This window comes from Hydrogenophaga sp. (assembly GCF_022844385.1).
Lineage (GTDB): Bacteria > Pseudomonadota > Gammaproteobacteria > Burkholderiales > Burkholderiaceae_C > Hydrogenophaga.
This window is the reverse complement of record NZ_JALHLX010000013.1, coordinates 1-42524: the sequence shown is the minus strand read 5'-3', so window position 1 is coordinate 42524 and position 42524 is coordinate 1. Positions and strand designations below refer to the sequence as shown.

46 protein-coding genes are annotated in these 42524 nt (G+C 66.2%); 31 read left to right on the top strand and 15 right to left on the bottom strand.

Features of this window, described 5'->3' with window-relative positions; genetic code table 11:
- The coding region (locus tag Q0C59_RS04605) for a hypothetical protein (RefSeq protein WP_291212327.1) at positions 1 to 180 on the top strand (180 nt) is incomplete at its 5' end.
- A 15-nt stretch (positions 181 to 195) separates the two neighbouring features.
- Here the strand turns inward: Q0C59_RS04605 and Q0C59_RS04600 are convergent.
- Positions 196 to 873: an SOS response-associated peptidase gene (locus Q0C59_RS04600; protein ID WP_291212325.1), complete on the bottom strand. Its 678-nt coding sequence runs from the start codon at positions 871 to 873 to the stop codon at positions 196 to 198.
- A 4-nt stretch (positions 874 to 877) separates the two neighbouring features.
- Positions 878 to 1927 carry a Stealth CR1 domain-containing protein gene (locus Q0C59_RS04595; protein ID WP_291212322.1) on the bottom strand — a complete coding sequence of 350 codons (1050 nt, stop codon included), beginning with the start codon at positions 1925 to 1927 and terminating at the stop codon, positions 878 to 880.
- Positions 1928 to 2074: 147 nt separating this feature from the next.
- Here Q0C59_RS04595 and Q0C59_RS04590 point away from each other — a divergent pair, with 147 nt between their 5' ends.
- From Q0C59_RS04590 to Q0C59_RS04555, 8 genes are all read left to right on the top strand, one after another.
- Positions 2075 to 2719 carry a DUF938 domain-containing protein gene (locus tag Q0C59_RS04590; protein ID WP_291212320.1) on the top strand — a complete coding sequence of 215 codons (645 nt, stop codon included), beginning with the start codon at positions 2075 to 2077 and terminating at the stop codon, positions 2717 to 2719.
- Between the two features lie 39 nt (positions 2720 to 2758).
- Positions 2759 to 3235 (top strand): TerB family tellurite resistance protein, encoded by a 477-nt coding sequence (locus tag Q0C59_RS04585; RefSeq protein ID WP_291212317.1) that lies wholly within the window; start codon positions 2759 to 2761, stop codon positions 3233 to 3235.
- Between the two features lie 119 nt (positions 3236 to 3354).
- Complete coding sequence (locus tag Q0C59_RS04580; protein WP_291212314.1) at positions 3355 to 3831, top strand: RcnB family protein; 477 nt, start codon at positions 3355 to 3357, stop codon at positions 3829 to 3831.
- A 118-nt stretch (positions 3832 to 3949) separates the two neighbouring features.
- Positions 3950 to 4540 carry a thioredoxin fold domain-containing protein gene (locus Q0C59_RS04575; RefSeq protein WP_291212312.1) on the top strand — a complete coding sequence of 197 codons (591 nt, stop codon included), beginning with the start codon at positions 3950 to 3952 and terminating at the stop codon, positions 4538 to 4540.
- A 75-nt stretch (positions 4541 to 4615) separates the two neighbouring features.
- Positions 4616 to 4756: a hypothetical protein gene (locus Q0C59_RS04570; RefSeq protein WP_291212309.1), complete on the top strand. Its 141-nt coding sequence runs from the start codon at positions 4616 to 4618 to the stop codon at positions 4754 to 4756.
- Between the two features lie 7 nt (positions 4757 to 4763).
- Entirely contained in the window at positions 4764 to 5045 is a 282-nt protein-coding gene (locus tag Q0C59_RS04565; protein ID WP_291212307.1) for a DUF427 domain-containing protein, read from the top strand.
- 112 nt (positions 5046 to 5157) lie between these two features.
- Positions 5158 to 5715: a DUF4399 domain-containing protein gene (locus tag Q0C59_RS04560; protein WP_291212305.1), complete on the top strand. Its 558-nt coding sequence runs from the start codon at positions 5158 to 5160 to the stop codon at positions 5713 to 5715.
- A gap of 157 nt (positions 5716 to 5872) precedes the next feature.
- Positions 5873 to 6760: a VCBS repeat-containing protein gene (locus Q0C59_RS04555; RefSeq protein WP_291212380.1), complete on the top strand. Its 888-nt coding sequence runs from the start codon at positions 5873 to 5875 to the stop codon at positions 6758 to 6760.
- Positions 6761 to 6780: 20 nt separating this feature from the next.
- Here the strand turns inward: Q0C59_RS04555 and Q0C59_RS04550 are convergent, their stop codons facing one another.
- Both Q0C59_RS04550 and ylqF read right to left on the bottom strand, forming a co-directional pair.
- Positions 6781 to 7374 carry an NAD(P)H-dependent oxidoreductase gene (locus Q0C59_RS04550; protein WP_291212302.1) on the bottom strand — a complete coding sequence of 198 codons (594 nt, stop codon included), beginning with the start codon at positions 7372 to 7374 and terminating at the stop codon, positions 6781 to 6783.
- A gap of 92 nt (positions 7375 to 7466) precedes the next feature.
- A complete protein-coding gene (gene ylqF / locus Q0C59_RS04545; protein WP_291212299.1) occupies positions 7467 to 8414 on the bottom strand; it encodes a ribosome biogenesis GTPase YlqF in 948 nt (315 codons plus the stop codon).
- Between the two features lie 121 nt (positions 8415 to 8535).
- Here ylqF and Q0C59_RS04540 point away from each other — a divergent pair, with 121 nt between their 5' ends.
- The gene (locus Q0C59_RS04540) at positions 8536 to 9006 is read left to right on the top strand and encodes an SRPBCC family protein (protein ID WP_291212296.1); all 471 of its coding nucleotides are present in this window, start codon (positions 8536 to 8538) and stop codon (positions 9004 to 9006) included.
- A 21-nt stretch (positions 9007 to 9027) separates the two neighbouring features.
- On the opposite strand, the gene Q0C59_RS04535 is transcribed toward Q0C59_RS04540, so the two are convergent.
- The 3 genes from Q0C59_RS04535 to Q0C59_RS04525 all read right to left on the bottom strand — a co-directional run bounded on the left by Q0C59_RS04535 (position 9028) and on the right by Q0C59_RS04525 (position 12633).
- Positions 9028 to 9918 carry a dienelactone hydrolase family protein gene (locus Q0C59_RS04535; protein ID WP_291212294.1) on the bottom strand — a complete coding sequence of 297 codons (891 nt, stop codon included), beginning with the start codon at positions 9916 to 9918 and terminating at the stop codon, positions 9028 to 9030.
- A gap of 114 nt (positions 9919 to 10032) precedes the next feature.
- Positions 10033 to 11589, bottom strand: a complete 1557-nt coding sequence (gene gshA / locus Q0C59_RS04530; protein WP_291212291.1) for a glutamate--cysteine ligase — start codon at positions 11587 to 11589, stop codon at positions 10033 to 10035.
- 33 nt (positions 11590 to 11622) lie between these two features.
- Entirely contained in the window at positions 11623 to 12633 is a 1011-nt protein-coding gene (locus Q0C59_RS04525) for a tRNA-dihydrouridine synthase (protein WP_291212289.1), read from the bottom strand.
- Positions 12634 to 12865: 232 nt separating this feature from the next.
- On the opposite strand from Q0C59_RS04525, the gene Q0C59_RS04520 reads away from it, so the two are divergent.
- The 6 genes from Q0C59_RS04520 (at position 12866) to Q0C59_RS04495 (ending at position 19027) form a co-directional block, all read left to right on the top strand.
- The gene (locus Q0C59_RS04520; protein WP_291212377.1) at positions 12866 to 13513 is read left to right on the top strand and encodes an RluA family pseudouridine synthase; all 648 of its coding nucleotides are present in this window, start codon (positions 12866 to 12868) and stop codon (positions 13511 to 13513) included.
- 7 nt (positions 13514 to 13520) lie between these two features.
- Positions 13521 to 14294 carry an SDR family NAD(P)-dependent oxidoreductase gene (locus tag Q0C59_RS04515; RefSeq protein WP_291212286.1) on the top strand — a complete coding sequence of 258 codons (774 nt, stop codon included), beginning with the start codon at positions 13521 to 13523 and terminating at the stop codon, positions 14292 to 14294.
- Positions 14295 to 14318: 24 nt separating this feature from the next.
- The gene (locus Q0C59_RS04510; protein ID WP_291212283.1) at positions 14319 to 14894 is read left to right on the top strand and encodes a histidine phosphatase family protein; all 576 of its coding nucleotides are present in this window, start codon (positions 14319 to 14321) and stop codon (positions 14892 to 14894) included.
- Between the two features lie 67 nt (positions 14895 to 14961).
- A complete protein-coding gene (gene bktB, locus Q0C59_RS04505) occupies positions 14962 to 16146 on the top strand; it encodes a beta-ketothiolase BktB (RefSeq protein ID WP_291212280.1) in 1185 nt (394 codons plus the stop codon).
- Positions 16147 to 16170: 24 nt separating this feature from the next.
- Positions 16171 to 17559: an AAA family ATPase gene (locus Q0C59_RS04500; RefSeq protein WP_291212277.1), complete on the top strand. Its 1389-nt coding sequence runs from the start codon at positions 16171 to 16173 to the stop codon at positions 17557 to 17559.
- A 16-nt stretch (positions 17560 to 17575) separates the two neighbouring features.
- Positions 17576 to 19027 (top strand): VWA domain-containing protein, encoded by a 1452-nt coding sequence (locus Q0C59_RS04495; protein ID WP_291212274.1) that lies wholly within the window; start codon positions 17576 to 17578, stop codon positions 19025 to 19027.
- Positions 19028 to 19095: 68 nt separating this feature from the next.
- Here the strand turns inward: Q0C59_RS04495 and Q0C59_RS04490 are convergent, their stop codons facing one another.
- A complete protein-coding gene (locus tag Q0C59_RS04490) occupies positions 19096 to 19836 on the bottom strand; it encodes a 2OG-Fe dioxygenase family protein (RefSeq protein ID WP_291212271.1) in 741 nt (246 codons plus the stop codon).
- Positions 19837 to 19972: 136 nt separating this feature from the next.
- Between Q0C59_RS04490 and Q0C59_RS04485 the strand changes: the two genes are divergently transcribed.
- Both Q0C59_RS04485 and Q0C59_RS04480 read left to right on the top strand, forming a co-directional pair.
- On the top strand, positions 19973 to 20380 hold the full coding sequence (locus Q0C59_RS04485) for a hemerythrin domain-containing protein (RefSeq protein WP_291212268.1): 408 nt from the start codon (positions 19973 to 19975) through the stop codon (positions 20378 to 20380).
- 44 nt (positions 20381 to 20424) lie between these two features.
- Complete coding sequence (locus Q0C59_RS04480; protein ID WP_291212266.1) at positions 20425 to 21225, top strand: DUF2189 domain-containing protein; 801 nt, start codon at positions 20425 to 20427, stop codon at positions 21223 to 21225.
- Between the two features lie 6 nt (positions 21226 to 21231).
- On the opposite strand, the gene Q0C59_RS04475 is transcribed toward Q0C59_RS04480, so the two are convergent.
- From Q0C59_RS04475 to Q0C59_RS04460, 4 genes are all read right to left on the bottom strand, one after another.
- Positions 21232 to 21597, bottom strand: coding sequence for a hypothetical protein (locus Q0C59_RS04475; protein ID WP_291212263.1), 366 nt, complete (start codon positions 21595 to 21597; stop codon positions 21232 to 21234).
- 110 nt (positions 21598 to 21707) lie between these two features.
- Positions 21708 to 22706, bottom strand: a complete 999-nt coding sequence (locus Q0C59_RS04470; protein WP_291212260.1) for an MDR family oxidoreductase — start codon at positions 22704 to 22706, stop codon at positions 21708 to 21710.
- Between the two features lie 9 nt (positions 22707 to 22715).
- A complete protein-coding gene (locus tag Q0C59_RS04465) occupies positions 22716 to 22961 on the bottom strand; it encodes a hypothetical protein (protein ID WP_291212257.1) in 246 nt (81 codons plus the stop codon).
- Between the two features lie 4 nt (positions 22962 to 22965).
- Positions 22966 to 24693: a long-chain fatty acid--CoA ligase gene (locus Q0C59_RS04460; RefSeq protein WP_291212254.1), complete on the bottom strand. Its 1728-nt coding sequence runs from the start codon at positions 24691 to 24693 to the stop codon at positions 22966 to 22968.
- Between the two features lie 311 nt (positions 24694 to 25004).
- Between Q0C59_RS04460 and Q0C59_RS04455 the strand changes: the two genes are divergently transcribed.
- The 12 genes from Q0C59_RS04455 to Q0C59_RS04395 all read left to right on the top strand — a co-directional run bounded on the left by Q0C59_RS04455 (position 25005) and on the right by Q0C59_RS04395 (position 36559).
- Complete coding sequence (locus tag Q0C59_RS04455; protein WP_291212252.1) at positions 25005 to 26042, top strand: amino acid ABC transporter substrate-binding protein; 1038 nt, start codon at positions 25005 to 25007, stop codon at positions 26040 to 26042.
- A 108-nt stretch (positions 26043 to 26150) separates the two neighbouring features.
- Positions 26151 to 27326: an amino acid ABC transporter permease gene (locus tag Q0C59_RS04450; RefSeq protein WP_291212249.1), complete on the top strand. Its 1176-nt coding sequence runs from the start codon at positions 26151 to 26153 to the stop codon at positions 27324 to 27326.
- A gap of 2 nt (positions 27327 to 27328) precedes the next feature.
- Complete coding sequence (locus Q0C59_RS04445) at positions 27329 to 28432, top strand: amino acid ABC transporter permease (protein WP_291212245.1); 1104 nt, start codon at positions 27329 to 27331, stop codon at positions 28430 to 28432.
- Positions 28433 to 28441: 9 nt separating this feature from the next.
- Positions 28442 to 29185 (top strand): amino acid ABC transporter ATP-binding protein, encoded by a 744-nt coding sequence (locus Q0C59_RS04440; RefSeq protein ID WP_291212243.1) that lies wholly within the window; start codon positions 28442 to 28444, stop codon positions 29183 to 29185.
- An 89-nt stretch (positions 29186 to 29274) separates the two neighbouring features.
- A complete protein-coding gene (locus Q0C59_RS04435) occupies positions 29275 to 30357 on the top strand; it encodes a glycerophosphodiester phosphodiesterase (RefSeq protein ID WP_291212240.1) in 1083 nt (360 codons plus the stop codon).
- Positions 30358 to 30456: 99 nt separating this feature from the next.
- Entirely contained in the window at positions 30457 to 30609 is a 153-nt protein-coding gene (locus Q0C59_RS04430; RefSeq protein WP_291212238.1) for a hypothetical protein, read from the top strand.
- Positions 30610 to 30664: 55 nt separating this feature from the next.
- Positions 30665 to 31015 carry a hypothetical protein gene (locus Q0C59_RS04425; protein ID WP_291212235.1) on the top strand — a complete coding sequence of 117 codons (351 nt, stop codon included), beginning with the start codon at positions 30665 to 30667 and terminating at the stop codon, positions 31013 to 31015.
- Positions 31016 to 31258: 243 nt separating this feature from the next.
- Positions 31259 to 32500 (top strand): hypothetical protein, encoded by a 1242-nt coding sequence (locus Q0C59_RS04420; RefSeq protein ID WP_291212233.1) that lies wholly within the window; start codon positions 31259 to 31261, stop codon positions 32498 to 32500.
- 13 nt (positions 32501 to 32513) lie between these two features.
- Positions 32514 to 33908 carry a multicopper oxidase family protein gene (locus Q0C59_RS04415; protein WP_291212231.1) on the top strand — a complete coding sequence of 465 codons (1395 nt, stop codon included), beginning with the start codon at positions 32514 to 32516 and terminating at the stop codon, positions 33906 to 33908.
- Positions 33909 to 33929: 21 nt separating this feature from the next.
- Positions 33930 to 34427: a cupredoxin family protein gene (locus Q0C59_RS04410; RefSeq protein WP_291212230.1), complete on the top strand. Its 498-nt coding sequence runs from the start codon at positions 33930 to 33932 to the stop codon at positions 34425 to 34427.
- 17 nt (positions 34428 to 34444) lie between these two features.
- Entirely contained in the window at positions 34445 to 35173 is a 729-nt protein-coding gene (locus Q0C59_RS19680) for a copper-binding protein (RefSeq protein ID WP_370654230.1), read from the top strand.
- 60 nt (positions 35174 to 35233) lie between these two features.
- Positions 35234 to 36559, top strand: a complete 1326-nt coding sequence (locus tag Q0C59_RS04395) for a TAXI family TRAP transporter solute-binding subunit (protein ID WP_291212227.1) — start codon at positions 35234 to 35236, stop codon at positions 36557 to 36559.
- Positions 36560 to 36638: 79 nt separating this feature from the next.
- Here Q0C59_RS04395 and Q0C59_RS04390 read toward each other — a convergent pair whose 3' ends face one another.
- The 3 genes from Q0C59_RS04390 to ettA form a co-directional block, all read right to left on the bottom strand.
- Positions 36639 to 38738 carry a DUF1631 family protein gene (locus Q0C59_RS04390; protein ID WP_291212224.1) on the bottom strand — a complete coding sequence of 700 codons (2100 nt, stop codon included), beginning with the start codon at positions 38736 to 38738 and terminating at the stop codon, positions 36639 to 36641.
- Between the two features lie 105 nt (positions 38739 to 38843).
- Positions 38844 to 39383, bottom strand: coding sequence for a DUF1415 domain-containing protein (locus Q0C59_RS04385; RefSeq protein ID WP_291212221.1), 540 nt, complete (start codon positions 39381 to 39383; stop codon positions 38844 to 38846).
- Positions 39383 to 41044 (bottom strand): energy-dependent translational throttle protein EttA, encoded by a 1662-nt coding sequence (ettA, locus tag Q0C59_RS04380; RefSeq protein ID WP_291212218.1) that lies wholly within the window; start codon positions 41042 to 41044, stop codon positions 39383 to 39385. The genes Q0C59_RS04385 and ettA overlap by 1 nt, the downstream gene beginning before the upstream one ends.
- 251 nt (positions 41045 to 41295) lie before the next feature.
- On the opposite strand from ettA, the gene Q0C59_RS04375 reads away from it, so the two are divergent.
- A partial coding sequence (locus tag Q0C59_RS04375; protein WP_291212372.1) for a DEAD/DEAH box helicase occupies positions 41296 to 42524 on the top strand: 1229 nt, incomplete at its 3' end.

Below are 42524 nucleotides of genomic sequence, written 5' to 3'. Positions count from 1 at the left end.
GCAGCCCTGCTGTTGCTGCACGTGGTCATCAAGCGTCGCACCCGGTTCGAAGCGGCCATGCTGCTGCGCCAGCACTCCACCTTTCACGAACCCATGCCACCGGTGCTCGCCACGCCCAAACGGGATGTGCGAAGGCCGGCCGAGCCAAAGAAGCGCCCCTCGCCGGTCAGCGTCGACTGAGCGCGCTTCCAAACCTCACTTCTGTATGGGATTTGCCGTGAGCAGCGCGGCCGAATACGCCCGCATGAACTCGCGCGCCTTCTCCGGGTGGGGCGCGGTGAGCCAGGCACTGTAGGCGCCCTCGTTCAAGATCGCCGGCATGCGCTTTTCGCTGCCGGGTTGGCCATAGCGGTGCATCAGCGCGTGGGCGTTGGCATTTACCGTGAGCAGGCAGAAGCTCACAATCTCCTCGTCGCCCGCCCCTTTCCAGCGCTCCCACAAACCCGCCACGCCCATGGGCTTGCCGTCCACGCGGGTGATGCGCGTGGGCACGGGTTTGCCGCTGCGCAGGTCGTCTTCCTGAAACGACATCATGGGCACGATGCAGCGCTGCGCGCCCAGCCATGCGTCGCGGAAGTTGTTGGAGGTGGTCACGATCTCGCAGCGCGCATTGACCAGCTTGGTCGAGCGCAGCTTGGCGTCCGAGGCCGACTTGACCCAGGTCGGCACCAGGCCAAACTGGCCGCTGGCGAGTTCGAATGCGGGCTTCACGGGCTCGGCGCCCTCAGCGGCAGGCTCGGTGGCCACCAGGCGCACAAACACGCCGGGTTTGCGCGGCCACACGTCACGACCGGCCGGTTTCTCGGGCGCGGGCACGTTGAAGGCGTCGGGGTACAGGCTGGCGAGCTGAAGGCTCTCGTATTGGGTGCTCATCGGGTCATGCTAGCTGATGGGTGCCACGCACGCGGCCAGGGTGGCGGTGCGGTGCGTGTGTGGCGGCGTGCGTGGGCTCCTTTTCGAAGCGCGAGGCCAGCGGAAACAGCCGCTGCAGCACCGCGCGCACCTTGGCCAGACGGGGGTCGTGACCATGGGCGTCGTCGGTGGTGTCGTTGATGCAGAAAAAGTCCAGCGTACCGGCGGCATCGATCAGCGCGTCGAGCTGCTGCGCCTGGTCGTCGCAGCCGGTGGTCACGTGCAGGTGCGCGCACTCGCGCATGCGCAGCTCGCCGTGTGCGAGCGCCCGGCGCAGCACGAAGTCCGAGACCAGCGTGGGGCTGGCCCAGGTGCGGAAGGTGGTGGAGCGCACCCGCTCGAACAGCTCGGGCGCTTCGGCCTCGGCGGCTTGCAGCAGCGACTTGAGCAGGGGGCGGGGCGAATGGGCAAAGGTGCGCGGCGTGTGCCGGTAGTCGGGCAGGCCGCTCAGCCACTGGGCCGAAAGGCGGCTGGCGTTTTCCAGTGCGTTTTCATCGGAGCGCAGGGCGATGCCCTCCACCAGCGGGTCGTCGGACCAGGTGGCGTATACACCGCCGGGCCAGAACCAGTCGTCGATCTGCACCGGTGCCCCAAAGAACACGTCGTCGTTGAAATAGAAGAAACGCTCCGACAGCCCCGGGATACGGTGCACATACGACTCGATGTGGGCGGAGTCGAACGTGGGCAACTGGCTCGCAGGGATCAGCTCGCGGTGGTCCACGAGCGTGAGGCCGCTGGCGGGGCGCAGCCACGGCGGCGTCTGGCCGTCGGTGACAACGTACACATGACCGTGATCGGGAAAGTGGCGTTCCAGCGCACGCAGGCTGTAGCGCAGTTCGTCGTTGTCGCGAAAGCGCCCTTCCACATTGCCGTAGAGCGCCATGGCGCCCGGGTCGATCGCCCCGTGCTGCCGCGCGGCCTGATGGCGCCTGGCACGCCATGTCGGGTCGTTGCCGTCGACCCAGAGGTAAACGATGTCGATGCGGGCGTCGGCGGGAGCAGAAAGGAGGGACATGTCGGCGAAGGGTGCAGGGCTCTGAGGCACTGGTCTCCCACGCCGAACGAGCGCGCAATCTATCACGAGGCTCCCACTGGGCAGGCACACGGCGCCGAAAACCCCTGTTTTGTCGGGATCGGGCGCGGGCTGGACCACAATGCCCCCATGACCGCCCTGCCCGCCAGCCCCGCCGCCGACCGCAACAAGCAGCCGATCCTGGAGACCTTGCAGCGGGTGCTGCCCGAGCGCGGCATGGCGCTGGAGATCGCCTCCGGCACCGGCCAGCACGCCACCTGGTTCGCCGCCGGGCTGCCCGGCTGGCAGTGGCAACCCACCGACCTGCAGGCCAGCGCCATGGCCACCATCGCCGCCTGGACCGAACAATCGGGTGTGCGCAACGTCTTGCCACCCATGCGACTGGACGTGACCTCGGCCCAGTGGCCCGACGAGGGTGATCTGTTCGGCGAGGCCTTTGGCGAGACCTTCGATGCGGTCTACTGCGCCAACATGCTGCACATCGCGCCTTGGGCTGCGTGCGCCGGGCTCATGCAGGGCGCAGCCCGGGTGCTCACGCCCGAAGGCCTGCTGGTGACCTACGGCCCCTACCTTGAAGACGGCGTGCCCACCTCAGCCGGCAACCTCGCGTTTGACGAGAGCCTGCGCAACACCCACCCGGAGTGGGGCATCCGCCAGCTGACCGACGTGGCGGCTGAGGCGTTGCGCGCGGGTTTGCACCTGCGCGAACGCCACACCATGCCGGCCAACAACCTGCTGCTGGTGTGGGGCCGGGAACCACCCGCGCAGGCCTGAGCTCCATCCCGCACTCTTTCACTGCCGAACCCCACACCCATGCTCAGAAACCTCAAAGACCTGTTCGACAACCTCGCCGCCAGCCTCAGCGCACCGGCCGGTGCCCAGCTGCCCGCCGAAGGGGCGCACACCCTGCAGCTGTCCACCGCAGTGCTGCTGGTGGAGGTGATGCGGGCCGAGCCCGACCTGCAGGACAGCGAACGCGACGCGGTCATCACCGCGCTGAGGCGCAAGTTCGACCTCAGCGACGACGAGATCGACCGGCTGATGGAACTGGCCCACGAAACCGCACGCACCGCCTACGACTACCAGCGCTTCACCGGCCTGATGAACGAGCGATTCACACAAGCGCAAAAGATCAGCGTGGTCGAGGCGATGTGGGAAGTGGCCTTTGCCGACAACCAGCTGGATGCGAACGAGCACCACGTGATCAGCAAGGTGGCCGGCCTGCTGCATGTGACCCACGGCGAATACATCGCCGCCAAGCTGCACGCCCAGGCTGCGGCCCAGGGTTGAGGCCCGGGGGCGCCGCACAAGCCGCTACCGAACTTTGCCTGCCTCGCGCGGCACGTTCACCGGGCAGATACACGGCGGGCACACCATGAAGGCTCACCAACCCCCAAGGAGTCCACTCCATGAAACCCCGAAACATCGTTGTGTATGCCATCGCCGCCGCCACGCTGAGCATCAGCTCCCTGTCTTTTGCACAGGGCAACCCGCACGGTGGACGATTTGAAGCACCGACCCTGCAGCGGGTGGACGATCGGCGCGATGACCGGCGTGACCACCGCGCGGACCGCCGGGATGACCGGCGCGACTTCCGCCAGGAGCGCCGCGAAGACCGTCGGGACTTCAGGCACGACCGCCGCGCCGACCGCCACGACTACCGCCATGGCCCGCAAGTGCGCTACTACCAGGCACGCGGTCCCCAGTTCCAGCGTGGCCGATACATCCCGCAGGAATACCGCGGTCGTCAATACGTGGTGGTGAACCACCATCAGCACCGCCTGTACGCGCCGCCTCGCGGTCAGCAATGGGTTCAGGTCGGCAGCGACTATGTGCTGGTCGCCATCGCCACTGGCCTGATCGTCAACCTGATCCTGAACAACTGACCTGCATCTTCCACGCCCTGCCCCAGGCGCAGAACATCCCGAAGGGTGCTCTGCGTCTTTTCATTCCGGGGTGGGGTCTGCGATGATCCGGGCCTCGGCCCACCCTGCACTGCCCACCATGAAATACAGACACTTCGCCCTGCCGCTGCTGGCCTCGCTGACCCTGCTGACGGCCTGCTCGAAAGAAGAGACCAGCGCCCCCTCAGCCCCCACAGCAGCCGTCACCACCCCGATCGAAGCCGCGCAGGCGCTGGACGTGCTCGCAGCGCAAGGCAAGGGTTTTGCCGCCGGCAAGATCCTCAGCGCCAACGCCGTGTATGTGCTGTTCGACCCACAGTGCCCGCACTGCGCGCGCCTGTGGGAAGCGTCCATGCCGCTGCACACCAGCGTCAAGTTCGTCTGGTTGCCGGTGGCCATCATGAACGCCAAAAGCGCACCCCAGGGCGCGGCGATCATGACCGCCACCAACCCGGTGCAAGCCATGACGGCGCACGAAACCTCGTTGCTGGCCGGCAGCGGCGGCACCGCGGCATCGGCCGATATCGCGCCCGACGTGCTGGCTGCCATCAAGACCAACACCGCCTTGCTGGAACGCCTGGGCGCCACCTCGGTGCCCTACATCGTGGCGCGCCACCAGCGCAGCAACCAGGTGGTGATGCAGGCCGGCGCCAACGACACCCAGTCCCTCGCCACTTTCCTGGGCCTGTGACAGCCTTGACACGCTGTTTTGTCGCTTACCATCGCGCAGTCGAGCCGCCTTCGCGGCTGTTGAACGGAGGCCCCCATGGGCAAAGAGCAGCGCAACGAAAAACTGTCCAAGAAACCCAAAAAGGACACATCCGCACCCAAGGGACCGGCCACGTCCGACCGCCCCATGCCACCCGTGACGGCGGTGCTGCCGCGCGGCAAGGAAAAGAACAAGTGAGCCTGGCATGAAGGCCACCTGGAACGGCGCAGTGATCGCCGAGAGCGACGAAACCGTGGTGCTGGAAGGCAACCACTACTTTCCCGAGAGCTCGCTCAACCGCGACTTTGTGACCTTCAGCAACCACCGAACCAGCTGCCCCTGGAAGGGCCAGGCGAGTTATTACTCGCTGCTGGTCAACGGTGAACTCAACACCGACGCGGCCTGGTACTACCCCGATCCCAAGCCCGAAGCCGACGAAATCCGGGGGCGCGTCGCCTTCTGGAAGGGCGTGAAAGTCACTCCCTGATGATCAGGCACGCCGGGGTCGCAATGACCCCGGCCGGTACTGGGCGACTGCCCATGCGGCGGCGCCCCGGGGCGTATCCTGAGCGGCACAACAACCACTCCAGGAGACACCCATGAACACTTCCCAACGCTTTGCGCGGCTCGGCCTTGTCGGCGTCGCCGTGCTCGTGCTGGCCGGCTGCGCCCGGCACAACCACGCGGCCATGCACGCCATGCACCACGGCGGCATGCACCAGGGCGGCATGATGGGCACCGCAGCCCCCACCACGCCCGCCAGGCTCACCACGAGCACACCCACCCTGTCCTCGGGCTACAAGAAGGTGGCAGCCCCGGCGCAGGCCAAGGTTTATTTCACCAACCTGCGCAACGGCTCTGTGGTCAGCAACCCTGTGAAGGTCGGCTTTGGTCTGAGCGGCATGGGCGTGGCGCCCGCCGGTGTCGAGAAGGAAGGCACCGGTCACCACCACCTGCTGATCGATGTGGCCGAAGTGGATGCCAACGCTCCGTTGCCGGCCAACGACCAGTTCCGCCACTTCGGCATGGGCCAGACAGAGACGACGGTGGAACTCAAGCCGGGCACGCACACCCTGCAGCTCGTGCTGGGTGACCAGAACCACATTCCGCACCACCCGGTGGTGATCAGCGAGCGCATCACCATCACGGTGAAGTGATGCCGTGAGGATTCTCAAAAAGGCGAATCTGTAAGGTGCGGCGGCGCCAGCCGACACACCTTGCATGAAACTCCTCAAATCTCAACCACGTTGCCACCCTCTTCAAGAGGGTGGCCATTTTTTTGGGGCTGCTGCAACTGCGGTGGCCCTCTCCTTGATGTTCCTCGGAATCGGCGGTGCCCAGGCCATGGCTCTGTCGGTCAAGGCCGCCGATGCACAGTGTGCAGACGCTGCGGCAACGACAGCCCCAGCGCCCCCAGAAGCCGAAAACCGCCTGCCACAAAGTCAGGCGGTGGCAGGAACGAAGGACATCGCGTGGGTGTGGCTGGCCTCACCCACGCGGCGCTATCCCCACGGTGCTCTGGGCTCCCCTGTGCATGCGGGAAGCGTGCACGCGTTGGCGCTGGCACCGGGGGGCAAATTGCAGGCCGTCAGCCTCTCTTTGCCGCTCAACCGGGTCTTTGAAGACAGGGTGCCGCGCGTCATCGACCTCGACGGGGACGGCAGCGAGGAAATCGTGCTGATCGAAGCCGACACACTGCGCGGCGCTTCGCTGGTTGTGTTTGGCCTGCAATGGCAACAGGGCAATGCCCGCTTGGTGGAGCGCGCCCGCGGCCCTTTCGCTGGCTCGACTTTTCGCTGGCTGAACCCGGTGGGCTTTGCCGACTTCGATGGCGACGGCAAACTCGATGTGGCCAGTGTGACCACTCCGCACATTGGCGGCGTCCTGACCCTGCATCACTTTCAGCCGCCGGAACTCCTGCCGTTTGCCAAGGCAATGGACGTCTCCAACCACCGCATGGGAGCTCTGGAACAGCGCTTGGCCGTGATCGTGCAGCGACCCGGGCTGCGCCCAACCATCATTGTTCCCGACATGACGCGCCAGGCATTGCACGCACTGCGCTGGGAGGCCCCCGGACAATGGCATGAACTGGCCGATCTGATGCCCCTGCCCGGCACGGTGGAGCGGCTCACACCGGCACCCGATGGCGCCTGCGCCGTGCTGGCCGACGGCCGTGCCTTTCGGATCACCTTGAATCCCTGAAGGAGGATTGCAGATGGAATTCAGCTGGCTTGCGCGCCCAGTTTGCGCAGCTTTTTCAACCAGCGCTCGACGCCTTCGGAGCCCAAGGTGTCCACTGAACCAATCAGCGTCTCGTGGATGGGCGCGAAGCCCACAAAGCCGAGGATGTTGCGCTCCAGCGATTTGACGCTGTGCGCGCGAAAGTACCAGCGGTAGGCCAACGCAGGCATGCCCATGGTGACCACCACGCGCGCCGAACGCCCGCTCAGCGGCTTGCGGCCAAACGGTTTGGGGCCTTCGGGACCCACCGCAAAACCCGGGCGCGCCACCTGCTCCAGAAAAGCTTTGAGCAGCGCGGGCATGTCACCGAGCCAGAGCGGGAAAAAGATCACCACGTGTTCGGCCCAGGCCATGCCGTCTTGCGACGCTTGCAGGCTGGGCGGCAAGGCGCCGTGGTTCCACGCCTCGGCGGTTTTGAGCAGGGGAAAGTCGAGCGTGCCCACCGCGATGCGCCGCACCTCATGTCCGGCCTGCCGGGCGCCGTCGGCATACGCATCGACCAGTGCGTGGTTGAGCCGTTCTGCACTCGGGTCGGGGTGGCCTTCGATCAGCAGGATGCGGCGAGAGGGTGTCATGGCGAACTCCATCGAACGGGGAAGTGCCATGTTGCGGCTGCGCCGCGCGTTGAGGTTTGACGCGGATCAAGTCCGCTGCCACTGCGGACCCTTCAACGCCGGTCGGGCTTGCGCGCCTTGGGCTTGTTGGCGCGCTCTTTTTTCTTGTTCTGGCGCTCGGCGTCGGCCTGCTGGCCGGCCGCGAGCCACTGCAGAAACTGCTCCGGGGTTTCGAGCGTGATGCGTCCGAGCACACCGCTGCGGAAGTCGGCGATCAGCAGCTCGGCGACCTTCTGCCAGTGGATGCTCCCGCCGGTGCCGATGGCGCCGCGCTTGCGTGCGATGGCGGCCATCAACTCTTCGTCGGGCAGGCTGGCCACCGTGTCCAGCGGCAGGCCGAGCTTGTAGCGCGCTTCGAGCTGTGCGCCGTAGCTGGCCTTGAGTTTGGACAGCAGCTCCAGCGCCACTTCCTGGTCGTCGTAGGCGTTGCGGCCCACCGCGCCGCTGGCGGCCAGGTTGTAGCCGCTCTCGGGCACCACGATGCGCGGCCACAGCATGCCGGGGGTGTCAAACAAGTAGAAATCGTCGGCCAGCACCAGGCGCTGTTCGGTGCGTGTGATGCCGGCCTCGTCACCGGTCTTGGCCGAGCGTTTGCCCAGCAAGGTGTTGATCAGCGTGCTTTTGCCCACGTTGGGAATGCCGCAGATCAGCACCCGCATGGGTTTGACCATGCCGCCGCGCAAGGGCGCAAGCTCGAAGCACGACGCGATGATGGCGCGCGCCGGCGCGGTGATGCTGGCATCCAGCGCAATGGCGCGCGTGTTGGGTTGGGCGTTGTAGTGCGCGAGCCAGAGCGCGGTGCGCTCGGGGTCGGCCATGTCCTGCTTGTTGACCACCTTGAGCGTGGGCCGCCCGGCCGTGAGTTCGGCCAGCAGCGGGTTGGCACTCGACCCGGGCAGGCGCGCGTCGAGCATTTCGATCACGACGTCGATTTCCTTCGCGCGCTCGGTGATGGCCTTGCGCGTGAGGTGCATGTGCCCGGGGAACCACTGGATGCTCATGGAGAACGGTCTTGAAGAGAGATGGGGAGCGGGGATTGTGCCTTGGTGTATCTCCCGGGGTGCGGACATAGCAGCCCTGCCTACAATGAATTTCCACCACAACAACCCCTTGAGGAGCGCCATGGCCATCACCGTGAAAATCGATCTGGGCTACGAATTCGATGTCAAGGCCAAGCCAGCCGAGGTGTTCGAAGTGCTCTCCGATGTGCCCGAATCGGTCAGCCATTTCCCCAAGGTGGAGAAACTCACCGACCTCGGCGGCGGTGTGTACCAGTGGGAGATGGAGAAGGTCGGCACCGCTCAGGTGAACATCCAGACGATCTACGCCAGCAAGTACGTGAGCGACAAGGCCAAGGGCACGGTGAAGTGGACGCCGGTCAAGGGCATCGGCAACGCGCAGGTGGGCGGCAACTGGAAGATCGTCGACAACAAGAAGTCCACCAACGTCACCCTGGCGATTCAGGGCGAGATCGAGGTGCCGCTGCCGGGCCTGATGAAGATGGTGGTGGCGCCCGTCGTTGAAGGCGAGTTCGAGAAGCTGGTCGAAAAATACATCGACAACCTGATCAAACGCTTCGGCGGCGAAGCCTGAAGGGCCGCCGCCGGCGGGCCTTCAGCCCGTCAGTCGTTCCTTGAAAAACGCCATGGTGCGGTCCCACGACAACTTCGCGGCGGCGGCATCAAAACGGGGGGTGGTGTCGTTGTTGAAACCGTGCTGCGTGCCCGGATACAGGTGGGCGGTGTAGCGGGCTCCGGCGGCTTTGAGCGCAGCTTCATAGGCCGGCCATGCGGCGTTGATGCGTTCGTCGACCGCAGCGAAATGGATCAGCAGCGGTGCCTTGACCTTGGCAGCGTCTTCCACCGGCGGGTGGTTGCCGTAGTACGGCACGGCCGCGGCCAGATCGGGCAATTGCGTGGACAGCATGTGGGCAATGCCGCCGCCGTAGCAAAAGCCCACCACGCCCACGCGGCCGTTGCTGTCTGCGCGGGCCTTGAGCGTTGCCGCTGCAGCCAGCATGTCCTGCCGGGTCCTGGTCTGGTCGAGGGTGGCGAACAGCGCGCGCGCCTTGTCTTCGTCGCCGGGATAGCCTCCCAGCGGCGTGAGCGCGTCGGGTGCCAGAGTCAGGTAACCGTCGAGCGCAATGCGGCGGGTGATGTCTTCGATGTGCGGATTCAGGCCCCGGTTCTCGTGAACGACAAGCACACTGGGCAGTTTGCCGGTGGCGTTGGCCGGTTTGGCCACATAGGCCCTGATGGTGCCGTAACCCGACGGTGAAGGCACATCCACCACCTCGGTCTTCAGGCGCGCATCGTCCTTGGGGACCATTTGCGCTGCCGCAAAGTTGGGGCTGAGTGCGGCCAGCAGGCCGGCGGCCGTCATGCCGCCCACCGCGAACTTGCTGGCGCGGTCGAGGAAACCCCGGCGGTCCAGATCACCGTGCACATAGGCGTCAAACAGGATCAACAACTCTTGATCGAAGTCGGCGGCGGTGAGGCGGGTCATGGTCGTCCCCTGAGGCAAAACGTGCAGGATAGACGCGACCCGCGCCGAATGCGCATTCACGACCCGGGCGTGCGGGTTTGGATTTGGAAGGCAGCGGCGTGCCGCTGCCGTGCTTCAGGCCGTGACGGCGGTGGCTTGTGTCTGCGGCCGGCCGAGGCGCGAGGGCGAGACGTATTCCTGCCGGTAGATCTCGAACGGCATGGTGTCCGCCGCCTCGATGGCGCGCTGGTCTTCGACCGACTTGGCCGCCATGGCCTCGAAGCGGGCCTGTTGTTTGCTGCTCCATTCGAGCGAGAGCAGGTGCTGGTGCGTGACACGCGACTGGGCACGTGCAAAACCCACGAACGAGTCGTCGTGGTGCGCATGCATGGCCTGCAGCACACGGGCAGACGGCAGCAGCTCGGGCGACTGCAGGTGGGCGATGGCCAGTGCCACGGCGTTGGCGTGATCGATGCCGCCGTGCGCCAGGTCGAGCGCCTCGGCAATCGGCACCAACTCGGCAAGGATCTCGTCGGCCCATTGCATGAGCGGCACGGCCTGGCCTTCGCGCATGAGGTTCAGGCCTGGCTCGCGGCCGCGTGCGGCGGTGAGGTGCTGGTTGTGCGCGAGTTCGCGAATCTCGGCCGGCGTGTCGGGTGGGCTGTCGGACAGCATGCAGTGCAGCAGAAACACGTCGAGGAAACGCAGCGTGCTCGCGCCGATACCGATGGGCTCGAAGGGGTTGAGGTCCATCAGGCGGACCTCGATGTACTCCACACCGCGCTCGCGCAGCGCGTGCAGCGGGCGCTCTCCGGGGTAGATCACGCGTTTGGGGCGGATGGTGCCGTAGAACTCATTTTCAATCTGCAGCAGCGTGGTGGCGAGCTGGTTGTAATCGCCACCCGGGTTGCGGATACCCACCGCTTCGTACGCCGGCCAGGGCCGTGTGAGCGCGTCGTGCAGCGAGGCGGCATAACCTTCGAGGCCGTTGTAGCTCACGGCCAGCGTGGCCTGTGCCTCGCTCTGATAACCCAGGCGGCCCATGCGCAACGAGGTGCCGTGGGGCATGTACAGCGTGCGCTCGCTGAGTTTCTGCAGCTCGTGTTCGCGGCCTTCCACAAACGACGAACACACGGCTGGCGACGCGCCGAACAGTGTGAGTAGCAAGAAAGCGTGGCGACGGAAATTGCGGATGGTGGCGAAGTACTCGTCGCTGCTCACACCCGGCAGCGACCAGTTGTAGTGGATGCCCGAGATGGTCTGCATGCGCCGGCCGTAGCGGTGGCCCAGGCCCATGCGGTAGACGCTCTTGGCGCGGCCCACGTTGGACGAACCGTAGCGGCCCAGCGGAATGGTCTCGTCGGTGGGCAGGCCGCACGGCATGCTGGAGGCCCACATCATCTCGTCGCCCACGGCGCGCATGCTGCGCACTGTGTACTGATGCACTTCGGTGAGTTCGGCCAGGCACGACTCCACCGATTCGTGCACGCCGGTGATCAGCTCCAGCTGCGACTCGCTGTAGTCGGTGGTGATGTGCGGGTGGGTCAGCGCACTGCCCAGGGCGGCGGGATGCGGCGTGAGCGCGAGCTTGCCGTCGGGTTGGGAGCGCAGGCTCTCTTTTTCAAGGCCGCGGCGCATGCCGCGCAGGCGGTCCTCCGAGAGGGCGTCCAGCCGGTGATTGAGAGAGGTCATACAGGGGTCGTGTTGCAGGTCCGGGGGCGGAAGTTAACACGGCTGGGCCATTTCTGCTGGCGGCTCAACCATCGGCACCGTTTCAACCGTGACCAAGGCCACCGCGGCCACCGCACGGCCCAGCCAGGCCTCGATGTCCACCGGCTCGTGCAGCAGGCGAAGTTCGTCGTACGCCTGCTGCGCCTCGGGGTAACGCTTGCGCAGGTAGTTGAGCCATTGCTTCAATCGGCCGGCGCGGTGGCGGCGCTCCACGCGCGCGCTCACTTGCTGCCAGAAGATCTGAAGCAGCGGTGGCAAGACCTCCCACGGCACATTGCCCTGTCCTTTGATGGCCAGGGCCAGACCGGGGTCGGTGACCATGCCGCGCCCGATCATGAGGTGTTCGCAGCCGGTGACTTCGCGGCAACGCACGGCATCGGCCGCGGTCCATATTTCGCCGTTGGCGATCACCGGCAGGCGCATGTGGGTTGGCAAGGACTCGCGCACTTCGGCCAGCCGGTCCCAGTACGCAGGAGGCCGGTAGCCGTGGGCCTTGGTGCGCGCGTGGATCACGAGTTCATCGGCCCCGGCCTCGGCGATGGCGTGGGCGCAGTCTTCGGCGCGCGCGTCGTCGTTGAAACCGAGCCGCATCTTGGCCGACACCGGCACATGGGCCGGCACGGCGCGGCGCACCGCCGCCACGATGCGGCCGATGAGCTCGGGTTCGTCGAGCAGCACAGCGCCGCCGCGGCTCTGGTTGACGGTCTTGGCGGGGCAGCCAAAATTGAGGTCGATGCCGTGCGGGCCCAGGCCGGCGAGGCGCTGGGCGTTTTCGGCCAGGCAGTTGGGGTCGGAGCCCAGCAGTTGTGCGCGCACCGGCACGCCCGCGCGGGTGCGGCCACCGTTGAGCAGTTCGGGCACCACGCGCACGAACACGCGCTCGGGGAGCAGCATGTCGGTGACGCGGATGAATTCGCTCACGCAGCGATCAATGCCACCGGTGCGCGTGAGCACATCGCGCAGGGTGGCGTCGAGCAGACCTTCCATGGGGGCGAGCAACAGCATGGGGGGTATTGTCCTTTGCCTGGACAATGCGTTTCATGGCTTGCTTTCATTCTCTTTCTCCGGTTGGTCCGGTCATCGGCGACCGGGCGGAACGGTTGCGCGCCTGCATCACTTCAGGCTCGCGGGCGCACGGCGCTCTGCGCAGCGAAATAAAGGAGGAGACCCGGCGCAGCCGGGGCGGGGGACATTCGCGGAGCAGAGCGCCGTGCGTCCGCGAGCCCGCGAGGTCAATGTGAGCGATGTCTGTTGGGTCCTCGAAGACCCACACCTCCTCGTACTGGAAAAACCCGCAGGCCTGCTGGCCGTTCCAGGCAAAGGCCCAGACAAACAGGACTGCCTCAGCACCAGAGCCCAAACACGATGGCCCGACGCCCTCGTGGTCCACCGCCTCGACATGGCCACCTCCGGCCTCGTGGTCATGGCCCGCGGCATCGAAGCACAACGCAACCTGAGTCTCGCGTTTGAAGAACGCCGCGTGCACAAACGCTACACCGCCGTGGTGACGGGTGAACTCGTCAACACCCAACCCGACAACGGCTGGAACACCATCGACCTGCCGCTGATGGCCGACTGGCCCAACCGGCCGCGGCAAAAGGTGAACCACGAACACGGCAAACCCAGCACCAGCCGATGGCGCATCGCACCGGGCACAACAGCCCCCGGCACCACCCGGCTGGAACTCGAACCCGTGACCGGTCGCACCCACCAGCTGCGCGTGCACCTGCAAGCCCTTGGACACCCCATGGTTGGCGATGCGTTGTACGCTGCGCCCGACGCCGTTTCCATGGCTCCTCGCCTGCTGCTGCACGCCCACTGTCTCTCGCTCCCGCACCCCTTCCATGGCCAGACCATGGAGTTCCACAGCCCCTGCCCTTTCTGAACACACCATGACGCCACAACACCTCACCATCCTCACCGGCGCCTCGCGCGGCATGGGCCTGGCCATGGCCCGCCAACTGCTCGGCCCCGGCCGCCACCTGCTGTGCATTTCGCGAAAGGTCAACGACGAACTGACCGCCGAGGCCAAGGCAGCAGACGCCCCGCTCACGCAGTGGTCGCAAGACCTGGCCGACACCACCGGTGCGGCGAACCGCCTGCAAGCGTTTCTGGAAAGCCAACCCGCCAGGACCTGGACGAGCGCCACGCTCATCAACAACGCCGGTGTGATCCCGCGCATCGGGCCGCTGGATCACTGCCCGCCCGACGACCTGGCCAACGCGCTGCGCGTGGGTCTCGAAGCCCCCATGCAGCTCACCGCCGCCTTCCTGCGCGCCACCACCGCCTGGGTGGATGCGGGCTGGCGCGGCCCGCGCAAGGTGCTGAACATCTCGTCGGGCCTGGGCCGCAGCGCCATGGCTGCTCAAGCGCCCTACTGCGCGGCCAAGGCCGGCATGGACCACTTCACCCGTTGCAGCGCGCTCGACGAGGCGCAGCGCGACCACGGCGCGCGTCTGGTCTCGCTGGCGCCGGGCGTGATCGACACCGACATGCAGGTGCAATTGCGCGCGGGCGATCCGGCGGCCTTTCCCGACCGCAGCCGCTTCGTGGAACTTCAGCGCCAGGGCCAGCTCACATCGCCCACCGAAGCCGCTGCCCGCGTGCTCGCCTTTCTGGACCGCGCCGATTTCGGCGAACAACCGGTGGCGGATGTGCGCGGCTGAGACCCCGATCCAACGGAGCGATAGATGAATCGACGCGAATTTGCGCTGACCTCCGCCGTGAGCCTGGGCAGCCCCGCCCTGCCCGCCTTTGCCCAGGCCCCGGGCTTCTGGACCTTGCTGCGCGAAGGCGGCTGCGTGGTGCTCATGCGCCATGCGTTGACCGACCCCGGGGTGGGCGACCCGCCCAACTTCAAGCTCGGCGAATGCGGTACACAACGCAACCTGAGTGCGGCCGGGCGCGAACAGGCGCGGCGCGTGGGCGCGGCCTTTCTGCGCGAACAGGTGAAGCTTGACCAGGTGCGCTCCAGCGCCTGGTGCCGCTGCGTGGATACCGCCATGCTGGCCTTCAAACAGAACACCGTGTGGCCGCCGATCAACTCGTTCTTTGGTGCCGGCGGGCAGGACGAGCAGACCCGGGCGGTGCTGGACGCGGTTGAAGGCTGGCAGGCGCCACGCAACCTGATGCTGGTGACGCACCAGGTCAACATCTCCGCCCTCACCGGCGACTATCTGGCCATGGGCGAGGTCTTGGTGACGCGTCCCGGCGCCCAGGGCAGCAAGCTCAACCGCCTGCGCGTGCTCGCCCGACAGACCTTCTGACGCAGGTCAACGCCGGGTCAGGTTCGCGGACTACGATAGTGCTCACCCCAAAACCAGGAGACTCCCCATGAGCAGAGAAGTTGTTGTTGTCAGCGCCGTGCGCACCGCCATTGGCACCTTTGGTGGCAGCCTGAAAGACCAGCCACCCACCGAACTCGGCGCGCTCGTGGTGCGCGAGTCGCTGGCCCGCGCTGGCGTGGACGGCAAGGATGTCGGCCATGTGGTGTTTGGACACGTGGTCAACACCGAACCCAAGGACATGTACCTCTCGCGCGTGGCGGCCATCAACGGCGGCTGCGCCGAGGGCACGCCCGCCTTCAACGTCAACCGGCTCTGCGGCTCGGGCCTGCAGGCCATCGTCTCGGCCTCACAAAGCATCCTGCTGGGCGACACCGACGTGGCCATTGGCGGCGGGGCAGAAAACATGAGCCGCGCCCCGTTTGCCAGCCTCAACATGCGCTGGGGTGCCCGCATGGGCGACACCAAGATGGTCGACATGATGGTCGGCGCGCTGCACGACCCCTTCCACACCATCCACATGGGTGTGACGGCCGAGAACATCGCGGCCAAGTGGGGCATCACGCGCGAAGACCAGGACAAGCTGGCGGTGGAAAGCCACAACCGCGCGCAACGGGCCACCACCGAAGGCCGTTTCAAGGACCAGATCGTGCCGGTGGTGCTCAAGAGCCGCAAGGGCGACGTGTCCTGGGCGACCGACGAACACTTCCGCCCCGACTGCACGCTGGACGACATGGCCAAGCTCAAGCCGGTGTTCCTGAAAGAGAACGGCACCGTGACCGCCGGCAACGCCTCGGGCCTGAACGATGCGGCAGCCGCCGTAGTGCTCATGGAAGCGAGTGCCGCCAAGGCACGCGGCGCAAAACCACTGGCGCGTCTGGTGGCTTATGCCCATGCCGGCGTGGACCCCAAGTACATGGGCATCGGCCCGGTGCCGGCGACCAAGATTGCGCTGGAAAAAGCCGGCCTGACCGTGAAAGACCTGGACGTGATCGAGGCCAACGAGGCGTTTGCCGCGCAGGCCTGCGCCGTCACGCGCGACCTCGGTCTGGACCCGGCCAAGGTCAACCCCAACGGCTCGGGCATTTCGCTGGGCCACCCCATCGGCGCCACCGGCGCGCTGATCACGGTGAAGGCGATCCACGAACTGCACCGCGTGCAAGGTCGTTACGCGCTGGTGACCATGTGCATCGGTGGTGGTCAGGGGATTGCGGCCATTTTTGAGCGCATTTGAAGGCCCGGCGGCAGAATCACCGCCATGCCTCACAACGCGTCTGCCCCACACAGCACGTGGGCGCCCGCCCTGGCCGAACTCGAACGTGGCCTGCTGCAGCGCGACGTGGCCGCCCGTGCGCTGCTGCTCGCTGCGCTGGCCGGTGAACACGTGCTGCTGCTCGGCCCGCCGGGCACCGCCAAGAGCGAACTCGCGCGCCGGCTGCAGCGCCTGCTGCCCGGCGCCCACTACTTCGAACGCCTGCTCACGCGTTTCACCGTGCCCGAAGAACTGTTCGGCCCGCTGTCATTGCGCGCGCTCGAGGACGACCGCTACGAACGCCTGACCGAGGGTTACCTGCCCAGCGCCGAAGTGGCGTTTCTCGACGAGGTGTTCAAGGCCAACTCGGCCATCCTCAACACCTTGCTCGGCCTGCTGCACGAACGCCAGTTCGACAACGGCAGCCAGCGCCTGCCGGTGCCCCTGGTGTGTCTGGTGGGTGCGAGCAACGAGCAGCCGCAGGACGAGAGCCTGCTCGCCTTCCACGACCGCTTTCTGCTGCGCGTGCCGGTGCAGCCGGTGGACGACGCGCACTTTGCGGCGCTGCTGCAAACCAGCGTTGCCAGCCCGGCGGCACCACCCGCAGAAGCACTGATCGACCGCCCCCGGCTCGATGTCCTGCGCGAGCAGGCAGCGCACATCACCTTGGGCGACACCGTGCTTGGGCTGTTGCTGCAGGCACGCCAGCACGCCACCCGGACCGGGCAATCGGTGTCGGACCGGCGCTGGCGCCAACTGGTGGAACTCCTCAAGCTGCAAGCCGCCAGCCGCAATGCAACTGAAGTGTCCGAATGGGACTTGTGGCTGCTGCCCTTTGTGCTCGCGGCCGAACCCGCGCACGGTCCGGGCTGGACCGACTTCTTCATGCACCACGTGGCGCAGACCGCACCCCTGCCACTGGACGGTCTGGAACGCGCCGTCACCGCATTTGAGCAACAGCTCGACATCGAACGCCGCGCCCCGGCCGATGCGCAGGACGACAGCGCCGGCAAGGTGGCCCTCGCCAAATCCATCGCAGGGCCCACCGCTGGCGAGAGCGAGATGGTGCGCATCACCAGCGAGCGCGCTCAGCGGCGTTACAGCCCGGTGCACATCGCCGCGCGTGTGGCGCAGACCGACGAACTGCTCGCCCGCCTGCAAGGTCTGCACGTCGAGCTCGTGACCATGGCGCACTCGGTGCTGGGAGCCGCGCGTGCGCACGACTGGCTGCCGCCGTCGTGGCTGGCGCAGATTGAATCGGTGCACCTGGGCCGCTGCACCGGTGTCGCTTCGCTGCTGGCGCAACTCCAGACCACGCGCGAAGGATTCGCGGGCTTGCCGGTGGATGAAACGAAAGTGGATCGGCCTGCGCCAGTGACCTGGCAAGACGCCTGATCCCCTGGAGGGCGCCATGGTGCCGACCACCTCAGCCCCTTACCACCACCTCGATACCCTGCCCCGCGAGCTCTGGCGCTGGGCCGTGGTGTGCAGCAGTGGGCTGCCTGCCGCGCGCCTGCCCCACATGGCCCGCTGGATGAACGCGCTGATGGCCGGCGCCCTGCCCGATACAGCGGACGACTTCGGCGATGCCGCCGCCACGCAGGCGCTGCGCCCGCTGCTCGTGGAACTGGAACTGCTGACCCTCACCCAAGGCAGCGCACCGCTCACCCGGCAGGTGATGCAAAGCCTGCTGTGGCACCTGGACAGCCTGATCGACCGCCCGGCCAACGAACCACGCGACCAGGCCATCGCGCGCATGAAAGGTGAATTCCGCGAGACCTGGGACGTGCAGCGCCAGGGCTGGGACGAGGTGCTGTCGCTGCTGCAGTCGCTGGGCGATCTGGCCCACCTGCGCTGGGACGATCTGCAAGGCCACCTGAACCGGCGTGAATGGGGCGAGGCGCGGCGCATCGGTGAATTGCTGCAGCGTCTGCCGCAGCTCGCGCGCTTCATTGACGGCGTGGGCCGGCGTGAACAGGCGCAGCACCCACCCGCCACCACCACCCTGCCCGATGCGCGCCAGCACATGCCCGCAGCCCGCCACCCGGCCGACGAAGAAGAGCGCCGACCGGAACCCACCTCGGTGGACGGCGTGCGCCGCTCGCGCACGCTGGCGCGCATGACCGGTGGCGAAAGCCTCAACCTCACCCACCCGGTGCTGCGCCGCCTGTGGCGCGCGCGGTTTGCCGAAGCGCAGTTGCTCACCTACGACGACCGCGCACGCGAACAGTCGCGCCGCCCGTTGCCGCAGCCCGAACCACAAGCCCTGCGCCGATCCACCAGCCATGCGGGGCGCGGCCCGCTGATCGTGTGTCTGGACACCTCAGGCTCGATGCGCGGCGCGCCGGAAAACGTGGCCAAGGCCTGCGTGCTGCAGGCCCTGCGCAGCGCCCACGCCGGCCGCCGCGCCTGCCGCCTGCTGGCGTTTGGCGGACCCGACGAACTGCTGGAGCGCGACATGGCCATGGACGCTGAGGGCCTGTCGCACCTGCTCGACCTCATGGGCCAGAGTTTCGACGGCGGCACCGACGTGCAGACGCCGATGGAGCGCGCCGTCGAACTGGTGCACACGGCCGAGTGGCAAGAGGCCGACCTGCTGATCGTGAGCGACGGCGAGTTCGGCGTGACCCACCAGACCCTGGCGCTGTTGCGCGACGCCAAGCAGCGACTGGCGCTGCGCGTACATGGCATCCTGATCGGCGATCGCGAGACCGTGGGACTGGCCGAGGTGTGCGACCAACTGCACTGGGTGCGCGAATGGCGCCGCTACGGCAGTGGCGCCACGGTGCTGGCCGACAATTTCTCACCGGTGCACAGCCGCAGCCTCACGGCGCTGTATTTTCCCAACGCGATCCGCCGCTGAATCCGCAACGTGCAGCCACGCTGCGCGCGCTTTCCATCCAGTGCGGGTCCGGGCGGGTCAGAGCCTGTTCAGTCGCCCTGAAACCCGCCGGCGCGGCAGGTCACCACCAGCGTGTCGCGCCAGCCCAGGGCGTCGCTTTCCAGCGGCTGGATGGGTGTGCTCTCGTGGATCACGCGCGCGTCGTCCAGCAGCAGCAGCGACCACGGTTCGCGCAAGGTGAAGCGTTGGCCGCCCGGTCCGTTGGCTTCAAACACGCGGCTCTCGCCACCCTTGATGCCCTGGCGGTCCACCATGAACACGGCCACCAGGTCCACCCCGTCGCGGTGCGCGCCTTCGGGTGTGGGCCGGCCGATGCCGTCGGTGGTGTCGATGCGGAACGGGTGCGCCTCCACAAACCAGGGCTGCTGGCCACGCAACGCGCTGGCGGCCTCACCCAGGCGCGTGAGCAAACGGCCCCAGACCGGCTGCGCCACCACGGCCGGCTCCATGGGCTCGAACCAGCGCTGCATGCCGCCGTGCAGGGCGTTGTATTCCAGCGGCTGCCAGTGCGCGCGGTGAGGCGCCTGTTGCACCCGCTCACCGTCGACCACAAAGCAGCTGTGGCGCCGGCTGCGGTAGCGCCCGCCGTCCTTCAGGTAGGCGTCGGCCGGCAGGTGGTCCCAGCCCGCGTGCAGGGCCCGCAGTTCGGCCTGATTGGCGGGCAGCCATTCGGCAACGCTGGCCGCGCTGAGCAGCGCAAACCCGACGGTCTTGAGGGACGTGTCGAGCTGTTGAAGGGGAAGGTAGGGGGGCTGGAATTCGCTGGTCATGGAGCGGCAGTTTACTGGTCGGCTCCAGGTGGTCCGATGCCGTCTGAAGCGTTTTCATGCGCTGGATCAAATCGCTTTCGCGCCGCGCGGTGCAAGCTGCGCCCACACCAGTTGGTATCTGGTCATGGAGACAACGATGCAAGCCTTGAAATGGACACCTGCGCTGTGGCTGGGGTTCGAGCCCATGGACGGGATGAACCGGGAATTCATGGAACTGCTGGGCCGCGCGCAGGCCGCGTCCGACGACGACCTGGTCGACGCCTGGCAGGCGCTGGTGCAGCACACGGCAACGCATTTCGGCACGGAAGACACCTGGATGCGCAGCGAGGCCTTTGCCACCACCGAACAGCACACCCTGGAGCACCGGGTGGTGCTCAACCTGTTGCGCGAGGGGCTGGGAAAGGCGCAGCGCGGTGACCTTGCACCGGTGCGGCAGATGGCGGCCGAGCTGGGGGCTTGGTTCAGCCGGCATTCGCAGTCACTGGACGCCGCGCTGGCCCTGCACATGCGCCGCATCACGACACCCGTCGCGACAGCGGCCTGACCTGGCGGTTGGTGGTTCAATCAACAACCACAGAGGAGACCGCCATGGCCGATGCCACGCCCGCCAACGACAGCCCGACCGAGCCGCCACGCCCGCCGTCGGTGTTCGACCTGAAGATCACCACGCTGCGCGCAAGCGATCCGCTGCGCTGGTTGCGCCTGGGTTGGGCAGACTTCGCGCGCTGCCCGCGCATCGGACTCTTCTACGGCCTGTGTTTTTTCCTCATGGGCCACGCCTTGCTGGCCATGTTTCGCGCCGCGCCGGCCTATGTGCTGGCGCTGAGCGCAGGCTTCCTGCTGATGGGGCCATTCCTCTGTCTGGGTCTGTATGAGGCCAGCCGCTCGCTGCAGGTTGGCCAGCGGCCGTCGCTGCGCGCCTCGCTGCTCGCGTGGCGGCCCACCCAAGGCACCATGGCCATCTTTGCGGGCGTGCTGCTGATCCTGGAGATGCTGTGGGGCCGCGCCTCGCTCGTGGTGTTTGCGGTGACCTTCAACACCATGCCCTCCACCGCGAACTTGCTGACCCAGCTGTTCAATCCCGACAACCTGTCGTTCCTCATCACCTACTCGGTGGTGGGTGGTGTCTTTGCCGGTCTGATCTTCGTCACCAGCGTGATCTCCATTCCCATGATCCTGGACCGGCGCGTGGACGCGATCTCGGCGGGTCTGACCAGCATCCGCGCCTGCCTGCAGAACCCGGGCGTCATGCTGCTGTGGGGCGCATGCATCACGCTGCTGGTGGGCCTGGCGATGCTGCCGTATTTTGTGGGTCTGTTGGTCGCGGGACCGGTGGTGGGCCACGCCACGTGGCACGCCTACCGGGGCACGGTGAGCGGCCCGTCCTGAAAGCCTTCAGCGGCCGGGCGGCGTGTCACCGCGCTGGCCGCCGCCGCGCCGGCCGGGGCGCTTGCCCAGCAGCGAGGGCTCGATGCTGTCTTCGAACAGCGGCCACAGTGCCTGCACGCTTTCGAGCGCAGCCTCTTCTCCCATCGACCGGCACAGGCGCTGGTGCAGTTCCACCCGCAAAAACCACAGGCTTTTCGGGTCGACGGCCACCAGCAGCCGGTGCCGCAAGCGTTCGTCTTCCCAACCGGCATCGTTGGGCATGAGGTCGATCATGGCGCGGCGGATGCGGGACAGTGCCGCTGGGTCGTGGCGCGTGGACTCGCTCATCAGGCGCTGCGCGACGGTGTCCAGGATGGTGGTGAAGATGCGCATGGATTCGGAATATGTCCCCGGCAAAGATGCCACTGGTCAAGACAACGCGTCAAAAAGGCGTGTATTCCGCCCTACCCCCCCGGGTTTGTAACACGCCGCGGGAACTTTCCTCAGCAATTCACGTCCACGACCAGCCGACCGCGCACCCGACCGGCCAGGATGTCGCTGGCCGAGGCGATGGCTTCGGCCAGTCCGATCTCGGTGGTGATGGCGGCGAGCCGTGTGCGGTTCAGGGTTTTCGCCAATGTTTCCCAGGCGGCTTCGCGCCGGGCCATCGGGGCCATCACGCTGTCGACGCCGTACAGCGTGACGCCGCGCAGGATGAAGGGCGCCACGCTGGCGGGCAGGTCCATGCCCTGGGCCAGGCCACAGGCGGCCACGGCGCCGCCGTAGCGCGTGCTCGCGCAGGCGTTGGCCAGGGTGTGGCTGCCCACCGAATCCACCACACCGATCCAGCGCTCCTTTTGCAGCGGTTTGCCAGGCGCGCTCAACTCGCTGCGGTCGATCACTGTTGCGGCCCCCAGGGACTTGAGGTAGTCCGCTTCTTGTGGGCGCCCTGTCGACGCCACCACGGTGTGACCCAGGCCTGCCAGCAGCGATATGGCCACACTGCCCACGCCGCCGTTGGCACCGGTCACCAGCACCTCGCCGCTGCCCGGGGCCACGCCAGCCTCCAGCCAGTGCCGCTGCAGCGCCATCACGCACAGCATGGCGGTGTAGCCCGCCGTGCCCACCGCCATGGCGTCACGTTCGCTCAGTGTCTCGGGCAAGGCCACCAGCCAGTCGCCCTTGACGCGTGCCATCTGCGCCAGGCCGCCCCAGTGGGTTTCACCCACGCCAAAACCGTTGAGCAGCACACGGTCACCCACTTTCCACTTCGGGTGATCACTCTGCGTGACCGAGCCTGCGAAGTCGATACCGGGCACCATGGGAAAACTGCGCACCACGGGCGACTTGCCGGTGATGGCCAGGCCGTCCTTGTAGTTCAGCGTCGAGTACGCCACGCGCACCGTCACGTCACCGCTGGCGGGCAGTTGCGCCTCGTCCAGTTCGGTGAGGTCGCAGCGGTAACCGGTCTCGGGTTTGGTGATGACGAGGGCTTTGAACATGGAGATTCCCTAAGCAGGTGTGTCGGGGGGACGGTTCGGATCGGTCTCGCGCCACAGGCGCACGGTGAGCCACCAGCCGATGAGGGAATTCGCGAGAGCAAACAGGCTGACCACCAGGCGGATACCCATCGGCGGATCGTTCAACTGCAGGAAGCCGATCATGAAACTGGAGAGCGCGTTGAACCCGAGCATGAGCCAGAACAGGCTGCGGCGCGGTTGCCAGAGGCGGTGGAAGATGTGGGCAATGGAGGGCATACCGTCATTGTGCCGGCGCTGACTTGCGAGCTTCCTGCTCCTGCAGCAAGCGCCACATCACCTTGCCGCTGCCGCTTTTGGGCAGGGCAGCCACAAACTCCACAGTACGCGGGCACTTGTAGACCGCCATGTGTTCCCTGCACCAGTCCAGGATGTCCTGCTCGGTGGTGGTGGCCCGGTGCGACTCGCGCAGCACCACCACGGCCTTCACGCTCTCCCCGCGGTAAGCGTCGTTGGTGGCGATCACGCAGGCTTCGGCAATGGCCGGGTGCTTGAACATCAACACCTCCACCTCGGCCGGCCAGACCTTGAAGCCGCTCGCGTTGATCATGCGTTTAAGCCGGTCGGTGATGAAGTAGTAGCCGTCTTCGTCGATGCGGCCGAGGTCGCCCGAGCGGAAGAAGCGTTTGCCATCCATGTTGATGAACGCGGCCTCGGTGGCCTCGGGGCGTTTCCAGTAGCCGTCGAACACCTCGGGCCCGCAGATGATGATCTCGCCGGCCTCACCCTGTGGCATCTCTTCCAGCGTGATCGGGTCGACCACACGAGCTTCGGTGCTCAGGAAGGGAATGCCCAAGCACTGCTGCTTTGGGTGGTCGGGCGGATTGTTGTGCGAGGGTGCGGCGGTCTCGGTCAGGCCATAACCTTCCGAGTAGCGCAGGCCGTACTGCTCCAGCAGCCGCTGCGCCACCGCCTGGGGCATGGCCGCACCCCCGCCGCCCACCAGCACCAGACTGGAGAGGTCGTACTGGTCGAAGCGCGGGCTCGCGAGCAGGTCGATGATCATGGTGGGGATGTTGGTCCAGTGGGTCACGCGCCAGCGCGAGATGAGCTGGCCGGCAAGGTCGCGGTCCCAGCGCGGCATCACCACCATGGTCGCCCCGGCATACACAGCCGCGTGCATGCCCGCCACCATGCCGGTGATGTGGAACATGGGCACCACCAGCAGGCCCACGTTTTCCACCGTGCTGTTGGTCCACAGGCCCACGGCCACCGCGTTGTGCATCACCGTGCGGTGCGGGTGCATGCAGCCTTTGGGCAGCCCGGTGGTGCCGCTGGTGTAGGGCAACACGGCGAGGTCGTCCGGGCCCCGGTTGTGGGCGGGCACCGCGCCGGTGCAGGCCAGTGCATCGGCCCAGTCGTGCGCGGTGCCACCGGGCAGCGTGGGCACCGCGTGGCGCGCACCCAGCCAGTCGGACCAGGCTGGAGGCACCTCGGCCTGCGCACCGAAGGCATCGCTGTAGTGCGACACGATCAGGTGGCGCAGGCGAGCGGCTTCGGGAACTTCGGCGTTCGCCTTGATCAGCTCGTCAGCGAGGTCGGCCGCGGCAATGGCCACGCGCGCATCGGGGTCGGTGATGTAGTGCTGCAGCTCGTCGCTGCGGTTCATCGGGTTGACCGGCACCACCACCGCATTGGCCCGCAGGATCGCGAAGTGCGCCACCACCCACTGCGGGCAGTTCTGCATCAGCAGGATCACGCGGTCGCCGTCCTGCACGCCTTGCTCGCGCAGGTGCGCGGCCAGCCGCTCGGCTTGATCGAAGAGTTGGCCGTAGGTGAGCACCTGGTCAAAGAACACCAGCGCGGTTTTGTCCGGGTAGCGCAGCGCGCTCACCGCGAGGTTGTGCCACAGCGAAGTGGCCGGCGGCGTGATCCGGTGCGGCAGGCGCTGGGGCCAGAAGCGGTGGTGCGGCGCGGTCAAGCCCGCTTCGGCCGTGTTGCTGTTGCTCATGCGCTGGTCTCCGTTGTTCTATGGGCGAGGCACAGGATACGGGTCAGATCCTTCGAACAAAAACACAACTTGTCGCCGGAGAGACCACCAGCTCAGGCGCTGCAATGGCACGGAACCTGCGTACCCGAAGCCTCGGGTGTGTATGTGCAGCCGACACGATGTTGTCATGTTCGTTTTGCATGGCTTTCCCACGTAAACCCCGATCCCGGGCCGAAAACCCCGGGGATACATTCAGTTGCGGTCGCGGTGTGCACCCAACAGGTGCGCACTGAATGCCGACGAAATCCTTTCAAACACAACGGAGAGACCTGATGAAGACGACAACCCTGAAACTGGCGGCCCTGGGCCTGAGCGCCGCGGCCACCCTGGCCAGCATGCCTGCCCACGCGGGCAAGGACCTGGATGCCATCAAGAAACGAGGCGAGCTGATCTGTGGGGTCAACACCGCACTGCCCGGCTTCTCGGCGGCCGACAGCCAGGGCAAATGGAGCGGCATGGACGTGGACGTGTGCCGCTCGGTGGCAGCGGCCGTGCTCAACGACCCCAACAAGGTGCGCTATGTGCCCCTGACCGCCCAACAGCGTTTCACGGCGCTGCAATCCGGTGAGATCGACATGCTGGCGCGCAACACCACCTGGACCCTGACGCGCGACGCCTCCCTGGGCCTGACCTTCACCGGCGTGAACTTCTACGACGGCCAGGGTTTCATGGTGCCCAAGAAGCTCAATGTGAAGAGCGCCAAGCAGCTCAAGGGCGCCACGGTGTGCGTGCAGTCCGGCACCACCACCGAGCTCAACCTCACCGACTACTCGCGCGCCAACAAGCTCAACATCAAACCCGTGGTGTTCGAGAAGCTGGAAGCCGCACTGGCCGCCTACTCCGCCGGCCGCTGCCAGGCCTACACCACCGACGCCTCCGGCCTGGCCTCCAGCCGCGCCAAGGACATGGCCAAGCCCGACGACCACGTGATCCTGCCCGAGCTGATCTCCAAGGAACCCCTCGGCCCGGCCGTGCGCCGCGGTGACGACGAGTGGGCTGCGATCGTGCGGTGGGTGGGCTTTGCCCTGCTGGAAGCCGAAGAGTACGAAGTGACCCAGGCGAATGTCGACCAGATGAAGGCCAGCAGCACCAACCCGGGCGTGATGCGCCTGCTGGGTGCGGGCACCGAAGACACCGGAAAGCTGCTGGGCCTGGACAAGGAGTGGGCCTACCGTGCCATCAAGGCCACCGGCAACTACGGTGAAATCTTCGAGCGCCATGTGGGTCCGAAGACCGCCATCGGTCTGCCGCGCGGCGTCAACAACCTGTGGAGCAAGGGTGGCGTGATGTACGCCCCGCCTGTTCGCTGATGCAAAGAGCCGCCGCGCAATGCGGCGGCATGACAGTCGAGAGCACCAGAGCGAAAGCCTGGTGCTTCTTTACACCCACTTGCGGGTTCACATACATCCGAGGCTGTCTTGAAATCCCTTCCTCCCCCTGTTCCGAAGCGCCAGTGGTCGCTCAACAGCCGGGCCACGCGTGGCCTGCTGTTCCAGTTCGTCGCACTGGTCCTCATCGCGCTGGGCATCTGGTTTCTCGCTCACAACACGCAGCGCAACATGGCAGCGCGCGGCATCCAGAGCGGCTTTGATTTCCTCGGCGCCAGTGCCGGCTTCGACATCGGCGAAACCGTCATCGCCTACGACCCCAGCGAAAGCTATGGCAAAGCCATCTGGGTCGGGGTGCTCAACACCTTGAAGGTCGCGGCCCTGGGCATCGTGTTCACCACCATCCTCGGTGTGCTGCTCGGCGTGGGCCGCTTCTCCCGCAACGGCCTGGTGCGCGGCCTCTGCTACGGCTACGTCGAGCTGTTCCGCAACGTCCCGATCCTGCTGCAACTGCTGATGTGGTACCTCGTTTTCATCGAGATCCTGCCGCCGTCCAACGAGGCCTGGAATGTCGCCGACCTGTTCTTCCTGAGCAAAGGCGGATTCTCTTTTCCCTACCCGACTGCGGGCCTGGGCGCCGTGGTGGCCGGAGCCGCCGTCGGCCTGGTGGCGGGCTGGGGGTGGCTGCAATGGGTGCAGAAGCGGTTTGAAGCGACCGGGCGCGACGGCGACCGGCTCTGGACGCCGATTGCGCTGATCGCTGCGTTTGCCGTGATCGGCTGGGTCGTCTCGGGCATGCCGAGCGAGTGGAACGTGCCCGAACAACTGGTGTTCATGGTCGACGGTGGTGTGGCCGCCACGCCGGAATTCATGACCATCCTGGTCGGGCTGGTGATGTACACGTCCGCCTTCGTGGCCGAGGTGGTGCGCAGCGGCATCCAGTCGGTCAGCCGCGGGCAGGACGAAGCGGCCGCCGCGCTGGGCCTGAATCCGCGCCAGAAAATGAAGCTCGTGGTGCTGCCACAGGCCATGCGGGTGATCGTGCCGCCCCTGACCAACCAGTACCTCAACCTGACCAAGAACTCGTCACTGGCGGTGGCCATCGGCTACCCCGACGTGGTGTCGATCGCCAACACCACCATCAACCAGAGTGGCCGTGCGGTGGAATGCATCGCCATCATCATGCTGGTCTATCTCACCACCTCGCTCAGCACTTCGCTGCTGATGAACTGGTACAACCAGCGCGTGGCGATCAAGGAGCGATGAACATGTCCGACACGTTCACACCCATCGCCCCCCGGCCCTCCCCGGTCAAAACTTCGGGCCTCATCCCCTGGATGCGGCGCAACCTCTTTGCCGACGTGCGCAGCACCGTGGTCACGGTGTTTGTGCTGGGCCTGCTGGCCTGGGTGCTGCCGGGCTTCATCCGCTGGTTCTTCATCGACGCCGTGGTGCGCGCCGATGCCGACGCCTGCCAGGCCGCGCGCGGCATCGGCGCCTGCTGGGGCGTGGTGACCGAGAAGTACCGCATCATCCTGTTTGGCCGCTATCCGTTCGACGAACAGTGGCGTCCGCTGGTGGCCACTTCGCTCATGATGGGCGGCCTCGTTTTGAGTTGCGTGCGCTTCTTCTGGAAGCCTTGGCTGGCCATCATGTGGGTCGTCATCCTGGCGCTGTTCTTCACCCTCATGGGCGGCGGCGTGTTCGGCCTGTCCGATGTGCGCACCGACCTCTGGGGCGGCCTGCCGCTCACCGTGATGCTGGCGACGTTGTCCATCTTCTTCGCCTTCCCGCTGGCGGTGGTGGTGGCGCTGGGACGGCGCGGGCGGCTGCCCGCCATCCGCACCGCCTGCATCGTCTACATCGAGCTCATCCGCGGTGTGCCGCTGATCTCGGTGCTGTTCATGGCCTCGTTCATGTTCCCGCTGTTCATGCCTCAAGGGGTGACGCTGGACGTGCTGGTGCGCGTGATCGCCGGCATCACCCTGTTTGCCGCGGCCTACATGGCCGAGATCATCCGCGGCGGCTTGCAGGCGATCCCCAAAGGGCAGCTGGAGGCGGCCGACACGCTGGGCCTGACCTACTGGCAGACGCAACGCAAGATCGTGCTGCCGCAGGCGCTGGCCATGGTGGTGCCCAGCATCATGAACACCTTCATCTCGCTGTTCAAGGACACCTCGCTGGTCACCATCGTCTCGCTCTACGAACTCACCGGTGCCCTGGCACTGGCGCTGAACGCCGACGTGAACTGGCGCCCGTTCAAGCTCGAGGCCTACCTGTTCATCACCCTCATCTACTTCATCGTCTGCTTCGCCATGTCCCGCTACAGCCTGTGGGTCGAGAAACAACTCTCCGCCAGCAAGGCGCGCTGAAAGAACAACATGACAGAACCCATCATCCGTTTCGACAAAGTCAACAAGTGGTACGGCAATGATTTCCACGTGCTGCGCGACATCGACCTCGACGTGGCCAAGGGCGAGCGCATCGTGGTGTGCGGGCCGTCCGGCTCGGGCAAGTCCACGCTGATCCGCTGCATCAACCGGCTCGAAGAACACCAGCAGGGCCATCTGTTCGTTGACGGCATCGAGCTCACCGACGACATCAAGGCGATCGACCAGGTGCGCAAGAACGTGGGCATGGTGTTCCAGCAGTTCAACCTTTTTCCGCACCTCACCGTGCTGGAGAACCTCACGCTCTCGCCCATGTGGGTGGGCAAGATGCCGAAGAAAGAGGCCGAGGAAAGGGCCATGGTGCAGCTGGAGCGCGTGCGCATTGCCGAGCAGGCCGGCAAGTACCCCTTGCAACTCTCTGGCGGCCAGCAGCAACGCGTGGCGATTGCGCGCGCGCTGTGCCTCACGCCCAAGATCATGCTGTTCGACGAGCCCACTTCGGCGCTCGACCCGGAGATGATCAAGGAGGTGCTCGACGTGATGGTGGAACTCGCCAACCTGGGCATCACCATGATCTGCGTGACGCACGAAATGGGTTTTGCCAAGGCCGTGGCCGACCGCGTGATCTTCATGGACCAGGGTCAGATCGTGGAGCAGAACACGCCCACCGAATTCTTCAACAATCCGCAGAACGAGCGCAGCCGGGACTTCCTCTCCAAGATCCTCGGCCATTGATTCACAAGGCTTCTTTTCACAGCAGGGTTTTTGACTTGTGAGGGTCATGTGGCGCTGAGACAATGCGCGGGTTTGCAAGGAGGCCCCACATGACCACATCACCCCCGTTCACCGTTCAACGGCTCTCCTGGCTGCGCTGGAGTTGCACCACCGCGCTGGGCCTGTCGATGTGGTGTGCCGGTGCTGCGCTGGCGTTTGACGCGCAGGGTCACCGCGGTGCCCGAGGGCTGGCGCCCGAGAATACGCTCGCGGGCATCGAGCAGGCGCTGTCGATCGGCGTGACCACGCTCGAATTCGACGTGGTGCTCAGCGCCGAAGGCGTGCCCGTGGTTTCGCACGACACCACCCCGAATCCCGACATCACGCGCGACGCCAGCGGCCAGTGGCTGCAGGCCCGCGGCAAGCCTTTCAACCAGTTGAGCCTTGATGAAATCTCCGGCCTGGATGTGGGCCGCATCAATCCGTCGAGCCGATACGCACGCGACTTCGCCAACCAGTCACCGGCCGATGGTGAACGCATTCCCACGCTGGCGTCCGTGTTCGAACGGATCAAGCGGCTGGGGGCGAACCATGTGCGCTTCAACATCGAGCTCAAGCGCCATCCGCTGCGTCCAGCCGAATCACCCGCGCCTGAAGCCTTCGTGCGAGCCGTCATGGCCGTGATCAACACCCACGGCATGGGTTCGCGCACAACGCTGCAGAGCTTCGACTGGCGCGTCCTCAAGGCAGGTCAGGCCCTCGCTCCCCATCTGCCGCTGTCCTTCCTGTCAGCCCAGCTTCCGCGCTTCAACACGCTCGCAGACGGCGCATGGACCTCCGGCCTGAAGCTCGGCGATTTTGACGACGCACCGAGCATGGTCGCCGCCGCAGGCGGCAAGTTGTGGTCTCCCCATTTCAGCGATCTGAGCCAAGCCACGCTGTCACGTGCCAGGGCACTCAACCTGCGCGTGATCCCGTGGACGGTGAACGACATCAGCGACATGGCACGGCTGATCGACTGGGGCGTGGACGGCCTGATCACCGACTACCCGGACCGGCTGCGCGCCGTCATGCAGGAACGCGGCATGGTCTTGCCACCTGCGGTGTCCACGCCGGTCAGGTCTGCAAGCATGGTGGCGCCGGCGCAGCAGCCAGAGCCAGTTCGTTTCGGCGTTGCCCCTGACATCCGCTGAAACCGCCGCTGCGACCCCATCCCGTTGCCTCCCGTCGGTTCGCCTGCAAGCCCGCTGGGACGGGCTAGAGCAGCCGCCATCTCTCATCTGAAGATGGCCATGCCTTCAGCCTCGGCGCCTGCCCTGCACTTGCGCCGGGACGGCCAGGTGCTCACTGCAACGATTGCATCCGTCCCCGGCACCGATGTCGCAGGCTACTGGGCAGTGCTGACGCAACCGCTGCAGGCGCTGGTGCTGCAATGCCCCACCTGAAAACGTGCCATCCACCGCCCTGGATGGAACCAACGCCCTGCTGTCCGTATCATTCATGTCCATGCGCCACTGGTTCCTCGTCCTCATGATTGCCTTGCTGCCCCTGCGCGGCTGGGTGGGCGACGCCATGGCGGTTGAGATGCTCACCATGCCTGTCCACGCATCCGTGGCGATGGACGAACACGGTGCCGATCACGATCAATGCGCCTGCGACGAGCACGCCCAGCATGAAGGCGGCAGCGCAGATCACCAGCACAACGCCTGCGATGTCTGCAACGTGCCTGCCCTGGCCACCGCAGTGCCTGCACTGCAGTCAATGCCCGGCGTGCACCGCCAGCTGACCCCACCCGCCGAGCGTTTTGCCAGCAGCGAGGCCCAACGGGGCATCAAACCACCCATTTCCTGAGTTCACACACCACAGGTGCGTCCGCAGCGGCCCGATCAGGCTGCGTCAGCGGGCGCCGGTCCGTGATTTCAGGAGATTCCCATGATGGTTTTGCGGCGGTTGTCACCGCCTTTGAAGAGCACCCCCGGTCGCCTGGCCGCCTTGAGCCTTGCGTTGTCAACGGCCTGCTGGCCGGCGCTGGCGCTAACAGCTGGCGCCTTGCAGGCCGCCAATCCGGCAACCCCCTCATCGGCACCAGCACCGATGACCCTGCCCGCCGCCGGCGCAACGGCGGCACCGGAACGCCCGGCCGACCTTGCCCGGGCGCGCGAGATCTGGCAACGCGCCAACGAGCGTGTGGCCGAATTTCCGCGCGGTCATATCGACCTTCTGCGTTGGGAGGCCAGCAACCCCGGTGAAATGGTCACGCCGGGCCCAGACGCCGCCGCCAAGGCGGAACCACTGGATGTGGCGCAGGCCTTGCGCCTGTCCCTGCGCCAGCGGCCCGACCTGTTCACCCGGGCCGGCATGAACGCGCTGGAAGCAGGCGCCGTGCAGGTGGCCTACGCGAAACATGTGCGCGACCTGCAGCGCGCCTGGGTGGATGCCGTGAGCGCCCGCCAGAGCTGGCGCCAGACGGGCGAGATGTGGGACGCCACCCGCACCGGCAGTGAGCTCGGTCGTCGCATGGTGGTGGCCGGCAACTGGAGCCAGGCCCGGCTGATGCGCGAGCAGCTGACAGAAGCCAGCGCATGGCAGGCCAGCGTGAACGCGCAAGCGGCGGCCCTGGCCGCCCGGGAACGGCTGGCGCAACTGCTGGGCATGTGGGACGCGGCAACCGTGGCGCAGCTCGGTGAGCGCCTGCCCGCCAGCCTGCCTCCCGTGCCATCGCGCGCCACGCCGGGCGAAGGCCTGAGCGAAGCCACGCTGGAAGCGGCCGTGCTGCGCGCTGACCCGTTGCTGGCGCAGCAACAGATCGAAGCACAACGCGGGCTGGCCGCCCTGACCCCTGGTCGCCGGCAAGACTGGCAAACCGCCGTGGAGGCCGCGCTGGCAGCGATGCCCGCGCCTGGCACCAGGCCAACCCCGCCGCACATCGACAACCTGTCGCTGCTGCGTGACCACACGCTGGAACGCTCGATCGACGCCGAAGCCCGGTTGCTGCGTGCAGCGAGTGAACGACGTTCCATGGCTCGCCAGGCCTGGGCCAACCTGCAGGCGCGCCACGCCAGCGCGCTGCACGCGCAAGGCGTGGTCGCACAACTGCAAGCTGCGCTGGAGCAGGAAACCCTGCTGCGCTACAACGGCATGCTCCAAAGCAGTTGGGAGTTGCTGGCCAGCGCGCGCGAACGCATGCAGTCGCTCGACGCTGCACTGCAGGCCCGGCGCGACTACTGGCGCGCCCAGGCCGACTGGCAAGCCCTTCTCGCCGGCGCCGACTACGCTGGCCCCGACACCGCTTCCAACACCGGCGCAGGCGCCGCCAAAGCCCCGGCAGGACACTGACATGAACAAAACCATGAACCGCAGAAACTGGCTGACCGGCGCCGCCGTGGGCGCAGTGGCCGCCACCAGCGTGAGCCGCGTGGCCCTGGCCGCCATCCCCGAGCCGGTGCAACAAACCTCAGCCAACACCGCACCGCCCTGGATGCCCCCGGGCGTGACCGGTGCTGGCCGACCCTACAACCCGGTGGTCACGCTCAACGGCTGGACCGCACCCTGGCGCATGAACGCGGGCGTGAAGGAATTCCATCTCGTGGCCGAGCCCGTGGTGCGCGAAATGGCGCCCGGCTTCATGGTCAACATGTGGGGCTACAACGGCCAGAGCCCGGGTCCCACCATCGAGGTGGTCGAAGGCGACCAGGTGCGCATCTACGTGACCAACCGCCTGCCCGAGCACACCACCATCCACTGGCACGGCCAGCGCCTGCCCAACGGCATGGACGGTGTGGGCGGTTTGAACCAGCCGCAGATCCCGGTGGGCAAGACCTTTGTGTACGAGTTCACCGCGCGCCGCCCCGGCACCTTCATGTACCACCCGCACGCCGACGAAATGGTGCAGATGGCCATGGGCATGATGGGCTTCTGGGTCACGCACCCGAAGGCGAAGCACCCGCTCATTGAAGACGTGCAGCGCGACTACTGCTTCCTGCTGAACGCCTTCGACGTGGAGCCCGGCAGCATGACGCCGCAGGTCAACACCATGCTCGACCAAAACATCTGGAGCTGGAACAGCCGCGTGTTTCCGGGCATCACGCCGCTGGTGGCCAAACTGGGCGAACGTGTGCGGGTGCGCGTGGGCAACCTCACCATGACCAACCACCCGATCCACATCCACGGCATCGAGTTCGAGGTGAGTGGCACCGACGGAGGTCCCACGCCCAAAGGATCGCGCTGGCCCGAGGTGACGGCGGACGTGGCCGTGGGCCAGATGCGCCAGCTGGAATTCATCGCCGACGAGCCGGGCGACTGGGCCATGCACTGCCACAAGAGCCACCACACCATGGGCGCCATGGGCCACAGCGTGCCCACCATGATCGGCGTGGACCACCGGGGTCTGGTGGCGCCGCTGCAGCGCGCCGTGCCCGACTACATGGTGATGGGCGAACGCGGCATGGCGGACATGGGCGAAATGGAAATGGAGCTGCCCGCCAACACCTTCCCCATGATGACCGGCACCGGCCCCTACGGCCCCATCGAGATGGGCGGCATGTTCACCACCCTCAAGGTGCGCGCCGACCAGAAGGCCGGCGACTACACCGACCCCGGTGTCTACCCGATGCCGCCCGGCACGCAGGCGCGGCTGGTGGACACCGGCACCGCGCCCACAGCCGCCCGACCTGCTGCGCCCACCTCAACGACGGCACCCGCTGCCACCGTGCGCAAGCCTGCGGGCGGCCACGGCAACCACTGAACTTTTTTCCGGAGAACACAGATGACCTTCAACACACGACGCTCCCTGCTCACCCTGCCCCTGCTGCTGGCCCTGCCGCGCGCCTTCGCCCACGGCGAACAACACGGCAAAGCCGCTGGACCGGTGGTGAAAGAACAGAAGCCCTGGGGCATCGCCGGCGAGCCAGCCCAGGCCCGCCGAACCGTGGACATCCGCATGACAGACGACATGAAGATGAGCCCGAACCACATCGACGTGCGCGAAGGCGAGACACTGCGCATCCGCGCCATCAACGCCGGCAAGGTGCTGCACGAGATCGTGATCGGCACCGCCGACGAGCTCAAGGTCCACGCCGAGATGATGAAAAAGTTTCCCAACATGGAGCACGACGAGCCCTACATGGCGCACGTGTCACCCGGCAAGCGCGGCGAGATCGTCTGGACCTTCAACCGCCCGGGCAACTTTGAATTCGCCTGCCTGATCGCCGGCCACTTCGAAGCCGGCATGCGCGGCACCATCCGCGTCGCCCCCAAAGCCTGATTCCACTGGAGACCACCATGCAACGACGCTCCCTCATCAGCGCTGCCGCCGCCTTCACCGCAGCCGTGGCCTTGCCCACCTGGGCACAAACACCCGCCGCCCTGCCGGTGCTTCAAGTCTGGAAAGACCCCAACTGCGGCTGCTGCCAGGACTGGGTGAACTACCTGCAGGCCGACGGCTTCCAGGTGCAGGTGTTCGACACCGGCAACACGGCGGTGCGCAAGCGCCTGGGCTTGCCGGAAAAGTTCGGCTCCTGCCACACCGGCCTCATCGGTGGCTACGTGATCGAAGGCCACGTGAATGCGCGCGAGATCCGCCGCCTGCTGGCCGAAAAACCCAAGGCTATCGGCCTGGCCGTGCCCGGCATGCCGGTGGGCAGCCCCGGCATGGACGGACCGGTGTACGGCGAACGCCGCGATGCCTACGACGTGGTGCTGGTGCAGTCCGACGGCACCAGCCGCGTGTACCAGCACTACGCGGGCAACACGGGTTTCAAGCGCACATCCACCGCGGCCGATGGCCTGCCCATGGCCGAGGCCGAGGTGCGCAGGGTGGATACCGCCGCCGGCAAGATTTCGCTCAAGCACGGCGAGATCAAGAACCTCGATATGCCGCCCATGACCATGGTGTTCCAGGTGAGCGACCCGGCGCTGCTGGGCAAGGTGAAGGCGGGCGACAAGGTGCGCTTCACCGCCACGCAAGTCAACGGCGCCTACACCGTGATGAGCATCGAACCGATGCGCTGAGCGCGCCCCGGGCGCTGCGCTGCAACAGGTTTTTACAAGGGGCCGTGCTAAGGTCCCGGCATGCCCAAAACCCTTCGCTACACGCTCATTTCGCTGCGCGAGATGGCGGCGTCATTCGGCCCATTTGCCCTGCTCACCATCGCCTTGCTGGGCGCGGCCTACTGGTGGCTCAACCCCAACCCGCCCAAGCGGGTGGTGCTGGCCACCGGCCCCGAGCAAAGCGCCTACGCGGAGTTCGGCAAACGGTATGCCGAGGCGCTGGCGCGCTACGGCATCACCGTTGAGCTGTTGTCGTCCGAGGGCTCGTCGGCCAACCTCGAACTGCTGCGCACCGGCCGCGCGGACCTCGGCTTTGTGCAGGGCGGCACAGCCGACATCGGCTACGACGAGGAAGACACCATCACCTCACTGGGCAGCTTGTTTGTGGAGCCGCTGTGGCTCTTCTACCGGGAAGATTCGGCCAAACGCCTGCGCAAGTCCCCCGTGGTGAACAACCTCGCTGAATTCAGCGGCTGGCGCGTCAACGTGGGCACCGCCGGCAGCGGTGTGCCGCGCCTGTTCGCCACACTGCTGGACGTGAACCGGCTGGACGCGAAACAGATGACGCTCACAGAACTGGAGCAAACCCCCGCCACGGTGGCGTTTCTGGGTGGCGAGATCGACGCCCTGGTGTTCGCCTCGGCGCCCGAATCGCTGATGGTGCAGATGCTGCTGCAGACCCCGGGTGTGAGGCTGCTCGACTTCGCGCAGAGCGAAGCCTATTCCCGGCGTTTTGGCTACCTCACGCCGGTGGTGATGCCGCAGGGTGTGGTGGACCTCGCACGCAACATTCCCGCCCGGGATGTGCGGCTGGTCGCCTCCACCACCAGCCTGCTCGCGCACAGCGACACCCACCCCGCCATCCTGCAGCTGTTTGCACAAACGGCCACCAGTCTGCATGGCGGTTCGGGCTGGTTCAGCAAGGCGCGCGAGTACCCCAGCCTGGAACACAGCGAAGTACCGATTTCGCCCGAAGCCACACGCGCCATCCAGAGCGGCGCTCCGTTCCTGCAGCGCTACCTGCCCTTCTGGCTGGCCAACCTGATCGAACGCATGTGGCTGGCCATGGGCCTGATCCTGGCACTCGCCCTGCCGCTCTCGCGCATCGTCCCCCCGCTCTACACCTTCCGCATCCGCAAGCGGATCTTCCGCTGGTACGCCGAATTGCGCGATGTGGAGCAGCGCTTCGAAGCCGGCACCGACCCAGCCGCCGACCTGGTCGAACAGCTCGACGCGATGGAATCCAAAGTGGAGAAAGTGGTGGTGCCCCTGTCGTACACCGACGAGCTCTATGCCCTGCGCAACAACATCCACCTGGTGCGCAAGAAGCTGTTGCGGAAGGTTTGACGTTTTGCCGCCGGGCCGCCCCAAGGCAAAACAGCCCCCTCGGGGGGCAGCGACCCGCGCAGCGGCGGAGCGTGGGGGCCTAGATTCCAGAAGCCTTGATGCTGTTCAGCCACGCCTGGCGTGTCACTTCGTCCAGCGCTTCGTTGACCACGCCGTGGTCCGCCACCACACGCAACTTGTCCTGCTCGATCAAACGGTCCAACCCGCGGCGGGTCATGGACAGCGAGCGGCCATGCGGGCCTGCGAAGAGGAACAGCGTGCCGTGCGGGCTGGCCCAGGTGATCTGGCAGCGCACGGCCTGGCCCTCCTGCCACATGTCGACCCAGGTGCCCACGCTCAGTTGTGAGACCGGCTGCTGCGCCGCCATCTCGGCCTTGAGCTCCACCCAGTCCCGCTGCAGGGGCTGCGTGTCGACAAACGAAGGCTGGGTGTCGGGCTGGGACTCGGGAGCGATGTCGTCCATGAAGCCGGTGTCGCGCGCCTCGGCGGGCTGCATCCAGGGCTCCAGATCGAAGTCGCCCTGCTGGCTGGGCGGTGAGTCTTGCGGTGGCTCGGCACGCTGGGTCTTGTAGGCGGCTTCGTGCAAGCCCATCAGGGCCTGGAAAAAGGACTCCGCCTGTTCCCTTGGATAGTCGATCGAGTCCAGGCCTTCGCGCAGCGTGCGCAAGACGCCGGGAATGATCTTGACCAGGCGCGGGCGGTTCAGGCTGGCCAACGCCAGCTGGCTCGACCACAGCAGGTCGGGCAGGATGTCGGTGTAGCGCAAGGCCGGCACCTCGGCGGTGTCCATGCCCGTGGCGTTGGAGACTTCCAGACGCGCCTGCGCCACCACCTGCGCCCAGGGGCCGGTGAGGAAGCGACGCACCACGCCGGGCGAACGCGCGAAGTCGTTGCGCGATCGGAATTCGGCCGCCACACGTTCGGCCAGCAGGTTGCGCTGCTCGACCCGCACCAGCGTCTTGACCGCCAGGCCGCGCGCCTGCACCTGCTCGGGCGCCATGGCCTCGGTTTGCGAACGGTTGAAGCCCTGCAGCAAGCCTGAGAATCTGTCGGTCAGGTCGCCACCGGGTTTTTGCAGTGCGTCGATGATGCTGCGCACCTGGCGCGAAAATCCGGCGTATCCACGATCCTGCTCGTTCGTGTAAGCGAGGCTGTGTTCGGTGATGGCATCGAGCAGGCGGCGTGCGGGGTTCTGCCGGTCGGCAAAGAAGCGCGGTTCGGTGCGGGCCACCTGCAGCAACGCCGGCTTCATGTCCTGCAGCATTTCGCGCACCGGCAGCAGCAGTCGCTCGTCGGCAGATATCTGCTTGAGCATGAGGGAGACCACTTCGCTGGCCAGCGTGCGCACCATGGCATTGCCTGCGCCGGCGCTGCCGGGCGCATGCGTTCCCTCTTCGCCGGATTGATCGAGGTTGCCCACCAGCAGCTGGTGCAGGTGGTCCAGGGTCAACAAAGCTTCAGAGCCGGGCGCCGCTTCGTCCTGCGGTGCTCCGCCACGGCGAACCGGCACATCGCCGGTGAACGGGCGCGAGTCGGGCGACTGCACCACGGCATAGCCTGCCGCCTGCACCCCCATGCGGTCGAGCAAGGCGCTCAGCCGTGTGTAGAGACCCTGCAGTTCGTTGCCCAGCAAGATGGCGCCGGTCTGCAGCCAGCGAGAGCGCACAGCAGGGCCCAGATGCAGTCCCTTGAGTGTCTTCATCAAGGCCCCCACCACCACATCGGAGCGCAAAGGGTTGGCGTCTGGATTCACCACCTGCATGCCCTGCGCCGTGCACAAGCGGGCCGTCAGCTCCACGATCTCGTGGTCCACCGTCATGCTCACGATCTGCTGCACACGGGCGAGTTCCACCGTCTCCTGCACCTGGTCGTCAGCCATGAGCTCAAGCTCATCAAAGCTCACGGTTTTGGCCGGACGCCCAAGGGTGTCGGTTGCCGGCAAGGAGTTGCCTACCGCATCCGCGAGCGATTCGATGAATTTGACAGCGATCAGGTCGCGGTGGGATTCGAGCGCGGTGCGCGCCTCGACCAGGCCTTGTTTGTCGTTCAGATGCCTTGCCGACAGCTCCTTTTCCTTGAGCGCGGCGTGCAGCTTGTCCAGCCAACGGGGCACCCACTCGCGCGTCTGGACGAGGGCCTCCTTGAGGCAGGCGTCAAAGGCCTGAGGCTGGGCATCCATGCGGGCGATCTCTTTCGATGAAGTGGGCCGAAGTGAGGTTCGGACCATTGTGACGAAGCCCAACCCTGTTCACAACGTGGAAAAGACGCCCAAAGCGCCGCCAGTTCAAGCCTTCTGCATCAAGGCGCGCCAGCCCTCGACGCCGAGATCGCGCAGGGTCTGCAGGTTGCGCTCCACGATGGCGTCGGCATCACCGCCTTCGCTGGCCACGGCGCGCTCCACGCTTTCTTCTCGCAGCAGGTGCAGCGTGGGAAAGGGGGCGCGGTTGGTGCAGTTGGTCACGTCGTCGGGCTCGGTGCCCTCGAACTGAAACAAGGGATGAAACGGTGCGACCTGGATCACACCCTCGAGCTCGTGCTCGGCCACCACGTCGTCCACCACGTTCAGGAAGTCGTTGAACACCTCGAAGTCGGGGAACAGCGTGGCGTGCACCAGCAGTGTGGTGTCGGTCTCTTCGGCGGGCGTGTTCACGAGCAAGGTGAGCTCGCGGTCGAGATCGTCCAGAAACGCGTCGAGGTGGCGCGCCTGGCTCACCACGATGCGCACCTGATTCTTCACATAGACCGCCCGCGCGAACGGGCACAGGTTCAGGCCGATCACGGCCTTTTCCAGCCAGTGGCGCGTGGCTGCTTCAACGTCCTGCATCACTTCAATGCCTTGAATCTCATCCGTTTTGGTTTCGCGCCCTCTTCACCCAAACGTTTCTTCTTGTCGGCTTCGTACTCTTGGTAGTTGCCGTTGAAGAACACCCACTGGCTGTCGCCTTCGGCGGCCAGGATGTGCGTGGCGATGCGGTCAAGGAACCAGCGATCGTGGCTGATGACGAGCGCGCAACCGGCGAATTCGAGCAGTGCGTCTTCCAGTGCGCGCAGGGTTTCCACGTCCAGATCGTTCGAAGGTTCGTCCAGCAGCAACACGTTGCCACCTTCGGCCAGGGTCTTGGCCAGGTGCAGGCGTCCGCGTTCACCGCCCGAGAGGCTGCCCACGCGTTTTTGCTGGTCGCCGCCGGAGAAGTTGAAGCGGCCGCAGTACGCGCGGCTGGGCATCTGGAACTTGCCCACAGTGATCATGTCCAGACCGCCCGAGACGTCTTCCCACACGGTCTTTTCGTTCTGCAAGTCGTCGCGGCTCTGGTCCACCACGGCCATGCGCACGGTCTGGCCAATCTTCACTTCGCCGCTGTCGGGCTGCTCCTTGCCGGAGATCAGCTTGAACAGCGTGGACTTGCCCGCGCCGTTGGGGCCGATGATGCCGACGATGGCACCCGCTGGAATCTGGAAGCTCAGGTTGTCGATGAGCAGGCGGTCGCCGAAGCTCTTGCTGACGTTCTTGAACTCGAACACTTCGTTGCCCAGGCGCTCGGCCACGGGGATGAAGATCTCGTTGGTCTCGTTGCGCTTCTGGTAGTCCACATCGCTGAGCTCTTCAAAGCGCGCCAGACGCGCCTTGCTCTTGGCCTGGCGGCCCTTGGGGTTCTGGCGCACCCACTCCAGTTCTTTCTTCATGGCCTTGGTGCGCGCGTCTTCGGTGCGCTGCTCCTGCTCCAGTCGGGCTTCTTTCTGCTCCAGCCAGGTGGAGTAATTGCCCTTGTACGGAATGCCGTGGCCGCGGTCGAGTTCCAGAATCCACTCGGCCGCGTTGTCCAGGAAATAACGATCGTGGGTGATGGCCACCACGGTGCCGGGGAAGCGCTTGAGGAACTGCTCCAGCCAGTCCACCGACTCGGCGTCCAGGTGGTTGGTGGGCTCGTCGAGCAGCAGCATGTCGGGCTTGGACAGCAACATGCAGCACAGTGCCACGCGGCGTTTTTCACCACCGGAGAGCACGCCCACTTTCGCATCCCATGGGGGCAGGCGCAGCGCGTCGGCCGCGATTTCCAGCTGGTGTTCACCGTCGGTGCCCGAGGTGGAGATGACCGCTTCCAGCTGCGCCTGCTCGGCGGCCAGCGCGTCGAAGTCGGCGTCTTCGTCGGCGTAGGCGGCGTACACCTCTTCCAGGCGTTTCTGCGCGGCGCGCACGCCGCTCATGCTGTTTTCCACCGCTTCACGCACGGTCTGTTCGGGGTCGAGATGGGGCTCCTGCGGCAAATAACCGATGCGGATGCCCGGCATCGGAATGGCTTCGCCTTCGATTTCCTTGTCGATGCCGGCCATGATCTTGAGCAGTGTGGACTTGCCCGAGCCGTTGGTGCCCAGCACGCCGATCTTGGCGCCGGGAAAGAAAGAGAGCGAAATGTCCTTGAGGATCTGACGCTTGGGCGGCACGATTTTGCCGACCTTGTTCATGGAAAAGACGTATTGAGCCATTGCTGTGTGCCTGAGGAATCTGCAGCCAGGACGGCCGCGCAACCCTGGATTATCCCAGCATGCGACAATACGGCTCGTTGGGCACTTCAGTTGGCTCAACACCAGCCTTTCGCTGGGGTGCTCGCCAACCACTGGTGGCACCAAACCCCTGAATCCATCTGCCCCAGACTGGCCGGCTCCCGCTTCCAACAACAAAGCGGTTTCCGGAGTGGCCGATGCCCCCAGCGCCCTGGACGGGCGCCTCCAAAAAAATGACCTTTGACGATCTGAATCTGGCCCCGGCCATCGTGCAAGCCGTGCGTGAGCATGGTTACGAAACCCCCACCCCCATTCAAGTGGAAGCGATCCCCGCCGTGCTGGCCGGGCGCGACCTGCTCGGTGGCGCCCAGACGGGCACCGGCAAAACCGCCGCCTTCACCCTGCCCATGCTGCAGCGCCTGGCCGATGGTGAACGCGCCAAGAACCGCTTCGGTGGCGTGGCCATCCGCGCGCTGGTGCTCACCCCCACCCGCGAACTCGCGGCGCAGGTTGAAGAGTCGGTGCGCACCTACGGCAAACACCTCACGCTGACCTCCACCGTCGTCTTCGGCGGTGTGGGCATGAACCCGCAGATCAACGCCATGAAACGCGGCGTCGACATTCTGGTGGCCACCCCCGGCCGCCTGCTCGACCTGCAGCAGCAAGGTTTCCTCGACCTCTCCGGCGTGCAGATGCTGGTGCTCGACGAGGCCGACCGCATGCTCGACATGGGCTTCATCCACGACGTGAAGAAGATCCTGGCGCTGGTGCCCAAAGAAAAGCAGAGCCTGCTGTTCTCAGCCACCTTCAGCGACGAAATCCGTGACCTGGCCAGTGCGTTGTTGAAAGACCCGCTGCACATCCAGGTGACCCCGCGCAACACCACGGTGCAGCGCATCACGCAGGTGATCCACCCGGTGGGCCGGGGCAAGAAAAAGGCCCTGCTGGTGCACATCATCAACCAGCACAACTGGAGCCAGGTGCTGGTGTTCACGCGCACCAAGTTCGGCGCCAACAACGTGGCCGAGTTCCTCACGAAGAACGGCATCCAGGCGATGGCGCTGCACGGCAACAAGAGCCAGGGTGCCCGCACCCAGGCGCTGGCCGGCTTCAAGAGCGGCGACATCCGGGCCCTGGTGGCCACCGATATCGCAGCCCGCGGCATCGACATTGATGAGCTGCCGCACGTGGTGAACTACGAAATCCCGAACGTCAGCGAAGACTACGTGCACCGCATCGGCCGCACCGGCCGCGCGGGCAACGACGGCGCCGCGGTGAACCTCGTGAGCCTGGACGAAGAAGGTTTCATGATGGAGATCGAGCGCTTCACCAAGCAGCGCATTCCCGTGCAGATGTTCCCCGAGTTCATGCCCGAGCCGGGTGAGAAGGCCGAGCCCATCGCCATGGGCCGCCAGACCATCTGGGGCGGTGCCGGCAAGCCGCCGAGCCGCGACGTGATGGC

What these genes read in the sequence shown, in the direction of transcription:
- Q0C59_RS04575 (WP_291212312.1), top strand. Translation starts at nt 3,950, where the DNA reads ATGAAATACAGACACTTCGCCCTGCCGCTGCTGGCCTCGCTGACCCTG.
- Q0C59_RS04430 (WP_291212238.1), top strand. Translation starts at nt 30,457, where the DNA reads ATGCCTTCAGCCTCGGCGCCTGCCCTGCACTTGCGCCGGGACGGCCAG.
- Q0C59_RS04595 (WP_291212322.1), bottom strand. Translation starts at nt 1,927, where the DNA reads ATGTCCCTCCTTTCTGCTCCCGCCGACGCCCGCATCGACATCGTTTAC.
- Q0C59_RS04510 (WP_291212283.1), top strand. Translation starts at nt 14,319, where the DNA reads ATGAATCGACGCGAATTTGCGCTGACCTCCGCCGTGAGCCTGGGCAGC.
- Q0C59_RS04440 (WP_291212243.1), top strand. Translation starts at nt 28,442, where the DNA reads ATGACAGAACCCATCATCCGTTTCGACAAAGTCAACAAGTGGTACGGC.
- Q0C59_RS04515 (WP_291212286.1), top strand. Translation starts at nt 13,521, where the DNA reads ATGACGCCACAACACCTCACCATCCTCACCGGCGCCTCGCGCGGCATG.
- Q0C59_RS04590 (WP_291212320.1), top strand. Translation starts at nt 2,075, where the DNA reads ATGACCGCCCTGCCCGCCAGCCCCGCCGCCGACCGCAACAAGCAGCCG.
- Q0C59_RS04410 (WP_291212230.1), top strand. Translation starts at nt 33,930, where the DNA reads ATGACCTTCAACACACGACGCTCCCTGCTCACCCTGCCCCTGCTGCTG.
- Q0C59_RS19680 (WP_370654230.1), top strand. Translation starts at nt 34,445, where the DNA reads ATGCAACGACGCTCCCTCATCAGCGCTGCCGCCGCCTTCACCGCAGCC.
- Q0C59_RS04470 (WP_291212260.1), bottom strand. Translation starts at nt 22,706, where the DNA reads ATGTTCAAAGCCCTCGTCATCACCAAACCCGAGACCGGTTACCGCTGC.
- Q0C59_RS04495 (WP_291212274.1), top strand. Translation starts at nt 17,576, where the DNA reads ATGGTGCCGACCACCTCAGCCCCTTACCACCACCTCGATACCCTGCCC.
- Q0C59_RS04465 (WP_291212257.1), bottom strand. Translation starts at nt 22,961, where the DNA reads ATGCCCTCCATTGCCCACATCTTCCACCGCCTCTGGCAACCGCGCCGC.
- Q0C59_RS04455 (WP_291212252.1), top strand. Translation starts at nt 25,005, where the DNA reads ATGAAGACGACAACCCTGAAACTGGCGGCCCTGGGCCTGAGCGCCGCG.
- Q0C59_RS04560 (WP_291212305.1), top strand. Translation starts at nt 5,158, where the DNA reads ATGAACACTTCCCAACGCTTTGCGCGGCTCGGCCTTGTCGGCGTCGCC.
- bktB (WP_291212280.1), top strand. Translation starts at nt 14,962, where the DNA reads ATGAGCAGAGAAGTTGTTGTTGTCAGCGCCGTGCGCACCGCCATTGGC.
- Q0C59_RS04500 (WP_291212277.1), top strand. Translation starts at nt 16,171, where the DNA reads ATGCCTCACAACGCGTCTGCCCCACACAGCACGTGGGCGCCCGCCCTG.
- Q0C59_RS04395 (WP_291212227.1), top strand. Translation starts at nt 35,234, where the DNA reads ATGCCCAAAACCCTTCGCTACACGCTCATTTCGCTGCGCGAGATGGCG.
- Q0C59_RS04435 (WP_291212240.1), top strand. Translation starts at nt 29,275, where the DNA reads ATGACCACATCACCCCCGTTCACCGTTCAACGGCTCTCCTGGCTGCGC.
- Q0C59_RS04580 (WP_291212314.1), top strand. Translation starts at nt 3,355, where the DNA reads ATGAAACCCCGAAACATCGTTGTGTATGCCATCGCCGCCGCCACGCTG.
- Q0C59_RS04475 (WP_291212263.1), bottom strand. Translation starts at nt 21,597, where the DNA reads ATGCGCATCTTCACCACCATCCTGGACACCGTCGCGCAGCGCCTGATG.
- Q0C59_RS04600 (WP_291212325.1), bottom strand. Translation starts at nt 873, where the DNA reads ATGAGCACCCAATACGAGAGCCTTCAGCTCGCCAGCCTGTACCCCGAC.
- Q0C59_RS04460 (WP_291212254.1), bottom strand. Translation starts at nt 24,693, where the DNA reads ATGAGCAACAGCAACACGGCCGAAGCGGGCTTGACCGCGCCGCACCAC.
- Q0C59_RS04585 (WP_291212317.1), top strand. Translation starts at nt 2,759, where the DNA reads ATGCTCAGAAACCTCAAAGACCTGTTCGACAACCTCGCCGCCAGCCTC.
- Q0C59_RS04445 (WP_291212245.1), top strand. Translation starts at nt 27,329, where the DNA reads ATGTCCGACACGTTCACACCCATCGCCCCCCGGCCCTCCCCGGTCAAA.
- Q0C59_RS04540 (WP_291212296.1), top strand. Translation starts at nt 8,536, where the DNA reads ATGGCCATCACCGTGAAAATCGATCTGGGCTACGAATTCGATGTCAAG.
- Q0C59_RS04420 (WP_291212233.1), top strand. Translation starts at nt 31,259, where the DNA reads ATGACCCTGCCCGCCGCCGGCGCAACGGCGGCACCGGAACGCCCGGCC.
- Q0C59_RS04525 (WP_291212289.1), bottom strand. Translation starts at nt 12,633, where the DNA reads ATGCTGTTGCTCGCCCCCATGGAAGGTCTGCTCGACGCCACCCTGCGC.
- Q0C59_RS04425 (WP_291212235.1), top strand. Translation starts at nt 30,665, where the DNA reads ATGTCCATGCGCCACTGGTTCCTCGTCCTCATGATTGCCTTGCTGCCC.
- Q0C59_RS04565 (WP_291212307.1), top strand. Translation starts at nt 4,764, where the DNA reads ATGAAGGCCACCTGGAACGGCGCAGTGATCGCCGAGAGCGACGAAACC.
- ettA (WP_291212218.1), bottom strand. Translation starts at nt 41,044, where the DNA reads ATGGCTCAATACGTCTTTTCCATGAACAAGGTCGGCAAAATCGTGCCG.
- Q0C59_RS04390 (WP_291212224.1), bottom strand. Translation starts at nt 38,738, where the DNA reads ATGGATGCCCAGCCTCAGGCCTTTGACGCCTGCCTCAAGGAGGCCCTC.
- Q0C59_RS04535 (WP_291212294.1), bottom strand. Translation starts at nt 9,918, where the DNA reads ATGACCCGCCTCACCGCCGCCGACTTCGATCAAGAGTTGTTGATCCTG.
- Q0C59_RS04490 (WP_291212271.1), bottom strand. Translation starts at nt 19,836, where the DNA reads ATGACCAGCGAATTCCAGCCCCCCTACCTTCCCCTTCAACAGCTCGAC.
- Q0C59_RS04550 (WP_291212302.1), bottom strand. Translation starts at nt 7,374, where the DNA reads ATGACACCCTCTCGCCGCATCCTGCTGATCGAAGGCCACCCCGACCCG.
- Q0C59_RS04570 (WP_291212309.1), top strand. Translation starts at nt 4,616, where the DNA reads ATGGGCAAAGAGCAGCGCAACGAAAAACTGTCCAAGAAACCCAAAAAG.
- Q0C59_RS04385 (WP_291212221.1), bottom strand. Translation starts at nt 39,383, where the DNA reads ATGCAGGACGTTGAAGCAGCCACGCGCCACTGGCTGGAAAAGGCCGTG.
- Q0C59_RS04485 (WP_291212268.1), top strand. Translation starts at nt 19,973, where the DNA reads ATGCAAGCCTTGAAATGGACACCTGCGCTGTGGCTGGGGTTCGAGCCC.
- gshA (WP_291212291.1), bottom strand. Translation starts at nt 11,589, where the DNA reads ATGACCTCTCTCAATCACCGGCTGGACGCCCTCTCGGAGGACCGCCTG.
- Q0C59_RS04480 (WP_291212266.1), top strand. Translation starts at nt 20,425, where the DNA reads ATGGCCGATGCCACGCCCGCCAACGACAGCCCGACCGAGCCGCCACGC.
- Q0C59_RS04415 (WP_291212231.1), top strand. Translation starts at nt 32,514, where the DNA reads ATGAACCGCAGAAACTGGCTGACCGGCGCCGCCGTGGGCGCAGTGGCC.
- Q0C59_RS04555 (WP_291212380.1), top strand. Translation starts at nt 5,873, where the DNA reads ATGTTCCTCGGAATCGGCGGTGCCCAGGCCATGGCTCTGTCGGTCAAG.
- ylqF (WP_291212299.1), bottom strand. Translation starts at nt 8,414, where the DNA reads ATGAGCATCCAGTGGTTCCCCGGGCACATGCACCTCACGCGCAAGGCC.